This window comes from Streptomyces sp. NPDC051109 (assembly GCF_044455885.1).
Classification (GTDB): Bacteria; Actinomycetota; Actinomycetes; order Streptomycetales; family Streptomycetaceae; genus Streptomyces.
On the sequence record NZ_JBITFF010000023.1, the window covers coordinates 1 to 56,869 of the forward strand.

A 56,869-nucleotide genomic window follows, 5' to 3' on the forward strand; every position below is an offset into this window, starting at 1 on the left:
CGTCCGACAACGTCAATTCGGCCTTCGGCCGTCCCGTCCGTACCACAGGGCAAGCTTATACATCTGAACAGAATTCCCGACTCAGAAGACTAGGGCCAATGGATCATCTCCAATTTTATTCTCAGGTACCCCAGAGACACCCGCGGAATACGGCACCGCACGGGCCGACGAGATCCGAAGGAAGGGATCGACGGCCTCTCGGGAAAGGCCAAGGGCCACGCGGAATAGGTGCGGGTGGCCGAGCAGCTCATCGAGGCCACGCAGGCGGACGAGACGGTCGAAAAGGCCTCGCCGACCCCAGACCCACGTCGACCTGATGGACGCCCTACGTGCCGGCGTAGAGCGCGCCCGCAGCCCCGAAATCCGCCGGCGACACAGCCACCGCCTCCGTTGCTCTGCAGAAGGCAGGGCGAAGAAGCGCGTAGGCTCCGCGCCGAAGGAAGACCTCAGCGACCTGTCGGAGGCTGATCTATACAAGAAGGTGGCCGCCGCCAACGTCTGCGGCCGCTCGCAGATGACCCGCTCCTACCGCATGAAGGCCCTGTTCAGACCCCGGCCCTGAACACGAAGGGGCAGGTTCCCCGAGGGGACCCGCATCCGCCCATCGAGCCGATGCTCGGCCCTCATCAGCACGGTCCGGGCGGCGCGCTCGCCCCTCACACAGGTCGGGGCGATCCGCGCGCACGTGGGGCGGAAGGGCATCCGTCGCCTCCATGCACTTCCCTGTCGAAGGCGGTGCCCGCCTCAGACTCTCCGGCCGACCGCATCGTGGCGGATCCTTCTCCGCCGGCATCGGCGGCGCTGGGAGATGGAGCCTGGGGCGGCAGCGGAAGGAGGCAGACGCGGCCGCTCGCCACGGACCTGATGCCGGGCGGTCGCCGACCGATGAGGCCTACGTCCGGCGCCAGGCCGGCGGCTGTCGCCGGGAGGGCGCGCGCCGGGTGAGGCAGCGGTCGTCTTGGTGAAAGGGTTTGTATCGCGGGTGGCTGTCGGGCTGGGTGTGGCGGTGACTGCATTGAACGACCTGATACGCCCTGACCGTTACCCGCGTTCGTCGAGCTATGACCCGGCGTGGCTCGTCGGCCTCGACATGGGACCCCATCCGCTGTCGCTGCTTGAGGACCTGGCGCGGGATCTCGATCTGCGGCCCGGGATGCGGGTTTTGGAGCTGGGCTCGGGCAAGGGGGCCACGTCGGTGTTCCTGGCCCGCGAATACGGGGTCGAGGTCGTCGCCGCGGACTGGAACAGGGGCAGGCCAGGCGGCAAGCCAACCAGCCGGTGATCGACATGCTGCTTCAGGACCGCGGCGAACTCCTCTCGTTCGCCCTGGTGACCGTCCGCAGGCCTGCCTGAGCGATCCGATTCCGGTCACAGCTTCCCTGTCACGGGGCACCGTCCGCCGCTACGCGTCTCCGCGGAACCGGATCTCGGGTGGCGTCGTCTCGTCGAGCACAAGATCGTTTGCGTCTGAACAGCCACCGCGGGGAAGCTGAGGAAGACGGGGGAGGGGCGGGTTCGGGTCTATCGGCACGGGCGGGGCCGGAAGGAGAGGGTGGCTGGGTGGGCGATTCACCCTTGCCACGGCCCCCAGCAGCCCCGCGCCACATCGTCCGACTCTCGCCACCGTGAACACCCCACCTGGCTGAGCACACGCCAGCCCCAGCCACGGGTGACCGGGGCGCGCCCCCAGCACCGCTGCGCCGCCCCCGCTCACGGGAGGTTGCAGGAGGCCGTCGCCGCCCCACCGGCGCGCGTCTCACCCTTGTCCGCGACATCCGGGCCCGAAACCGCTACGCCGCACGGATGAAGGTGCTGGTCGGCACCACGTTTCCCGGGCAGAGGGTCCTTATGGACAGCGATCGAGACATGGACCCGGCGCACCAGGTGCCCGATGGCGTCGACGAGAAGACGGTCCGCGCACTGGGCGCGCTCTCAAAGGCGCTGGAGACTACGGAGCGCGCCCGCGGCCACCTCTACGGCTTCCATCAGCTGACCGGGACGGCCGATTTTGAGCTCGACGACGCCGTCCGGCTCCTGCGCGAGGCCGGGCACGAGGAGCAGGCGGCGCGGGTGGAGCGCGAGATCGTAGGCCGCAACGTCATCCCGGGCCACTGGACCTTCCAGATCATCGAGGCCTACAACGACACCTACTACCGACCCTTCACCGCGACGGAGCGCGACATCGTCGGCGAGCTGGCCGCCGGACGTGACCACCTCTTCGAGGCACGCCTCAAGACGGCCCGCCGCACCCGCTCTCATCCGGACCACGCGTCGACGCCTTCCGACACTTGAAAGGCACTCCTCCGCCCTTTGAGCCACCGCACCGGTTTTGCCCCAGCGCAGCTCGTGGTCGGCACACTGCGTCTCGGCCAGGCTCAGGGCCCGGCGGTCAGTGGCCGAGCGTTCTTGAGGTGCTGCTTGGTCGTGGTCGAGCGGCCTTCGAATGCCGCGCTTGTTTGCCATGGGTGGCGGCCGGTCGGATCCAGGGTAGAGGCGCTGCCGTGATCGCTACTGGAACTCTCGCGGCTGGGGGTCAGGCATCCCTCTTCTTGATCAGTGCCGGAGTCGTGCTGGTTCTGGTCCTGATCGGTGCCTTCTGGTTCGGGAGCAGGCGCAGACGCCGTGCTGTTGCTCCGCCGCGGCCCAGCGAGCAGAATCCGGCGGCCCAGGGCCGTGAGGACTCCTGGCAGACACCGCAGGAGCGTGCGAGGAACGAGGAGAAGCACCGCTACGCCGAGCAGTGAGGGGGCTCCGTGAGCTGAGAACCCGCCCCCGCACTTCGTCGGGAGCGGTGACCCTGTCGAAGGTGCGTCAGTCCTCGAAGTAGTTGGTCAGGACGCAGCCCTTCACGAGGGCGGGGTCCTTACGGTAGCCGGTGGGCGGGTTGAAGTCGGGATGGCAGTTGAGGATGAGGAGCCCGCCGGGCTTGATGGCGTTGCGGATGACGGGCTTCTGATCGGGCAGGACGGCGAAGTCCTGGCCGAGGAGGAACTTGCCGCGGTGGCCCTTGTTCGGGCTTTCCTTGCGGTCCTCGTCGAGTTCCGCCTTGTACCTGGCCTGGAACGTCTTGAGGTCCTTGAACATGAAGATGCGGGTGCCCTTGCCGCAGGCTCCGCGTTCGGTGACGCCCCATTCCTGATCGTAGGTCTCGTCCCCGGGGAAGAAGTCGTCGTCCTTCGGATCGGTGGAGAGGCCGCTGCAGTCGGCGTACGCGCTGACGATCTGGGATGCCTTCGCCATCGAGCCCGCCTTGGGCAGCGCGGGCGCGCCGGCCTTTCCGTCGCCGTCGAACCCGCCTTCGGTGCCGCCGTTCTTCGCGGGTGCCGGATCACCTAGCGCGCCATCGAGGGAAGTGCTGCCGCTGTCGCTGCCGCAAGCGGTCACCGCCGTTAGTGCGAGCAGGGCTGCCGTTGTGACGGTGATGAGCCGCTGGATCCGCATGTGGCTTGAACTCCCCGAGTCAATGATCAGAATGAGCTGACTCTAAGATTTCTGGCGTGAGCATGGCAAATACGGCAGGAGTCACCCTCCACCCGGTCATCTGCACCCTCTCCTACCCGTTCGGTGGCCGTTGCGTTTCGCTTGTCGGCGTCACCGGCAGTCGGAGTCACGGTGCTCGTTGACATGATCGGACCGTTGGTGTGCCGTGAGGTAGCGCCCAGGCCGTAGGGAAGCGGCCTCCGTCCTAGGTGATCCGTTCGAGGGTGACCGGCTGCCCCGCGTTCAGGAGCAGATAGGCCAGCACCTCGCGCCGCTGGGGGCGTTGGACCTCGATCACCCCGTTGACGCCCTGTGCCCCCACCTGTCCCAGAACCGTGAACCGCATGTCCGTCTCCCCCCAAACACAAGTGCCGGGCGATCTTAAAGCCGCGCGCTCCGGCGGCGGAACGCCCTCACGGCCCTGACGCCGTGGCCGACTCCGACATCTGGTATGTCTGGACCGGCGGGCACGGCGCGGACCCGGGCATGACCAAGGGAGCGATCGACTGGTCCGATCCCGTCCGCTCCAAGAACGATCCGTTCCGGACGGGATTCGACTGCTCGGGCCTGGTGCGCTGGGCCCTGGCGCAGGCCTACGACTACGACATCGCCGGCTCCCCCGGCCTGACGAACAACCTCTACGGCCTCTACCCGCTGGGCTCGACCTGCTTCGGCGCGGCCGCGGGCACCGCCCCGCTGCTGCCGCGATCGTGGTGACGACGAAGGCCAGATCGGCCATCGTGAGCTCCTCGCTCTCACCGGCGCCCTGAATCTTTCCCAGCCCGTACCTCTGGAAGAACGGCATGGCCGACCGATCCTCGTTGGCTCTACGACTTCCTGGTCACCCGGCCCGATGTGGCGCAGGTCGGCACGTGGCCGCCGGAGGCGGATCCGCCCACCGTGCACCACGTGGTGCGGACTGCGAAGGAGGCCGAGGCGCGGGATTCCACGGCATGCTCGTGCCCACGTCGTCCGCATCCTCGCCGAACTCGGCCTGCGCGAACGCGTCCAAGCCGTCGTCCTCGCGTACGAGACTGCCTGGTCGCCCCGGCATCGGCGTCGAGGTTCCGCACCGACGGCAGTCGCGCGGGCACGGCAACGCCACGCTCAGCCTGGCAGCGGCACGACCAGCGTCGAACGCCGCACCACCAGCTCCGGCTTGAACACGACTTGTCTGTGCTGGTGAGCCGCGCCGCCCGGGCCGGTCTCCTCGGTGAGCATCTCGGCCGCCGTCCGCCCCATCGCCTCCGCGGGCTGGCGCACCGAGGTCAGCGGCACCGCGGCCGCCGCGGCGAACTCGATGTCGTCGTAGCCGACGATCGCGAGATCCTCGGGTACCCTCAGCCCCGCGGTGAACGCGGCCTGCAGCATCCCGAGGGCCAGCAGGTCGTTCGCGCAGAACACCGCGGTCGGTCTCGGCAGCATCCCCAGCAGGCGGGCGCCGGCGTCGCGGCCCGCCGCCACGTCCAGCCCGTCCACGTCCAGGTCCAGCAGGACGGCGTCGCTGCCGGCCAGCGCCTGCAGCGCGCCGCTGCGACGGTCGGTGACCTGCTGCAGGCGGTGGCGGCCGCCTGCGAACGCGATCCGTCGGTGGCCGCCCGCCAGCAGGTGCCCGGCCGCCAGGGCGCCGCCCCCGACGTCGTCCACCGACACCGAGCAGGCCTCCAGCCCCGGGGCGAGCCGGTCCACCAGTACGAAGGGCACGCCGCCGCGACGGAGCGCCGCCGCTCCCGACCCCTCCGCGTCGGCCGGGGTCAGCAGCACTCCGCGCACCCGCTGCTCCGCGAAGAGGGCGAGGTAGTCCGCCTCGTCGGCGAGCCGCTGAGCGCTGGTGCAGACCATCACGCGCAGGCCCGCCGCGCGCGCCGCATGTTCGGCCCCGCGCGCCACGGAGGCGAAGAACGGGTTGCCCAGGTCGAGCACCAGCAGACCGATGATCCGGCTGCTGCCGGAGCGCAGCTGGCGCGCCGACTCGCTGCGTACGTAGCCGAGCTGGTCGATCGCGGCCCGGACCCTGGCCCTGGTCCCCTCGCCGACCGTCTCCGGCCGGTTGATCACGTTGGAGACCGTGCCGACCGACACACCGGCCGCCCGTGCCACGTCCTTGATGCTCGCCGCGCCGCCCATGTCCCGCCATTGAAAAGTTTCACCGGCTCCGACGGCCGACCCGGAGATCAGGTTACGACATCACACCAAAAGCTTTCCACCGGTGCCTTGACGCTTCCCGCGGGCCCACCTACCGTCTGGCTGAAACGATTCAGATCGTGGGAGGTGCTCCGGTGGCCGACCGATCCGCCGTGAAGGACGCCCTTCGGGCCCAGTGCATCGAGACGCCCTCGTGGGGCTACGGGAACTCGGGAACCCGCTTCAAGGTCTTCGCCCAACCCGGTGTGCCGCGCGACCCGTTCGAGAAGCTCGCCGACGCGGCCCAGGTGCACGCCGCCACCGGCGTCGCCCCGAAGGTCTCGCTGCACATTCCCTGGGACCGGGTCGAGGACTACGGCGCGCTGTCCGCCCACGCCCGCGAGCTCGGGCTGGAGATCGGCGCGATCAACGCGAACGTCTTCCAGGACGACGACTACAAGCTCGGCTCCGTCACCCATCCGGACCCGCGGGTGCGCCGCAAGGCTCTGGACCACCTGCTGGAATGCGTCGACATCATGGACGCCACCGGCTCGCGCGACCTCAAGCTATGGTTCTCCGACGGCACCAACTACCCCGGCCAGGACGACATTTCGACCCGTCAGCAACGCCTCTCCGACGCTCTGGCACAGGTGTACGAGCGGCTCGGCGACGACCAGCGGCTCCTGCTGGAGTACAAGCTGTTCGAGCCCGCGTTCTACACGACGGACGTCCCGGACTGGGGCACCGCGTACGCGCACTGCCTGCGTCTCGGGCCCAGGGCCGCGGTCGTCGTCGACACCGGTCACCACGCCCCCGGCGTCAACATCGAGTTCATCGTCGCGTTCCTGCTGCGCGAGGGGAAGCTCGGCGGCTTCGACTTCAACTCCCGCTTCTACGCGGACGACGACCTGATGGTCGGAGCCGCCGATCCGTTCCAGCTGTTCCGGATCTTGCACGAGGTCACTGGGAACGGCGGCTTCGCCCCCGAGGCCGGCGTCGCGTTCATGCTCGACCAGTGTCACAACATCGAGGCGAAGATCCCTGCGATCATCCGCTCGGTGATGAACGTCCAGGAGGCCACGGCCAAGGCCCTGTTGGTCGACCGTTCTGCCCTGACGGCCGCTCAGACCGCGGGGGATGTACTCGGCGCCAACGAGGTGCTGATGGACGCGTACGCCACCGACGTCCGTCCGCTGCTGGCCGAGGTTCGCGCCGAGGCCGGGCGAGACCCGAACCCGGTCGCGGCCTACCGGGCAGGCGGTTGGGCCGAGAAGATCGTCGCCGAGCGGGTCGGCGGCGCCCAGGCCGGATGGGGGGCTTGACCCGGCCGCCACACGGGCCGGCCCGCACCACCCCGTACCCACGGGCCGGCCCGCACCCTCCTTGCCCGCCCCCCCACGAGAGCGCCACCGCCACCAGACAAGGAAGCTGCTCCCGCCATGGCCCAGCACCCCGTCGTCGCCGCCCTCCTCGCCCGCTCCCACCGGCTCGGGTCGGATCCGCGCAACACCAACTACGCCGGCGGCAACACCTCTGCCAAGGGCGCAGCCACCGACCCCGTCACCGGGCAGCCCGTCGACCTGATGTGGGTGAAGGGCTCCGGCGGCGATCTCGGCACCCTCGCCGAGGCGGGCCTGGCCGTGTTGCGACTGGACCGCCTGCGCGCCCTCGCCGACACCTATCCGGGCGTGGAACAGGAGGACGAGATGGTCGCCGCGTTCGAGTACTGCCTGCACGGCAAGGGCGGCGCGGCTCCGTCCATCGACACCGCCATGCACGGTCTGGTCGACGCCGCGCACGTCGACCACCTGCACCCCGACTCCGGCATCGCGCTCGCCACCGCCGTCGACGGCGAAAGGCTCACCGCCGCCTGCTTCGGCGACGCCGTGGCGTGGCTGCCCTGGCGCCGCCCCGGCTTCCAGCTCGGCCTGGACATCGCCGAGATCAATCGGACCCACCCGCAGGCCGTCGGCTGCGTCCTCGGCGGTCACGGCATCACCGCCTGGGGCGCCACCAGCGAGGAGTGCGAGGCCAACGCCCTGCACATCATCCGCACCGCCGAGGCCTTCCTGGCCCGCCACGGCAAGGCCGAGCCGTTCGGCCCGCAGCTTGACGGCTACCAAGCCCTGCCAGAGACCGAACGCCGCCGGCGCGCAGCCTCGCTCGCCCCGGTCATCCGCGGCATGGCCTCCACCGACCGCCCGCAAGTCGGCCACTTCACCGACGCTGCGCCCGTGCTGGACTTTCTCGCCCGCGCCGAGCATCCCCGCCTGGCCGCCCTCGGCACCTCCTGCCCCGACCACTTCCTGCGGACCAAGGTCGCCCCGCTGGTCCTCGACCTGCCCGCCACCGCGCCCCTGGATGCGACGATCGGCCGCCTGCGGGAGCTGCACACCGAGTATCGGGCCGGCTACCGGGCCTACTATGAGCGGTACGCCACGGCGGACTCGCCCCCCATGCGCGGTGCCGACCCGGTGATCGTCCTGGTCCCGGGCGTCGGCATGTTCTCCTTTGGCAGGGACAAGCAGACCGCCCGCGTGGCCGGCGAGTTCTACCTCAATGCGATCAACGTGATGCGCGGCGCGGAGGCGGTCTCCGGCTACGCTCCGATCGAGGAGCGCGAGAAGTTCGCCATCGAGTACTGGGCGCTGGAAGAGGCGAAGCTGCGGCGGATGCCCGCGCCCAAACCGCTGGACACCCGCGTCGCCCTGGTCACCGGCGCCGGCTCCGGCATCGGCAAGGCCATCGCGCACCGCCTGGCCGCCGAGGGCGCCTGCGTCGTCGTCGCCGACGTCAACGCCGCCACCGCCCGGGCCGTCGCCGATGAACTCGGCGGCCCGGACCGGGCCGTGGCCGTCACCGTCGACGTCACCTCCGAGGAGCAGATCGCCGAGGCGTTCCGCACCGCGGTCCTCGCCTTCGGCGGTGTCGACCTGGTGGTCAACAACGCGGGCATCTCCATCTCCAAGCCGCTGCTGGAGACCACCGCCGATGACTGGGACCGGCAGCACGCCGTCATGGCCCGCGGCTCCTTCCTCGTCTCCCGGGAGGCCGCCCGCACCATGATCCGGCAGGGCCTGGGCGGCGACCTCGTCTACATCGCCTCGAAGAACGCGGTCTTCGCCGGCCCCAATAACATCGCGTACTCCGCCACCAAGGCCGACCAGGCCCACCAAGTGCGTCTGCTGGCCGCCGAGTTGGGCGAACACGGAATCCGAGTCAACGGCGTCAACCCGGACGGCGTGGTCCGCGGCTCGGGCATCTTCGCCAGTGGCTGGGGCGCCCAGCGCGCCGCCACCTACGGCATCGCGGAGGAGCAGCTCGGCACGTTCTACGCCCAGCGCACCCTCCTCAAGCGCGAGGTGCTGCCAGAGCACGTCGCCGCCGCCGTCTTCGCCCTCACCGGCGGCGACCTCACCCACACCACCGGCCTCCACATCCCCGTCGACTCCGGCGTCGCCGCGGCCTTCCTGCGCTGAGCCGGCCGTGACGCCCCGCACCCCGCACACTCCGGCCGCCTTCGCCGCGGCGGACCTCGGCGCCACCAGCGGACGGGTGCTCGTCGGCCGGGTCGGCCGTGACCGCCTCGACCTGACCGAGACCCATCGCTTCGACAACATTCCCGTCCAACTCCCGGACGGGTTGCACTGGAACGCCCTCGGCCTGTACCAAGGCGTCCTGGACGGCTTCCGCGAGGCCGCCGCGCGCTGGGACCTCGCCTCCGTCGGCATCGACAGCTGGGCCGTCGACTACGGGCTCCTCGACGCCGACGGCGCGCTCCTCGGCAACCCCTTCCACTACCGCGACCCGCGCGGCGCCGCCGCCGTCCAGGCCGTCTGGTGCCGCCTCCCGGCCCGTGAGCTGTACCGGATCACAGGGGTCCAGCACCTGCCGTTCAACACGATCTTCCAGCTCGCCGCAGAGAAGCACCTCGACCGCGCCCGCACCCTGCTCCTGCTGCCCGATCTGATCACCCACTGGCTCACCGGCACCGTCGGCGCAGAGGTCACCAATGCCTCCACCACGGGCCTGTACGACGCCCGCACCGGCGCCTGGTCCACCCCGGTCCTCGCCGCGCTCGACTTGGACCCGGCCCTCCTGCCCGCACTGCGCCGCCCCGGCGAGCACGCCGGCACCGTCCTTCCGCACGTCGCCGCCGCCACCGGCCTGCGCCCCGACACCCCCGTAGTAGCGGTCGCCTCCCACGACACCGCCTCCGCGGTCGCCGCCGTCCCCGCCGGCACCGAGGACTTCGCCTACATCTCCTGCGGCACCTGGTCGCTCGCCGGCCTCGAACTCGACGCGCCCGTCCTCACCAGCGCCTCCCGCGCCGCCAACTTCACCAACGAACTCGGTATCGACGGCACCGTCCGCTACCTGCGCAACATCATGGGCCTCTGGCTACTCAGCGAGAGCCAGCGCACCTGGCGCGCCCGTGGCGAGGGCCACCACCTGCCCGAGTTACTCGAACGCGCCGCCGCCGCACGCCCGTTCGCGGCGCTCGTCGACCCAGGTGCCCCCGAGTTCCTCGCCCCCGGCGACCTGCCGGCCCGCCTCGCCGAACACTGCGCCCGCACCGGCCAGCACCTGCCCGCGGACCAGGGCGCCGTCGTCCGCTGCATCCTGGAGAGCCTGGCCTTGGCGCACCGTCACACCCTGTTCCAGGCAGCTCATTTGACCGGCCGAGCGATCCGCGCCGTCCATCTCGTCGGAGGCGGCAGCCGCAACGCCCTGCTGTGCCGTCTCACCGCCGACGCCACCGGCCTGCCCGTCATCGCCGGCCCCGCCGAGGCCACCGCCATCGGCAACATCCTCGTCCAGGCCCGCACCCACGGCCTGGTCGAGGACCGCGGCGCCATGCGCCGGCTGGTAGCCCGCACCCAGCGCCTGCGGCGCTACGAGCCCGCCGGAGACATCCGCGCGTGGGACGCCGCGGCCGCCCGTGTGGGGCTCGCCTGACCTTCGCCGCACGGCATGGACGCGGTGTCACCCTCCGTCGTCCGCGCGGTGACGATCGGTCAAATATTGCTCAAGGGCGCATGGTTGTGGATCGTAAATTCTGGAAATACTCCATTCACCGAAGGACACCGTGCTGGCCGTCAGATGGCCGGGTGCGCGTATTCCCGATGCGATCACGCGACCAGTGGCTGCCCTTCGTGTCATCCCGACCTCGCTGTCATTGCTGTGAGCTGCCCACATGCCGTTACCGGGACTCCGAACGGCGAGGCCCCGCGTCGACTGAAAGCCGCGCCGCGAAGCAATTGCGGGCGGCCTGAACAGGTTTGGAAAAAAGCCTGTTCGGCTCTCGAAGCCATTTCTCAGAGTTCGGAGGGTTTTCATGCGCACGCGTCGCCGCAGATCCCTGCGTCTCCTGCTGTGCCTGGCGCTGTCACTGTCCGCAGTGCCGCTGGCCGTCCTCACCGCGCCTCGGGCCGGCGCTGCCGGCGGGCCGACCGTGTGGATCCTGGACGCCACCGACCGGCCCTTCACGTCGACCACCCCGCCGGGCTGGGCGCCGACCGGGATCGAGCTGTACGCGGCCCGCAACGCCTACGAGGGGGCGCAGATCCTGGTGCGATCCGGTTCGGCGCAGACCGGGGTGTCCGTCACCTCCGGGGCGCTGACCGGCCCCGGCGGCGCGTCCATTCCCGCTGCGAACATCACCACGCGCTACGAGTACAACCACCCGAACATCCAGAAGGTCGGCAACGTCCAGAACCCGCCCGACGGTGGGATCGCCTACTACGACGCGCTGATGAACAACAATCCGCAGTCGGTGGCGGCGAACAGCACGTACGCCGCCTACTACCAGGTCTACGTGCCGGCTGGTCAGGCGCCGGGCGTCTACATCGGCAGCGCCAGGGTGAACAGCAGCCTGGGCGCCGTCACGGTGCCGGTGTCGGTGACCGTGTACAGCGCCACGATCCCGCCGACCTCGCAGTCCACGTTCAAGATGAACAACTGGTTCACCTCGGCGGGCTGGGACTACGCGGGCACTGAGGCGTCGATCCCGAACGTGTACGGCGTGCGGATGTACGACGCCAACTGGTGGGCCGTCGAGGCCAATATCGCGGCGAACATGGCGCGGCACCGGAACAACGTGATCTACGCCGACGCGGTGGCCCTGCTGATCCCGGACACCACCGTCGACGCCGCGGGCCGCTTCACCTTCGGCTGGTCCACCTTCGACCGGTTCGTCGACCTCTTCGTCCGCGCCGGGGCCATGCAGTACCTCTACACCCCGACCCTGCTGGAGCCGCCCGCCTCCGGTCCGAACCTCGACACCCTGGTGCCGGCCAACGGCGTCAGCGGCGCGGTCAAGCACGCGCTCTGCCGGCCCGACTCCGCTCCGGCCAGTGGCTGCCCGGACACCAACAACTGGCTGAACCAGTTCTTCCCGGCGCTGAAGGCGCACCTGGATGCCAAGGGCTGGACGAACAACTTCTACATGAGCGCCCTGGACGAGCCCACCTCCACGCAACAGGCCACGGCTGCCGACTGGCTCTACACCCTCTACGAGCGGTACTTCCCGAACCCGCGTACCAACGAGGCGCAGCTGACCACCTTCACCGGGGACGCGGCTCATCTGTCGACGCAGACCCCGCTCTCGTCGAACTACGACGCGAACGTCGCGCTATATCAGAGCTACCGGATCGGCGGGAAGGACCTGTGGCTGTACAGCTGCATCCTCCCGCAGGGCTCGTACATGAACCGCTTCACCAGCAACCACCTCAGCGGGACCAGGCTCCTCCCCTGGCTGACCTGGAAGATCGGCGGCGACGGCTACCTGCACTGGGGCTGGAACTACTGGCACGACGGCTTCAGCGAGCCCTACCCGGCCGCCGACACCTTCAACACCTCGCAGACCGGCGACCACTGGCTCGTCTATCCGGACAAGGCCGCCTACGGCATCTACGACAGCCTCCGCAGCGAAGCTCAGACCGCGGGCCTGCAGGACTTCGAACTGCTGCAGCAGCTGGCCGCGGTCAAGCCGCAGGCGGCACGCACCCTGGCCGAGACGGTGATCACCAACCCGACGGCGTACGACACCTCCGGGTGGAACGTCGAGGGCCGGCACAAGCAGCTCCTCGACGAACTGGATGCGGCATCCGGTGACCTGGCGCTGCCGTTCACGGACGACTTCAGCGGCGGCGACCACTTCTGGACCCACACCCGGGGGACCTGGTCGACCAGCGGCGCCCAGTACACGCAGTCCGACGCGTCGGCGAACTGGGGGGACGTCTCCTACCTGCGCGGCCGGGGCTACACCGACGTCTCGGTCGGCGTCGACCTGCAGATCACCGGAGTCAGTTCGTCCGGAGGCAGCACCAACTGGGCCGGTCTGATGGTGCGTTCGGCCAACGGCACGGACCTGGACTCCGGCTACCTGATCGCCCAGCGGGACAACGGCCAGGTGTTCGTCTACCGCAGCGGCACAACGATCGGCTCGGCGTCCGTGCCCGGCTACGTGTCGGGGCAGCGCACCCGCCTGCGTGTAGTGGCGCGCGGAAACGCACTGACGGTGTACTCCGGGACCGGGCAGGCGCCGGTGCTGACCGTCGCCGACGCGGCGTTCACCGCAGGCGACGTGGGGCTGGTAACTGGCGGCGCCAGCGCGAACTTCTGGAACGCCCGGATCATGCCGGCCTCTCTCGCCCGGACCGAGAGCGCCGCCGCCACCGCCTCCAGCTCGTACGAGGCCGACGGCTGGGGTATCCGCTCGGCGGTCGACGGACAGCGGCCGTCGGCGCCGAACGCTGCGGGGTGGAGCAGCTCCGGCAGTACCGCCACCGACCACACCGAGTGGGTGCGGCTGGACCTGGGCTCGACCGGGCCGGTGAGCCGGGTGGACCTCTACCCGCGCAGCGACGGGGCCAACGCCGGTCTGGGCTTCCCGGTCGACTTCACCATCCAGACCTCCACCGACGGCACGAACTGGACCACGGTCAGCAGCCGGACCGGGTACGCGAGGCCCGGCGCCACGGCGCAGACCTTCCCGTTCGCGACGGTCAACGCGCGCTACGTGAAGGTGACGGGGACCAACCTGAGCACAGATCAGTTCGGTGCCTTCCGTATGCAGTTCGCGGAGATCGAGGCTGTCGGCGGAGATCTGGCACCGGGCCGCACGGCGACCGCCTCCAGCTCGGTCGAGTACCCCAACGAGGGCTGGTTGACCGCCAACCTCACCAACGGGACCCACCACACCGACCTGTGGAACTCCTCGGGCTGGAGCAGCGCCGGGTCCGGCTCTCCGAACACCACGCAGTGGGCGCGGGTGGACCTCGGCGGCCCGTCACGGATCAGCCAGGTCACGTTGTACCCCCGCGACGACGTCCCGAACACCGGGCGAGGCTTCCCGTCGGCCTTCACCGTCCAGCTCTCGACCGACGGCACGAACTGGACCACCGTGGTGTCGAGGAGCTCGTACCCGCGCCCCGGAGCCGGTGGCCTCTCCTTCGCCTTCGCCGCCACCACCGCCCGATACGTGAAGGTCACCGGCACCACGCTCACCGCCGACCAGTTCGGCGTGTACTACATGCAGCTGGCGGGGATCGGTGTCTCATGACGAAGCACCGGATCTGCTTCCTGCTCCATGTGAAGGCCGAACTCGTCGACGAGTACCGCGAGCGCCACGCCCACGTGTGGCCAGAGATGCTCGATGCCCTCCGGGCCGCCGGCTGGACCAACTACTCCCTGTTCCTGCGCCCGGACGGCCTGCTCGTCGGCTACCTGGAGGCCGAGGACTTCGATCGCGCCCGCGAGGCGATGTCCGCCACCGAGGTGAACGCCCGCTGGCAGGCCGAGATGTCCCGCTACTTCCAGCACCTGGACGGCACGCCGGCCGACCAGGCGATGGCACCGCTGACAGAGGTGTTCCACCTGGACTGACAGTCCTGAGAGGCGGTGTATGACTCTTCGTCCGGCCGGCCGTTTCCTTCGGATCACCTGGCCGGCCAGATGAAGAGGGCGGTGAGGGCCCGGGACGAGCAGGCCATGTCCGCCAGGACCACGTTCGGGATGCTCCTCCGGCGGCCTGTGGCAGGGCCTCGGCCGGGCAATGGAGACCTGTGTCGCTGCCCACCGCGACTGCTTCCGCGACCCTTCGCCCAGCAGCATGGCCACCCGACTGGCTTCCGGCCGAGCGCAGGACGACCCGGCACCCGTCGGCCGACGGGCCGAGCGGAAGAAGGCCGCGCACGCCCCGGTCCGCGAGTTCCTTGCTCAAGGTCACTCACGCCGGGCGATCGCCCGGCACCTGGGCTGGGGCCTCAACACCGTGGTCAGATACGCGAATGCCGCACGCTGGCAGGACACCATCCGCGAGAGCCGGCCCCGTCCCAACAGGCTGGACCCCCACAAGTGCTACCTGGAGCGCCGATTCGCCGAGGGATGCACCAGCGTCACCCGCCTCCACGGCGAACTCGTTGCCAGCCACGCACCCGTCGCCTACCAGATGGTCCGCAGTCAAGTTGCCACCCTCCGTGAGGCTCCGGCCGGCGCGCCACCCCGGCCTCCGACGGTTCGGCAGCTGACGGGCTGGCTCACCCGAGACCCCACCGCGTTGAGCGAGGACGACCGCCCCCGCCTGAAGGATGTCCTGGCACGCCGCCCCAAGCTGGTCACCGCCGCCGGACTCGTCCGCGACTTCGTCCTGCTCCGAGACCTCGACGCCGTGACAGCCGGACTCACCCTCCACTGGAGCTCCGGCAACATCGAATGGAGCCGTCAACCGCATCAAGAAGGTCAAAAGGCAGCTCTACGGACGAGCTGGCATCCACCTGCTGCGGAAGATGAACCCGCTCCAGTAGCCCCGCAATACAAGGACGGTGCCGAAGCTCAACCCTCCCGCTGGCCCTTCTCACTGAAGATGATCACCGGCAGCCTCCTGGCCTGGGCGGACGGGACTCGTTGAGCACGACCCACCCGCCTCTCATCGCTCAGGCTCCGAGCCAATGCGGTGCAAGGATCTCACCCATGACGACCGAGCCCACTCTGACGGAACGCCGCTCCCCATGGGTCGTGTTCACCTCCCCGGCCGACCCATGGCTGGCGTTGGAAACGGCCGCGCTCGTGCAGCGAAACGGTCTCGTCCTGCGGCAGGACGGCCGGGAAATGCGGGATCCGGCGTCCGTCTTCCGCACCTTCGCCCGGGAGCTGTCGTTCCTCGGCTACTTCGGCCACAACTGGGACGCTCTCGTGGACATCCTTCACGACTGGCACGGCCCCGGCCACGGGAACCAGGACCTCGCGACTCTGATCGAGCACGCGGACGACCTGCTGAAGTCGGACTTCCTCGGGCTGTTCGTGTCGGTTCTCGCCCAGGCAGCCTGGAACTGCAACCTGCGACTGGACGGCGACGGCGAGCTCGATGAGTGGCGGCAGCGCATGGCCCGGCACTTCGTCTTCCTCCTGGACCACACTGCACCCGTTGCCTCACGGAGAAGGCGGCCCGCGGCATGGACGTGGCGGTGGCGCTCTCGGACGGCCGCCTGCTCGCCACCCTGACCGACGTCGACCGGCCCGGTGGAGATCCAGCGTCCGCCCCCTGGACGGCCGGCCCGCTCTCCTTCGCGGACAACGAGATCCTCAGCGGAATGACCGTCAAGGCCACCAAGCTGTTCCGAGACCACCTCGGCTGCTCGATCCACGAGGCCCTGGACATCCTCCAGTCCCGCTCTGAGCACCTGCGCCGCGAACATTCGGACGACTGAACGATGGGCCGCGCCAGCCAACCAACGGGTTTCGCTGAGTGGACGCCTCCACTGGACGAGAGAGGACACCCCCACCCCCACCCTCAAACGCTGCGATAGTTCTCCGCGACCGCTCTCCCGCGCTGGTTTGGTGCTGACTACGCGGCGTTGAACAACGGCATTCGGGGCGGACCAGGTCCGCAGGTCCGCAGCCTTGTCGCTTGAGGGCGACCGACAAGTGCGCACTCGCATGGCGATCGATGGGGCCCCATCGCCCAGCCACGGTTCGACCGGATCGTGGTGGCGTTGGGGCACCGGCTCTACGCCGATGAACGGGCCCGGCCGGACGACAGGCTTGCCCTCCACGCGGAACTGGAGAGCTCGTTCATCCGGGACGATCCGAGGGAGGCGGCACGCGACTGCAGGGCGGAACTGGTGTTCCCGGCGGGCGGTTGGCGACCTCGCCAGGAAGGCGGCCTCCGGTCCGGACTGGCCACAGGGTCCGGACCGCTTGCGGACGTTCACCGACCACTTGGAGAGCAGCGGTGCCACCCGCGCCCTGCTGGAGGATCACGGACGCCTGGATCCGGTACGCGGCTCGCGACGACCTCTGCGTCCGATTCCGCTTGATCGCTACGCGACGCCTCTTGTCCTGTCTTGCTGCCGCGGACGTTGAGGTCAGCGCCGAAGCGCTTGCGTGATGCGTCGATGTGGCGGAGGTGGCGGTGCGTCCAATCGCACATGACGTCGACGGTCTTGCGCAGGGCTTGGCCCGGCTCGGTGAGGGAGTACTCGACCCGGGGCGGCACCGTGGGGTACACCACGCGGAGCCCCTGGACAGGAGCCAGTACTTCGGCTGGGCGATCGCCGCGCCGACGGCGGCGAGGCCAGCCCCCAGTGCAGGGCATCGGGGATGGCGCAGCGATCATGAGGTGTCGAGTCCCTGATAAACCATGTCGGTGGCCAGTGGGAATCCTCCACTTCGTGGCCGCCGACGGGGAGTCTGGTGTCCGCGTGTTTCGCTACCGTCGGTGACGGTCTCCGGTAGCTCAGGCGCGTGCACCCGTACTCGGCTGCGCTGAGGTCGTGCGGGCCCGGTTCTCACGGATCTCGTCGTGGTGGGCGGCGGCCCAGCCGACCAGGGACATGGCGATCTCGTGGAGGCCACGGCCGAGCGGGGTCAGGGCGTACTCGACGCGCGGGGGCACTTCGGCGTAGGCGGTGCGGGAGATCAGGCCATCTTGCTGGAGCTGGCGCAGGGTGAGGGTGAGCATGCGCTGGGAGATCCCGGGGACTTGGCGCTGCAGGTCGGTGTAGCGCAGCGGGCCCGGCTCCAGGACGGCGATCAACAGCAGGCTCCATTTGTCGCCGACGCGGTCCAGGACTTCGCGGATGAAGGCCATGTGCTCGGCGGGGATCGCCGCGCACGGCCCGATCGCCGCCGCCCCGACCGCCTTCGCTTCACCGGTCGTCGCCACTTCGCTTGCCCGTTCCATCACGCACATTCCTCTCCGGCACGCACACGGATGTGCCTTTTGTACCTCCTTCCATACTGGTCCACCATGGCGTTACGAACAAGTCGTAAGAATTGGAGGTGCGCGGTGAAGGTGGACATCTGGTCCGAGGTGACGTGCCCCTGGTGCGGGCTGGGCCATCACCGCCTGCAGCGGGCCGTGGAGCGGTTCGAGCACGCGGGCGAGGTGGAGGTGGTCCACCACTCGTTCCCGCTCAGCAGCAGCTTCCCCGAGGACCGCACCTTCTCCGTCCGCGAGGCTCTGCTGTGACGGCACGGTGTGGGCGGCGGTCAGGCCGAGGCGTCGGCCCGGCGGATCGAGGCACTGGCCGCGGCCGAGGGACTGAGCCCCTACCGGGTGCTGGACAACCAGGTCGGCAACACCGACCTGGCCCAACCTGTCGAACATCAAGGTCGGCTTCACCGACCACACCGGCGTCGACCAGGTCGTGCGCGCCTCCGACACCGACTGGACCCTCGCCCGCGCCGTCGCCCTCACCGACAAGCCCGCCACCGGACCCCTGCGCGCCGCCGACCCCGGCACCACCGCCCCCGGGCGCTGGATCAACCGGGCCGACCTCGCCCGCTTCCTCCTCGACTCCGTCGACGAGGAGACCTGGATCCGCCGCGCACCGCTGGTGTGGAACGCCCGCGGCTAACGGCTTTGTCGGCAGCTGATGTTGAGGCGTGCTGGCCCGGGGGTTCGGCTGGTAGGTGATTCAGCAGGCCATCGGGCTGACGGGCACGAGTTCGGTGCTCGGCTTGTGCCGGGTGGGCCGCTGGGCGGCGCGGTCCGAGATCACGCTGGCGACGGCCCGGTGGGTGGCTGCGTAGTGTTCGCGGCGTCCGAGGAAGCGTTGCAGCGGACGCCATTGCTTGTGCTCGGCGTTGGCGTGTTCGACGCAGATCCGGCGTGAGGACTGGCGGCGGCGCCACTCGCGCCAGGCGTACTGCTCGCCGAGCGGTGGGTCGTTGTCCTTCGGTTTCCTCGGCGGCGCGCTGATCTGGTCGGCAAACTCGTTGGCCAGGCCCCGGTAGCCCTCGTCGACCTCGGCCTTCACGGCCGGATGGAGGCGGAACTGTTCGGCGATTCCCTGGGTGCGCATGGCCGTCTGGTCGTGCATTCTTCCGGGCCGATCGGCGCCGGACCACAGGGTGCGGCCCGATGTCAGCCGTGCTCCGCGCTGGTGGGGGCCGGGGCGACCCACAGCTGCACTTGATCCGACTGCGGCGGACGACCGCGCGACAGGAGGCGTGCATGCCCGGAGGACGGCTGACGTACGAAAACCGGATCTCCCATGACGCCCTCGCTCGCCCCCACCCGCACCTCCTGGCGCACCTGGCACCGCCCCCTGCTGGTCTGCACCGGCCTCATGGCCACGCTCGTCCTTGTCTGCGGCGCCGGGCTCGCCGTCGACGACCGGACGCTGCTCGGGGAGCCGGTCTGGTACAAGCCGCTGAAGTTCGGCTTCGCCTTCGGTCTCTACGCCGCCACCCTGGCGTGGCTGCTCGCGAAACTGAACAAGGGCCGACGCCTTGCCTGGTGGCTCGGCACCGTCTTCGCCGTGACCACGGTCGCCGAGGTCGGCGCCGTCACCGTTCAGGCGGCCCGCGGCACCATCAGCCACTTCAACGCCGACCAGGCCGACCCGATCACCCTCGCCCTGACCCCGGTCCTCACCCTCGGCGTGATGGTCATCGTCATCGCCCAGCTGGTTCTCGGTGTCGTCGTCCTGATCCAGCGCACCGGCGGCCCGGCCCTGAACCGGGCCATCCGCGCGGGCACCGGCCGCGCGATCGCCGGGATGCTCATCCCCGTCTACTGGATGGTCACCGAGATCAACGAGCGCACCGTCACCGACGCCAATGGCCGCTCCATCCCGATGTACCTGGGCCACGGCATCGGCGCCCCCGACGGCAACGGCATGCCGCTGACCCACTGGAGCGTCACCGGCGGCGACTTCCGCGTCCCCCACTTCTTCGCCCTGCACGGCATCCAGGTCCTGCTCGTCCTCGCTGCGATCCTGGTCGCCCTCTCCGCCCGCCGCGCTGGCTGCGCAACGAGCAGGTACAGGCCCGCCTCGTCGGCGCGGCCGCCCTCGGATACCGGGCTCGTCGCCGTCGTGACCTGCAGGCCGGACGCGGCCAGTCCCTGATCCACCCCGACACCGCCACGCTCACGGCCTTCGCCGCCGTCCTGCTGATCGCCGTCACGGCCGTCGTGACCAGCCGCAACGACCTGGGCAACGCCTTGTTCGGAATGGGAGAGCCGGCCGAGGCAATAAGCCTGCTCCGGCAGACCCTGGAGGACCGCACCCGAATCCTGGGCCCCGTGCACCCCGATACCTTGACCAGCCGCAATGACCTCGCATGCGCTTTGGACGGGACGGGTGAGCATGCCGAGGCGGTAGGTCTGCTGCGGCAGACCCTCAACGACCGTACCCGTGTCCTGGGCGACGAGCATCCGCATACCCTGGCCAGCCGGGACAGCCTCGGTCTCGCGCTGCACGGGCTGGGCGAGCACGCACAAGCAGTGCGCATGCACCGGAGCACCCTTGACGACCGCATCAGGGTCCTGGGTCCCGAGCACCACCTCACCCTGCTCAGCCGCCACAACCTCGCCAGCGCCTTGACCATGGCGGGTGAGCAGACGGAAGCGATACAGCTGCTGCGGCAGGCGCTCAACGACCACGCCCGCATTCTGGGCGACGAGCATCCGCACACGCTGGCCAGTCGGGACAGCCTCGGTCTCGCGCTGCACGGGATGGGCGAGCACGCACAAGCAGTGCGCATGCTCCGGCAGACCCTGGAGGACCGCACCCGCATTCTGAGCCCCGAGCACCCGGATACCCTTGCCAGTCGCCACAACCTTGCTCTCGCTTTGACCAGTGCAGGTGAGCAGGCCGAGGCGATAGACCTGCTGCGCCGAACCCTCGATGACCGCGTCCGCATCCTGGGCGACGAGCACACGCATACCTTGAGCACCCGCAACGCGCTGGAGACAGCGCTGGCCATGTCCACCCCACGGCCACAGAGCCGGTGGTGGCACCGGCTGCGGCGCAGGAACGTCGCAGCCGGTGGCGGTTGAGGAGGCCCTGTATCCCCAAGCCGCCGCCAAGCGACAAGTAGCACTCTGCAATTATTGTTGCAGTGTGTGAGGGTAACGGTGGTTGGGTCCACGGCTGCGAGTGTCGGCAAACGAACGTCTGCCGACACTCCGACCCGTGATCACGGACCCGCAGGTGAGCACTGTCGACAACTCGCGTCGACAATCAACGTCGATGAACGCTCCCGCCGGTACAGGAACATTTTCTGCCCATGGGCCCACTGCATCTGACCTTGCGCCGCCGGCGATGCGGACGTTGCTGCCGTAGGCGGTGCAGAAGGCGTAGGACCAGCGTCCGTCGTTCGTGATGACGCCTCGCGCGGTCTGGCCGTTGGAGCAATTGACCGTGCCGTAGTAGGCGTTGACCCTGTCGCAGGGTTGGCCGCCACCCTGCTGGGAAAGCAGCGTCGCGCACTGCGGCACAGCGAGCGCAAACGAGACAGCCGCCGATAACCGCAGGGCCAGACACCTACGCAATGCGGTCAAAATCTACAAACCACCACCACCCGCGAAGTACGGAACTAGCGTTTCACGGGCGCCAGTCAGCCTCCACGTCATGGGAGTCGGCCTTGGTGAGCTGGGTCAGTGCGGTGCCGTCTGCCCGTACCAGGTAGAGGTGTTCGGGGTCGGTGTCGTCGGTACCGCCCCTGGTGAAGACCAGTCTGCTGCCGTCCGGGGACCAGGAGGGGTTCTTGTCGTTGAAGAGCGCCCCGGTGATGCTGTGGAGTCCGGTGCCGTCCGGGCGGACGAGGTAGAGGTGGGCGAAGCCGGAGGAGTCCACGCGGCTGAAGGCGATCCGGTCGCCGTGCGACCAGTCCGGCGTCCAGTCGTGGGAGCTGGGCCCGGTGACTGCCGTCTGGGCCAGGGTGGACAGCCGGATCTTCATCACTCTGCTGTGTCCGCCCGCGTCTGCGCGGTTGAACGCGAGGTACTTGCCGTCCGGGGACCACGTCGGGTGGAGGTCGTCAGCGGCGGTGTGGGTGAGTCGGGTGGCGGGTGTGCCGTCGATGTCGGCCACATAGATCTCGCGCTGGGTGCCGACCGGCTTGGCGTAGGCGATCCGCTTGCCGTCCGGGGACCATGCCGGGTCGGAGGCGCCCTTGGTGCCGGGGACGGCCTTCAGGCTGCTGCCCGTGGTGTTCATCGTCCAGATGCCGTCGATGGCGCCACCGGATCCGTAGCGGACGAAGGCCACCCGCTTGCCGTCCGGGGACCAACTGGGCATCACTTCACTGACGGTGGAGGTGTGGGTGATTTTGACGGTCGTGCCGCCACTGGGGGAGATCGCGTGGAGGTCTTCCGTGGGCGCTGCCGCGGTGTAGCGGGCGAAGACGATCGAATGGTCGACCGCCGCCCCCGCGTCGCCCGCGGCTCCGAGGGTCACGGGTACGGCCATGGCCGTCGCCGCGGCGGTCACCACCGCCCAGCGGCGCCGCGTCGTGCCGTTTACGCCGGTCCCGCCGCTTCCCCCAGCCCTTTCGCCGGTTCTTCCGCTGCCGTTGCGGTGTCGCTGACGTGTCAAGATGTCCACTCCATCCCTCCCCGCGGCCTGCTGCGGGCCGCTCCCGCCCGTAAACATCCCACCGACGGGGCTAGGGGGGAAGCAACGGCACCTGGCAATACGAGCCCTGTGACATGTTCCGTACATCGCTGTCACATACCAAGCGCGTTGCGGACACCCGCACTTGGTTCTTCCTCTGGGACTGCACCGGAACCGCGTGCGCCGTGCCGGGCGTCTCCGCCGCCGCAAGGGGAGAGCACCATCGGCACCGACCACCTGGGGGAGTACCCGTGATGACTTGGAGAACCTGGAGAGCACTGATCGCAAGTCTTGCCGTACTCATCGGCCTGACCGCCGCCGGAGCGTCGCCCGCCTTCGCCGGCCTGGACGGGCCGGTGGCGGCCACCCTGGACCAGCACTGCGGTACGGACACCGTCCGGAGCGGCACCACGACCACCACCGTACCCGTGGACCGGGTCACCCTGAACCTGGAAGCCTTCGGGCACGACCCGGCCAACTCCAAGATCATCGCCGTCTACACCATTCCCGGCACCAGCAAATACGGCACCCTGTTCGGTCAGTTCGACCCGGTCAGGGGAAACGTCACCTTCAACTACACCGTGGACAACCCGCCCGCGGACTCGACGCTGAACCTCAGCTACGAGGTTGTCTGGACGGACGGTACCTACTACAACAACACGCTGCCGCAAGCCCTGCTCCACTGCACGCTGGCCAATACGAGCGCGGCCGTGGACTGGGGCAGCTACTCCTCCACCACCGTCTTCCAGCAGTGCACCACCATCGTCCGCAGCATCGGCGGACGGCCGGCCTGGGTTCGCGCGGAGGACGTGACCGTGCACCTCTCGCACGACCCCTTTGACGCCCCCCGCTTCGCGGGGCAGCGGGTCTGGACCGACTACTGGATCCCCGGCCACAAGGGCTACACCTCGGGAGCGTCCGGCACCGCTGACTCCACCGGTGATGTCTGGCTGACGTTCCGGCTGATCGCCCCGCCCACCGGCGCCGAACTCGACATCCTGTCGAGCGTCAGCGACGGCCCCACCCACACCGACCCGGCGCATAAGTGGGTCACGATCAACTGCTGACCGGACGGAGCAGCCGGGAAGTGGTCCGGCGAGGCAGGCCGCCCATCTCGCTGGCTTCACACGGCGAGCGTCCCGTCTCACTGAACCTTGACCGTTCTCACTGAACTATGACCCGTCCCGCAGACCGGGTCAGCTTTCGTCTCCCGAACGTGTTTCAGCTGCTGCTCTTCAACGGCGCAGGCTGGACGGCAGCGATCAGCGACTGTGTATTGCGGCAAGCGAACGGACCGAGCGAAACGATGATGCGCCGACGAGTCGGCTTCCGGACTGCTGGCGGTGCGCTACGCAGCAGTGGGACCAGTCAAAGTTCAGTGAGAACGGTCAAGATTCAGTGAGACGGGACACTGAGCGTCGCAGACAACGGCACGCCGTCAGACTCCAACGCGGGGTGCTTACGCCGTAAGCACCCCGGCGGCCGCGCCCGTTCCGTCAGCCCGGCCCTCCGAGGACCGGCCGGTGCAGGTGGAAGTCAGCAAAGGCTCCTCCACGGCTGTGAATGGGTCGGCTGGTGGCAGCGGTTGAGTGTCAGCTGGGTTGAGGCTGTTGTTCCTCTCTCTGGGTGCGCGGTGGCGTCGGTGCTGTGAACCGCGACGTTCCCGGTGACATGCCCGAAGCTGGTACCGGCGCCCTCCTCGCTGGCGTGCCCAGGTGGAAATCAAGGTGACATTCTGATGCGGTGTGTTCGGTGTCATCGGTATGCGTTGTCGCTGGACAGCGGGGTGCGGTGTCCGTCGGGTGTGTCTGGTGTCTGGGTGTTGTCCGGTTGCCAGATCCCCGCCATCGGCCGGCTCACTCTGGGGCCACATGTCCGGGCGTTCTTCGAGGGGCCCGCAGGGGTTGTGAGTCGATGACTGCGGCCGTCGGCTCTCCGCCCTCCGTTCCTCGATGGGTACGCCTTCGCCTGATTGTGGCGTGATCTTCCGGGCCGGAAACCTGCTGTCGTGGACCTCGGTCAAGCCGTAGGAATGGCTGGAGTTGCCGACTGGCATATTTTCCGATCCAAGGAGACCACTGTGGACCGTCTGCGTACCACCACCATGGCCCTCGCCGGTGCCGCGGCGATGTTCGCGCTCACCGCTGCTCCCGCCCAGGCCGCCCCGGGAGACGTGACCACGACCTGCGCGAGCACCGCCACACCCGTCGGCTACGTCGACGTCAACTGGGGTAACAGCCCGAGCTGCGGCACCCAGAACTTCGCCCCGAACATCAAGCAGATCAAGCAGCTCACCGGCCTGCCAGTGGGCACCGTCGTCCAGGCCTGCGGCTCCACCTACTACCCCGTCGGCTGGGTCCAGACCGCCTCGTACTACAGCAGCGCCTGCGTCGCCTTCCCGAACTCCGGTTTCAACAACAACGCCTGGACGCTCAAGCGTGTCTCCTGACCTTCGATGACGCACCGTGCCCGCCCGCGCGCTTGTCCGGCCGAGCGCGACCGGGCCCATTGAGCCGTCCTGGTTGGGGACCGGTCGCTGGCCGGGCGCGGTTGTGGGGCAGAGGGGTGACGGGTCCGGCGCGGTACTCGTCCACAGGTGGGCGAGTACCGCCTCGGCTGGCCCGGTGCCGGCGAGGGGAGCCTCTATAGCTGTCAAGCAGCTGGAGCGAAGTCGGTTCGGGTGATTGGTTCCGTGGGTGCGCAGGTCAGGACGCGGTAGACCTCACGAGCGACGCATCGCTTGAGGCAGCGCATGATGTCCTTCTTCGAGAGTCCTTACCTTGGTGCGGCGTTCGACGTAAGTGCGGGTGCGTTCGTCGAAGCGCATGCGGACCAGGACGATGGCGTGCAGGGCATTGTTCGCGGACCTGTCGCCGCCGCGGTTGAGGCGATGGCGGTGGGTGCGGCCGGAGGACGCCGGGATGGGGGCGACCTCGGACAGGTGGGCGAACGCGGCTTCCGAACGCATGCGTTCGGGGTTGTCCCCGGCCGAGGCCAGCAGCTGGCCGGCGGTCTCGGGGCCGACGCCGAAGAGTTCCAGCAGCGCGGGAGCGGCCCGCTCGCCCAGGGGGGTGCGAGCTCGGTGTCCAGCCCGGTGATCTCCTCGTCCATCGCCTGGTGGCGGCGGGCCAGCCGGCGTAGGGCCGAGCGGGTCGCGGCCAGCGGGCGGGACAGGTCATCATCGGGCCGCATCGGGGCGAGAGTGTCCGCCGGCGAGGTAGGTCCGCAGGAACTCGCCCACCGCCGTGCCCAGCGCCTCGCCAACGGGGATGGGGCGCGTGTGGGGGAGGCGGGGGCCCGGGCGGTGTTGGGCGCGGCGAAGAAAGGTGGGGCGGGCGGCGGTGGTCAACTGGCGTCGCCGCCATACCGACTTCCCCACCCCGACCGGCGGGACGGAGGTGCATCCGGAGTTCGACCGGGCCGACGTCGTCGCGTGGCCGCTCACCCACGACAAGATCATCATTCCCGCCGGGGCAAGGGCAGCCTCGCTGCGGATGCCCGGCACCATGGGCGCCTCAGGCCAGTTCCGGCTGGATGCCCCGTGGCTTGGCCTCGCCGACGACATCGAGGGCACCGACACGTCTGCTCTCGAGTCGAGCGATTCCTGAACAAGATCGGTTAAGCACCCCGCCTGCCCCCAGGAAGCGGTGTCCATATGCGGTCCCACCTCTACGGGTCGCCCGGACGAGGTGGCGATCTTCCGCCCTGCAGCACAGGGGGCCGTCGGCGACGCTGCTGGCCGGCGTCCGCGGGCCAGGTGGTGGGAGGCTGGAGGTGCGGGGGCCGCACCTGCTGGAGGAACCGATGCGTCCGATCTGGAGCGGGGCCATCTCGTTCGGCCTCGTGACTTCTCTGAACTAATGCTGCGGGCGGCCTCAGGGGTAAGCGCCGCGCCAACTGCAGCGGCGAGAGCGGGGGGCTGTTTGGGGTGGCGGCGGTCCCGTCGAGCTGCGGCGGCTAGGGGGCGGCGAGCGCCAGCGTGCTCAGTACAGGTAGACGTCAACGGCGAGGGCGGCCAGTCCGGCGAGTAGGGCGTAGGTGGCGGTGCGTCGGGCGGGTTCGGCGCGCAGGGGGCCCGGGCCGAGGACTAGGGCGGCGGTGGCGAGGGTGAAGACGCCGTGTCTTGCCAGCCCTGGAAGGGCTTAACGAGCGAACACCACGCGTGGTTTCACCCTGTGTGCACCAACCCCCCCTACTCTGTAACGCTGAGTGAGGATCTGTTCGGTGCTCGTGCCTGCCGAGGGAGCTGCGTCGTCATGCCTATGTTGCTGATCAAGGGTTCGTACCACCTCATCAATGGTCGGCCGGACGGGGACACCATCCACTTCAAGCCGGACAAGAAGGAGGAGTGGGACCTCGTCCCCGGCCCTCACAAGGTCGAGCACAACACCTCCGGGAAGGCCAAGCTGCGGCTGGACGCCATCGACACGCTGGAGACCCACTACTCGCGCAACGGCAACCCCGAGGTCCACCAGCCGTGGCTCCACGGCCGTGCTGCCCGGGATGAGCTGACGACCTGGCTCGGCTTCACCAGCGTCGACCGCTTGCCGGACGAGACCGTCACCGCGGCCACTCCCACGACCCGGCCCGGTTGGATCCTTACCCGCGGCGCGGGCCGCGACAGGCGCTGCATCTCCCTCGCAGGCAAGGGCACGCCTCCTGGGACAAGTGGCACGCAGATCAACGTCGACGCGGCGCTCCTCGCCACCACGTTCAACCACCACATCCTCAAAGAGGGCCTGGCCTACCCGACGTACTACACCAACCTCTTCCCCGACCTGCGCGAGGAGTTGACCGCCGCGGTGCGCCAGGCGCAGGCGGACGACAAGGGCCTGTGGAAGGACGACGACACACGCGACGGCGCGACCGTCACCGGGATCACCTCCCTCCAGGCCGACGTGGTGATCCTGCCGAAGTTGTTCAGGCGGCTGGTGGACTACCTCTACCTGGGTGACCCCGACAACCCGGACCTGACCGGCTTCCCCGCCTTCCTCGACCAGGCCGCGGACCAGTTCTGGATCATCTCCACGGGCCACTCCACCACTGGCCTCGACGCCATCGTGGAGGTCATCGGCAGCAAGGTGCGGATGACCCATCCGCCCGAGGACCTCGTCTTCGTCGAGAACTGAGCGAGGAGCGCCATGACCCCCGCCGCGGACTTCCGCGCCCTGTCCGAGCTCCTGACCGGCGCATCACCGCTGGATCAGGCCACCGCTGACGCGCACCGCACACGCCTCGAGGCCCACTACGCGCCGGCGCTCGCCCGTCTGATCGACACCTACCGCAGCGTCTGCGGCCAGCCCGATCCGGGGGCGGCGCTGTTCGCCGCGGTCAACGCCGACCCCGCCCTCGCCCGCATCGCCCGCGAGACCCTCGCCATCTGGTACACCGCCCAGTTCACCCGCCCCGACAACACCCAGGCCGGACCGGAGTCGCCCGCCCGCTACCGCGAAGGACTGGTCTGGAACGTCATCAAGGCGCACCCGCTTTCCGCCGCGCCGGTGCCCGGCGGGTACGGCTACTGGGCCCAGCACCCCTAGGACGAGGGACACCCCCATGGACACTGCCTACGACGTCGTCATCATCGGTGCCGGCGTGGCAGGAGCCCTGTGCGCCTGCCGGATCAAGGAATCCAAGCCCCAGGCCCGCGTCCTGCTCATCGACGCTGGCGACAACAGCATCGACGACGCCCAGCGCGCCGCGTTCGTCGATGCCTATCAGCTCTCCGCCTCCAAGAGCGTGCCCTCGCCGTACGCCGGCCTGGGCAACAACAAGGACGGCTACGCCCCATCCTCGGACGGCGTCGGCGACCCGGTCGAGATGAACCGCTACTACGTCGAGACCGGCCCCGACCTGTACAAGAGCGGCTTCCAGCGCATGCTCGGCGGCAGCACCTGGGCCTGGCGCGGCAACTGCCCCCGCTTCCTGCCCAGCGACTTCGGGATGAAGACCCGCTTCGGCGTCGCGGTGGACTGGCCCCTGACCTACGCCGACCTCGAACCGTTCTACGCGCAGGCCGAGAACGAACTCGGCGTCTCCGGCAACCGCGCCGAATGGGAGACCGCCACACCGCGCAGCACCGACTTCCCGATGCCCGGCATCGTGGCCAGCTACGGCGACGAGCTCGTGCGCACCGCCCTGGCCTCCCTCACGGAGATCGACCGGGTGCCGCTGACCGTCGTCACCACCCCGCAGGCCCGCAACTCCCGTGCCTACCAGGGCCGGCCCGCCTGCCAGGGCAACTCCAGCTGCATCCCGGTCTGCCCCTCCGGCGCCAAGTACGACGCCTCCGTCCACGTGCGGCGGGCCCGTGACGAGCTCGGCGTCGAGGTGCGCACCGGCTGCACCGTCACCCGCCTCGCCCCCAGGGCCGGCACGGCATCGCCCACGGTGGTCTTCCGCGACTGGACCGCCGCCGATCGCCCCGAGGAGCAGGTCAATGGCACCCACGTCGTCCTTGCCCTGAACGCGATCGAGACGCCGAAGCTGTGGCTGATCTCCGGTCTGGACAACCGCAGCGACCAGGTCGGCCGCAACCTCATGGACCACCTCGCCGAGGAGGTCGTCGGCCTCTTCGGCCAGCCCGTCTTCCCCTTCCGCGGCCCTCAGTCGACCCTGAGCATCGAGACCTTCCGTGACGGCGACTGGCGGCGCACCACCGGCGCGTTCCGCATGACCATCGGCAACGACGGCTGGGGCCGCTTCGAATCCCCCGGCGCCGCCCTCGACAAGCTCATGTGGAACCCGGTCGCCAAGCGGCTCAAGCACTACGGCGACGACCTGCAGCACAAGCTCGCCGGGCGCGTCACCCGCATGATGCGGATCGGCTACTCCACCGAGCAGCTCCCCGACCCCGCCAACCGCGTCACCCTCTCCGACCAGCGCGACGGGCTGGACGTCCCGCGCCCCAAGATCGCCTTCAAGATCGACGACTACTCCAAGCGCGCCCTGGCCTACGGACACTCCGTCGCACGCCGCATCTGGGAGCACCTGGAACACACTGCCGGCGCCGAGGAAGTCGAGCCGCTCCAGCCGACGCTGAAGTACAACGGCGCCGGACACCCCATGGGCACCACCCGCATGGGCAGCGACCGCGCCACCTCCGTCGTCGACGCCGACGGCCGCTCCCACGCCCACCCCAGCCTCTGGATCGTCGGCAACTCCGTCTTCCCCACCGCGAGCACCGCCAACCCCACCCTCACCCTCGCCGCGCTCACCCTCCGCACGGCCGACAAGCTCGCAGCAAGCCTGTGACCGTACACCGGCCATGACCGTCACCATGCGCCTGGTCATCGCCCGCCACGGCCAAGCCCGGTGCAACGTCGAGGGCCGGGTCGGCGGACCGAAGACCTGCACCGGACTCACCGATCTCGGCCGGCACCAGATCGAACGCCTGGCCGCCCGACTTGCCAGCGCGCAGGACTCCGAGGACCGCATCGATGCCGTCTACGCGGGCCCCCGCCGCCGCCTGCAGGAGAGCGGCCGGATCCTCGCATCAGCCCTCGCTGTCCCCCTCATCACCGACCCCGGCCTCGACGGCCCCCGCCACGGCCAAGCGGACGGCATGCTCTGGCGCGAGATCGAAGCAGCCTTTCGCGGACCCCCGCAGACCCACCCGGACCGCCCGTACGCCCCCGGCGCCGAACCCTGGAACAGCTACCTCACCCGAGCCACCCGCCACCTCACTGGCCTCCTCGAACACGCCGACGGACGGCACGTCCTGCTGGCCGCACACGGCGAAACCCTCCACGCGGCCTGTCATCTCCTCCTCGGCATCCCGCTGAGCCAGAGCCCGGCTATCGGCTTCGGAACCTCTCACGCGGGCCTCACCCGCTTCGAACGACACCAGGACAGCTACGGCAACACGCGCTGGTTCCTGGCCGCCCTCAACGACACCGCACACCTGCACGCATCCGGCTGACGAACCGCGTCCGGACGGATTCCAGCACCACGGTCGGACCCGCTGTGGGGGACGCCCGCTGCTGGTCCGGTCGGTGAATGGGGCACTCACTTGGCCTTGATCAAAGCGGCGACCTACTCCTGGTACACGTCGTGGTACTCCTCCGGCTGCCAGTCGACGGTGTCCAGGCCCACGAACCCGGTGATTTCGATCGTCTGCGACAGGCCCGGCGCGATCTCGTCGAGCTCGTGCGGCTCGACGAGCTCGTACTCCTCCCCGGTGCGAAGCCCGGGCCGGTGCCCTGGACGCCGCGATCGGACTGGCGGTGGCCCTGGTGAAGGAGGCAGCCGGCCCCTGACCGGCAGGGCCACGACACGAGGAAACCCGGCTTCAAGGCGTGCCTGTACGTCCGGCCGGCACCAGTTGCCCACCGGGCACGGCCCGGCGCTCTCAGGGTTCGCCGTCTTGGTGCCCGTTTTCCTGGCTGCCTTCGTCCTGGTGATTCCGGCGATCGCGAGTGGCTTCGTCGAGCTCTCGCATGCGGCGCTCGACGCGTTCCTTCAGGCTCTCCTGCTCCGGAGACTCGGGCTCGGTCTCGGGCCGCTCGATCCTGTTGCGCAGGCGGTCCGCGCGCTCCTTGCGTTGCTGGGCGTCCTCGCTCACGACAGCCTCCCCGGCAGGTGGGACGAGGGTCGTCCGGGAACGATCGTCCTCCTCACTTCGCCTTCTTCCCCTTGGCCTTGGTCTTGAAAGCCTTAGCCGCTGGGTTGGCCCCCTTCAACCGCTCGATCTCGGCGCGCCATTTGTCGGCCTGGGCGCCGGTGGAGTCCTTGACGCGCGCTGTGAGGGTCCGCGCGGCCAGGTAGGGCTTGGAGGAGGGGCCGCTGGCGGCCAGGCGGCTGACGGTCTTGGTCTGGGCGTCGATGGCCTCGCGGATGCTGCCGCTGCCCGACAGTTTGCCGAGTCTGTGGAACGTCGGCTGCTTGCCCTCGAACCAGGTCTGCTGCCACCAGTCGCCGGTGGCCGTGTCCTCCCAGCTGATGTATCCGCCGCGCAGGATCGTCCGGGGCGCCGTGATGTGGCCGCCGAAGCTGTAGCGCGTGCCTGGGACGGTGACCGGATCATAGAAGCGCGGGAGGAAGAAGTCGGAGACGAGCAGCCCGTTGACGGTGTAGCCGAACTCCTCGGCCTCCGAGGGGTCGGCGACCTCGACGAGGAACCGGGCCTGTCCTTGCTCGGGGTGGGGAGACTTGCCGGACACCAGGCGGTTCCCGAACGGGTCGGCCAGCATCTCCAGCATCTCGTGGCTCGCGGTCAGCGATCAGCTGTCGCTGAACTCGATCAGGGAGAAGGGCTGGCCGTTCTCGTCCGTGTGGTACCCCGCCGCGTCGGGAACGTCGTCAACCACGATCAGCGGCCAGTACCCGACGGGAACGTCCTCCAGCCTGTCGAAGGCGTCCACCGTCGCGTTCACTTGCCACAGCGGTGCGAAGTCACGAGTCGCCTGTTTCTGGAGCGCGGCGGCGACCCGGGTGATCTGCGAGGGGTTGATCTTGTTGATCTTGGTCTCGGATACGAGGGCGAGCTGGTTGATGAGCATGGGCGCAGCTGACCTTCCGTTTCGGGGCAGCGGCGGCGTGGAACCACTGCGGCTCCCCACGGCCGCCAGACCCGCCCAGCTTCACAGAGCGCCGGCCCGATGATGCGCGCACACGTCCGAACGCCGGGGAGATTCCAGCCGAATGGTGGGTTACGAAGAGCGGTCCGCTCTCGCGCATGCTTCGTGGTTGGGCCGCTGTGTGTACGGGCCGGACCCGGATGAGCCGGACCTGGTGCGGAAGCCGGGTCACAGCCATGTGGAGCCTGGTGGGCGGCCCGCTGGACCGGCTGTTGCTCGACGTCTGCGCCTGGGATCCTGGGTCCCGGTTTGGCGCAGGCAGGATCCATAGGGCCGCTTATCTGGTTGCTCGGGCCGAGCGGGGTCGGGCGCGCAAGGCAGGTAGCCGGGCGGCCTCTTCGGCTCCGGCCAGGCTCTCGCCCAAGGTCAGCAGCGAGAGGAGCCGCACCGGTCGGCCGGCGGTGGCAGCGGCTTCCAGTTTGTGGTGGCCGTCGAGGTGGAAGTGGGTCAGGCCCCAGTGCGCGAAGTAGTCGTCTGCTCGGTCGATGGAGGGCTGGCACACGTCCAGTGTGGAGATCGCCACCGCCGTAGGGACCGTTTCCCGCTCCATGAGCGCGACGTACTCCTCGACGCGCTCCCGCTCGTTCCACGTCGGGGGAACCATGGGAACGACGAAATCGTAGAGGTGGGCGTCCTCATCGACCGCGGTCTCGAAGGTCCGGTAGTACGGGGTGTGGGGGTACTCGGGGAGGCCCCAGAACTGGTCGATTCCCCACGTCGTTACCTGTTCGCCGCTGAAGTAGTCGCCCTCCTTACCGGGGATTACCAGCCGGGGTTCCACGTCCAGGAGCAGCGGAAGATACTCGCCCTCCGGCAGCAATACACCGAACGCCTCGATCACGCCTCCGTCGTTCGGTTCGGCCAGCGCTCCGGTGAGCCGTTCCTGCATGCGCTCCAGCGACAGCTTCTCCCGGGCGGTCTCCAGCCGGCGGAACAGGAGCGGGCACGTTCCGCAGTAGAAGCTGAGCTCGAAGGCAGGCTCGTCATCGACCATGAGCAAGCGGCGCCGCGGCCCGCCGCCGAGCTCCTGCAGTACCCGTCGGTTACCCAGCAGAGCAGAAGTTCCGGTTCATTGCTGGCCCGGGGGAGTGCGCCGATCTGCTCATGGAACGACCATCACCGCCGCCATCCGCACGGGGATCCGCACCACGCCCTCGGTCTCGGGGATCGCCCCTGTCCCCAGGCACTGCGCGAGCAGGGCCTCGTCGGCCTTCCAGCCGCCCGATGCGGACCGGGCGGAGCAGGGGCGCAGCGCGGCCCTGAAGCCGCGCCGCCGCCCGGGCGCGGTGAGCCCGGGCGGCGACGCGGCGGAAGGCGATGACGCCGAGGAGATCAGACGCCGCCGTACGCGACCTTGCCGATGTTGGTCCAGCCGTTGGCGCCGGCTTTGTCGCCGCCGTTCCAGCCGTAGACGGTGGCACCGCCGTTGGCATCGCCGAGGAGGTAGTCGGCATGGGTATCGGCCGCGATGTCGACTGCAGTTATCGGACCTGCGTGCCCAATCCCTCCGTGTTCCAGAGTGCGGATCCCATCTCCGGCCGGAGGTGTGATCCGCGTTTTGGGGAGTCGATGCGTGAGGAGTCCGGGCGGGGCAGGCCGTGCCTCGTCGGGAGTCGGCCTCGCGCCGCCGGGTGCCGCTGGGGCGCCGGTTGGCGGGTAGGGCGGTCGGAGGGCTCGCGGTATAGGCGGTGCTGGCCTTGGTCTGCGTGGGGGCGCCGGACTGGTCGGACGCGGCGCAGGTCGCGATCGAGGCCGTGCGGGTTGTCGTGCGGTTCCGCCGGGGCCGGGGCGGGCGTCCGCGCGGCTAGGACCTGTCCGGCCGATCATGCAATCGCTTGAGGCATATCTCATCGATGTAGCCAGGGGCGGGGGCGATCTGACGAGGTGCCGGTTGCGAGTGCCTAGAAAGGCCGTGAGGTCAGGCCTTAGTTGATGGAGGGCGCACGACGCGCCGACCTGCGAATTTACAGGCATTCCATGCCCTGTTCGACCATCCGACACCCAGGACGACAAGCACTGTGGCCAAGGGTAAATTGGAACAGTCGGCGAATGTGAACATCCACCGAGACGCCAATCATCCGCTTCCGTGTCGGGGTAAACGCGTAGCGCAGTTTTCCTGACCTTCGGGCGAATGAGGTAAGAAGGAACCGGTGATGGCAAACTATTACGACGTGGAATCCTATGGGGCGGTGGCCGATTGGGGGGCAGGGCGCACCGGAACAATTCTGCCCAGTTCTCCGGATGTACTCAGGGTAAATTCCGCAGTGCAGCTGTCCATTGGGCAGAAGATCGCTATCGCGGGAATCGCCGGTACGAGAACAATCGTTGATGTGACTCCCAACAAAGTGATCATAAGCCCTGCCATTGACTTCCCTGACGAGACACCGGTGACGGACGCCGCCTTCTACACGGACAACTACGATGCCTTCGTAGCAGCTCTTGCCGCTATGCGGGCCGATCAGAACGCTGTCCGTAAACTCGTCGCGAAAGGCTGGTTCTACATCGGCCAGACGCTCACCATCGCGCAGACGGTACACCTCGAAGGGGTCGGCGATGCACGAGCTGACCTGCATGCCTCTAAAGTCGGCAGCCGAAGCAACCCGGGCACGTGGCTGCTCTTTCCCAAGAACATTGACGGTATCCGTCTCAAATCTGCATTTCCGGCGGACCCGGGCGGACCGGCGCAGAGCGCCGAGCGGACTAAGCTGAGGAACTTCTCCATCTCGTGCCTCGATCGCACAACGACAAGTGGGCACGGGATCTTTTCGACTGTAACTTTCGACGCGGAGTGTGTCACGGTCGAAAATTTCGGCGGGAACGGGTTCCATCTATTCGGCTGGGTCGGTTCGCCGGTGAACCCGACGGGCACGCCGATGCTTTCGAGCTTCTGGAACTGTTTCACCCTGAACAATCATCACGGTTTCCATCTCGAAGGTTCGCAGTGCGGCGCCTGTCGCGTGCTGCTGTGCAATGCTCAGGGCAACCGCGAGGTGGGTTTCTTCGATCAGGCAGGGGCTGGCGGTACGGCCTACGCCTTCTGCCACGCAACTTCGAACGGAGTGTACAACTACCAGACCGTGGGCGTCGGCTGTCTCGCTACATTTTTCCATTGTTACAATGAAGGGCAGCTGAACTGCTCTTTCGAGGGAATGCCAACAGTCATCGGAAGTAATCTGACGAAAGGAGCGTCCCCAGAGACCAGCCCGGTTTTCGAAATTGTACACGGCGAGGCGTCAAGATGGCCATTTGAATACGTGAACCGCAGGGAAAACAACGACAGGAGCGTCAGGTCCCGGCTCGGCGAAAAGTTCAATCGAAAGAGGATGTCTTTCCTGTCTTTCGAGATTCTGGGCCCCCCTGGTGAGCATGAAAAGGACTACATCGAGACGTCGGAACTCAGGTACGGCGGCAACGCCCAGCCGTGGTTGATCTGGGAGAACGACAACACCGGCCTACGTGAGTACATGCGTTTTCCGACGATACTCGGGAACGTTCGGTCTCCGGCTCCATGGTTCAGTAACGGGATCTATCTAGGTCTGGCCCCTGCGGAAATTCCCGGGATTGGTGGAAACGCGCAGGTTCGGATCACTGCGTCGCGGGGGCTGCCAGCGGTGCAACGCACCAACACGCCGCTTACCTATGAGGTCGGCGACACCGTGTGGGAGGCTAATCCGAAAGGCGAGAACGCCGCGTGGGAGGTAGACCCAAAAAGGGGGGGAAAGCGCTTCGCGCGCCGGTGTGTCGCCGCAGGCACGCTCTTCACGACCCCAGCGCTGGGCCAGGGGCAGGTCGACAATCCAGGAACCCTCGTCTTTGTCATTTTGCCCAACAATCTAGCTGTTGGGCAGTACATATCAGTTGAAAGGCTTGATGGCGGAGAGACGAAGAAGATCACGGGAATCGACAAGGGCGAGAGGAAGGTGACGTACACGCCTCGGAATGGCACGGTTGGTGCTGCAGACGTCTCTTTCGCCACTCCCGAATTTGAAACGCTCTACGCCGCGAACGGCCCATCTGTCACGACGGCTAGGGATGTGACGATCACGGCCGACCAGCGGTTCGTCACCGTAACGACTTCGGGAATAGTCGTGAAGCTGCCCAATTCCCCGCCTGAGAGAATCCCGTTCGATGGTGAGACGCATGAGATCAAGGGTAACGGTGCGTTCACCGTCACAATCGATGGCAACAGTGCCAATATCGACGGAGCCGCCCACTACACCCAGCCAACGAACCGAAGCAATACGCGGGTCCGTTTCAACGGCACAAGCCGCGAATGGGAAATCAGATGACATGCGGCTTGCTACTGGACTTGTCCGGGCGATCAAGTTCGTAGCCAGATGGTGAGGGCTGCCCCTGTCGCGGTGCCGAGATAGACGTAGCCGCGCTTGACGCCCCTATGGATGTCAAGCCGCCGGGACGTGGGTGGTGGTGTGCGTGATGAGCCGGTGGATCTCGCGTGCGACGTAGCGTTTGAGGCAGCGGAGTGCTTCGCGTCGGGTCTCGCCTTCGCAGACGCGCCTGTCGATGTAGCCGCGGGTGCGGGTGTCCCATCGGAGGTGGGCCAGCACGATGGTGTAGGGGGCGGAGTTGGCTTGGCGGTCTCCGCCGCGGTTGAGGCGCCGACGCTGGGTTTTCGCGGAGGTGGCTTCGACTGGGCTGACACCGCAGAGGGCTGCGAACGATGCCTCGCTGTGGAGTCGTTCCGGGTTGTCGCCCGCTGCGATCAGGAGCGTCGCGGCAGTGTCGGGGCCGACGCCATAGCAGGCCAGGAGCCGGAGCGTGTGGGCTGCTGCCCCGGCCGCTCCGACTGCCGAGCCGTCGAGGCCGGCGCAGGCGCGTATCAGTTTGGGGTTGCTCAGACCGGCCATGGACTGGCAGAGGTCGGGGTCGGTGGCCACGAGGACAGCCTTGCGCTGGTTGATTGCCTGAGCCCGGGACTTGGTTGCGGAGGCCCTGGCCATCTTGAACAGCCTGAGCATCTCCACGGGTCCGTCGCCGGCCCTCGCGGTCGCGGTCGCCCGGCCGGTGATCACTGCGCGGGCTGCGGCCTCGGCGTCGATGATGTCGCTCTTGCCGCGGCGCCGACGGGTGGCCTTGTCGGGCTGGTTCACCTCGAAGACGGTGATGCCCTGACTGAGGAGATACCGGCTCAGTGCGGCGCAGTATGAGCCCGTGCACTCCACCCCGGCCCGGTTGAGGTGGCCCAATGCCCGGGCCCAGTGCAGTAAATGCTCGTAGCCCTCGGCGGTCGTCGGAAAGCTCCGGCTCTCGATGAAGGCGCCTGCGGCCGTGACCACGGCGGCGACATGGATGTCCCTGTGGGTATCAACACCCAGCACGATGTCGGAGGTCTCTTGGTCCAGCGGGGCGGGCGGGGTCATCCTGGTCACGGTCACCTGTCTCCTACAGCCATGGGAAGCGGGGCGGCCATCGCTGGATCGGTCAGGGCGGTCAGGACTGTGACGGTGCCTCTCGCGATGGCCCCTATCGGGACACGCCCGCCGGTCCAGCGGCAGCGAGTGCCGCTCGAGGCAGTGGCTGAAACAGATCAAAGACAAGGCACCAGGGCCAGTCGTAACGCGGGTCAAGCCACCGCCGGTCGCCGAACGCGCTTGAATCGACCGACTCCCTCCATGTTCTGCGTTTCCTTGGCCAACGTCTGCTCCCTTGGCGCGCGGGTGCGCGAGCATCGCATCCAGGTTGCGGACGCGGAAGTTGAGCATGGTTTGCTGGGCGCGGGATCCGAAGTAACCGGTCTTGGACTTCAACTTCGCGAACACCGTCAGCCCGGCTCCCTGATGCCACAGGCCGTTCTCATCGGTGGGGAACTCGTTGGCGCGGGCTTCCTGCCGCGCGGCGTGACCCGTCGTGTGCCACCGTAGAACCGTAGGAGTATCCAGCATTCCGCCGGGAAGGGGTTTGCGTATGTTCCCTTTGGAACTGGTGGACTTTCCCCGCTGATGCGTTGACGCGCGGAGTGCGCGAGATCGTCGTGGGGTTGCTCGGCGGGCCCGTCGAGGTGACAGTATCTGGCCGTTCTCCGGCAGCGCTGGCGACAGGCGCTTGCCACGCTGACATGTCGAGTAACGGCGAGGGCGCACTACGCTCACTGACCGTTTCGGCATGGACTCGTTCATCCGGCCTGGCTCTCGCACTTTCGTCGTGCCCCACCGGGGCACCGAGGGGGAATGGGTGCCCTGCGCGTGGTCGTGCTTTCGGAGGTGAAGAAGATGATCTGTCGACGTGGTCTGCTGCTGAACACCTCGCGCACGGTCTGCTCGGTCGCAGTGATCGCTGCTGGCATCGCAGGGGCGGCCCCCACAGTCTGGGCGGCCTCGCCGACATCGGCACCCCACGCGGTTTCGGCTCCGCACTGCGAAATTGTGATGAGACCGAATGGGTACGTAACGCTCGTCGCGGAGGGACTGACCGGTACAGCTGTGGAATTCCGAAGGGACGGCGTACTCAAGGACAGCGGGCACCCTTCCGCAGACGGGAGCTACTGGCACAACATTAACGCCAGTGAGTCCCGCGAAGGCTGGACTGGGCAAGAAGGGCAGGCCGGGACGTTCCCGTGCACCGACCTCACTGCGAAGCAGCCCGGCACCGACTCCACGAACACCGAATACGACAAGGGATTCAAGAGCGGATTCCAGGCGATCAAGGACAACTGCGCCGCCAAGCAGCCGAACGGCCTGGGTCAAACCGACCCCAACTGGCAGAGCGGCTACGACAACGGCGCCGCCCTCGCGGCAAAGACATTCTGCGGCGACAAAACAGGGGGCGGACAATAGAGCCTCCGCTTGCGCGACCCGCTCGACGTTGAGCAGAGCGGAGCGCTCGGCGTACGACTGCGCGCAGGGCTCCTACCGGCAGGCCGCACGCATCCCCGGACATCCCACCCTCACCGCCCACCTCGCCCAACAACGCCAGGGCGAGACCTGCCTGGTGCCCCTGAACCTCATCGGCTCGCCCTCCCTCACCACGGCGCGCCTCGCGTTCGCTTCCGATGGCCCCCTGGCATTCCTTGACGGTCACAAACCCCTGCTGTCGCTGGCAATCCGAAGATGCCGCTTCACCGTCGGAGCCGCACACATCTGACCGGCCGGCCAAGCCCCGTCGCTCACACCTGACCGGTCGATGACTGCCAAAAGGCCGTTTCGTGAGCGGACGCGGCGTGACCCGCTGCAGGCGGTGTGTACCTGTGGAGGGGCCAGCCGGCAAATGCCGGGCGACTGCACCCGATGGCCTCTCTCCTTGGACGGAGCCGTGTGGGCCGCGCGCAGGCCGGCATGCCACCCCCGCAGGTGCACGTGAGGACTGTCAGGCTTCGGCGAGCGCTAAGCGCTGGGCGACCAGCCGCTCGCACAGCCCGTCGTCCTCGGTGACGACTCCTCCTTCTGCGCCGCGCAGGACTCCGAAGACCGCGCTGAGGACGTACTTGCCGGGGCCGGAGCCCTGGCACGGGAATGCGGTGGTGCGGCTCCCGCACCGCGCGGGCGATGTGGGTGGGCTCGGGCGTTAGTGCTCCAGCCGTAGATCGTGATCTCGATGGTGAGGGGCGTCGAGGCGGCAGGTGTCCAGCGTGGATCATCTCGCCCGAGATCGCCCATGCCGTCGCGGACGTCGGCTCCTTCTCCGTCTACCCGAGTTCACCGCGCCGGAGGGCGTCCCTTATCTCGCTGAGCTTCGCGGTCGTTGCCGGGGTCCGCTCCTGTGCTTGTTCAGCGAGTCGGAGGGCATCGTCGATCTCGCTGAGCTTCCTGGAGGACAGGGCGGCCGCCCGCTCTATCAGGTCGTCCCGGGACACGGTGGTCAGCCACGTGCACGGGGTGAAGCCTGGACGCGGGAACGCAAGCCGCAGCACGCCTTCGAGCGGCAGCCCTTCACCGGCGCCGACCGTCACTTCGATGCCCAGACCGCTGATGTCGAGGCCCGCCGGAGCGACGACCTGCATCACCTGGAACCCGGACGCGTCGTCTCCTGACAGCAGTACGACCAACCTCCGCTCGTCGAACTGGACCCACCAGACTTCGCCACGTTGCACAAGCCCTCCGATACACAGGACGGCAGGCTGACGCTGCGCGACCTGACGCGGTGTGGAGACGGGTGCGGCCACCGTTGATCATCGGTGTGTGAAAGACAAACGATCATGCGGTGGCCGCAGGTTACAGCGTAAACCCGCCCGCTGGCAGGAGGCGTTCGAGGGCCTGATGGGCCGGATAGCGGGACGCTTCACACAGGTCGAATCCCGATGCCGGGCCCGGAAGTTGGTACTCGGCCTGTTGTCGGACCTGCCGCGCATGAACTGCTGGACCATCGCCGAGTGGGCCGGGGACACGACCCCGGACGGCATGCAGCACCTGCTCGGGAGGGCGAAGTGGGACGCCGCAAGCCCTGCGCGAAGGCGGGCCACCCGTGACGGTCCGCCGGTTCAAGGCAGGGGACACGGTGTTCGAGGTGACCGGGAGGGCGAGCGGCGAGGCGGTCGGCCTGTGTCGTCCCGCCTCCAGCAGCCCTGACCGCGTGGCTGCGCCGGCAGCAGCGGCCGCCTACTGGCAGCGGTGAACGGTCGCCGTCGCCGTGGTCGTAGTAGCCGTGCCCGTCGCCCTCGCCCGGTCAGTCCGTGCGCCCGGCGAGCCGGTCGCCGAGCTCGCTGCGGGCGTACAGCACGTGCCGGCCGGCCCGCGCCCGCGTCACCAGACCGGATGCCGCCAGCACCCCCAGATGCTGCGACACGGCCCCCGGCGTCACTCCCAGCACCCGTGCCAGCGTCCCCGTGGACTCCGGCGTGTCCAATGCGGCGAGCAGCGCGGCCTTCGGCCGCCCCAGCAGCGCAGCCAGTGCCCCGGCGGGCGGCGGCTGGACCGCCTCCCACAGCGTGGCGACCCCGCGCGCCGGATAGTCGACCCGCGGCACGTCCCCGATCGGCGCCGTCGCCTTCCTCCCGAACAGCGTGGGGCACAGCGTCAGCCCGGTGCCTGTCTGTACCCGGCCGTCCGTGCCCATCGGGTGTAGCCGCAGCACCCCCGACTCCCACCGCACATTGGGGTGCAGTCCGGCGAAGAGCGCCGCCGCCCCGCCGTCGGCGAGCAGTTGCGCCCGGTGCAGGATGTCAGCCTCCAGCACGCCGCGCATCCGCGGCCAGTACGGCTCCAGCGCGGCTCGCCAATACGCCTCCAAGGCATCCGCGATACGGTCCCGCAGCGCCTGCGCGTCCCCGTGGAGCACTTCCGGCATCGACTGTCCGCGGTATGCGGCGTCGAGGTCGCGCCGCACCGTGCCCGGATCGGTCGCCCGTACGGCCTGGAGCTCCTGCGTCATCTCCACCATCCGCGCCTGCGGCCGCGGCGTGATGAAGTCGGGCAGCCAGCGCCGCTCACTGACCAGAGCACCGAGGATCTCCCCGTCCAGCTGGGGCAACAGGCCCCTGACCCGGCGCAGCCAGCGCAGGTGCAGCGGGAAGTCACCGGGATCACGCAGCGCCCACAGGCTGTGGCAGGTCTCCTGGAGCGGCGAGACGGCGAACCGGATGCTCGCGAGGTCGTCCACACCGAGCACGATCTCGATCACCAGCGCACCCCTGAACACCCCTCGTTTTAGCCCGGCCCTAAAAAGCTAACAGCGGCAACGCCTCCCGGACTTCAGTTGTTCTCATGATCCTGCCTCCCCGAGGCCCCTTGCGGGTCTACGCCACCCTGACGTTCTTCGACTCCCTCGTGCCCGGCATCATGCTGGCCGGCGGCGTCCTCTTCTTCACCAAGGTCGTGGGGCTGGACGCCGTCCAGGTCGGCACCGGCCTGTCGGCCGCCACCCTCGCCGGTCTCGCCGCGGCACTTCCGGCGGGCCGGCTCGGGGACCGCCTCGGACACCGCCGTCTCCTGATCGGACTCAGTCTGCTCCGCGCCCTGGTCCTCGGGGGATACCAACTGGTCGGCTCCTTACCGGTCTTCCTCGTCATCGCCTGCCTCTCAGGCCTCGCCGAAAGCGGCGTAGGCCCCGTCCGCCAGGCCTACCTCGCCACCATCACCACGCCCGAGAACCGGGTTGGGACGCTCGCCTTCAACCGCGTCGTGCGCAACATCGGGGCGACCCTGAGCACCCCAGCCCTCGGCCTGGCCCTCGCCGTGGACAGCCCGTCCGCCTTCCGGGCGCTGATCGGCGCCGGCGCGGTCAGCGTGCTCGTCGTCGCCTTGATCGCGACCCGCCTGCCGGAAACCCGAGGCCCCGTCCCCGGCGCAGGCCCCTGCGCCCCGAAGCCCGCCACCGTCCGCGGCCGGGCGGGAGTCCTGCGCGACCGCCCGTACGTGGCGCTGTCGCTCCTCAACGGACTGCTCATCATGCACATGGAGTTGCTGGAGATCGGCATGCCGCTGTGGGTCACCGGCCACACCGGCGCACCCGCCTGGACGACGTCCGTGCTGCTGTTCACCAACGTCCTGGTGGCGATCGGCCTCCAGATCCGGGTGGGGCGCGGTGTCACCGACGTCGGCTCCGCGGCCCGCGCCCTGCGCAAAGGCGGCTACTGCCTCCTGGCCGCCTCCGCCCTCTTCGCAGCCTCGGGCCTGCTGGGCCCGGCCTGGTCGGTGGTGGTACTCCTCGGCGCGGTCGTCCTGCTGACCTTCACCGAGCTGCTCCAGTCGGCCGGTTCCTGGGGCCTGTCGTACGAGCTGGCCGACCCGGCCCGGCCCGGCGAGTACCAGGGGATCTGGAGCCTGGGCACCCAGCTCGTCCGCGCCTGCGGCCCACTCGCGGTGACCCTGGCCCTGTCCTCCCTCGCGCACGTGGGCTGGGCCCTGATCGGCACCCTCTACCTGGCGGCGTCCACCCTCCCCCACCTCTTGACCCGCCGAACCCCCACGCCCGCAGCGCAGCCCGCTGCGGACCTTCGCCGAGCACCCACCTGCGCTGACACGCCGTCACGGACAGCGGACGGAACGGCTCCGCTCGACGCTGTCGGAGAGCGGGCTGGCATTGGCCTATAGGGCCGGTGCCCGTATGGCCCACGTGCTCGGCATCGGTGTCAGCCGCAGCGCCGATGCCTTCGCCTCGCTGGAATGTGGGATCTGATTACGACCGAGCGAGTCTGCTCCGGCGGAGGCGGTCATGGGTGGGACCACCTGTGCGCCGCCAGCAGGTGATAGCGAGCCCTCGGTGGCCGCTGTTCTCCGCCATGGACTCCAGTTGCGGCAAGACAGACTCACCGCAGTCCTCATGCGCGTGTGCCGTGGGCGCCGGAGCCGATCACTGCGCTCTGGGCTCGCAAGGCGTCATCGTATGGGTGACGGTCGAGCTGGCCAGTGCAGGCGGAGTCGGCCCAGACGATGGTGATCTCGGGGTGCATGAGCCGCAGACGGAAGACGACTTCCTTGGCGGGATCGGGGTCAGTCATGTCGGCGGGCATGACCATGACCATCAGCGGTGGCGTGCTGCGGCACGGCCGGCGTCGTGCAGAGCAGGCAGATCAGGGGGACTCACTCACGGCGCCACCAGGGCCTCACAGCGATCTCGTGGGCGAAGACCTTGCCCCTCACGATGCCGTCCTGGAACCGACGCGACGCGGCCTGTTCGTTCGAGCGTCGCAAGAGCAGCTCTCCTGGCTGCTCTTCCAGGCAGTCCGCCTGCGCTGGGAGCTGCCTGCCTCGGGGTGTGAGCGCCTACGGGTCGATCGTCACCGACAGGGCTGCCGCCCGGCATCGTTCGGAGGTCGCGACCGCCTCGCCCACCTGGGGAGGCCCCTGGCACCGAGGGCCGTATGGCTACTCGGCCTGCTGGTCGGGCTTCGCCGGACGCTCGAAGACGTACGCGATGCCATCGCGTTCGTTGCCGCGTTCGCCGACACGCTGGAAGTCGAAGCAGGCGACGGTGGCGAGGGAAGCGATGTTGTCGGCGGCGACGGTGGCGCGGACGGTCGTCACGCCGGGTTCGGCGGCCGCGCGCTCCAGTAGCGCCTTCAACATGGCGCGGGCGTAGCCCTGGCGGCGGTACTCGGGAACGACGGTGTAGCCGACCTCGAGGACGCCCGCCTCGCTGGGCGGGCCGTGGAAGCCGGAGTCGCCGACGACGGTGCCGTCCGGCTCGGACACTGCGGCCCGCGTGGTCCAGGGGGCTGCGGACGGGTCCTCGGTGATCTGCTTCGCACGGTAGTCGAAGATCATGCGGGCCCGGTCGGACACGAAGTGTTCGTGGAGGGCTATGCCGGCCTCGGCGCTGCCGCCGGCGAGGTCGCCGTTGGCCAGCGCCCGCAGCGCCTTCGCGTTGAGTTCGACGAAGCGGACCTGCTTGACGGTGGGGAGGAGTTCGTTGTTCATCGCTGCGATACTCGCCCAGGCCGAGGGGCCTGTCCACCCCATTACGGCGCGGGGCTGGGCCAGTTTCCGCTGGTCATCGGCCGCAACGAGACGGGGAGTCTGCCGGCCGAGCGCCGGCACCCACGACTCGTGCGCGGTGACTTCCCGCTCGTGGCACGTCCGCCCGCGGTGTCGCTTGAGGTACCAGGTGCCGCCACCGGCCCCCGTGAGCCACCACACCCGGCTGCCGGTGCGCACCCAGGACACCTCCGCCGCCGCCACGATCCGGCCCACGGCCTTCTCGGCGAACACGCCAAGCTGGTGGGGAAGCTCGACTGCATCGGTCGGCGGCCCAGGCAGGAGTCGGGTGCGGTCGGGGCCGTTCGGGGTGTGTTCGACGGTGTCGCCCGGCTGCTGAAAGTGCACGGCGGCGGGAAGGCGGGCGCGGTTGGCGCCCAGCCCGGCCCGGCAGTACGCCACCATCGGCTAGGGGACGGCGTCGAGCGGGTACCCGTTCTCCGCCAACGGCGTGGCGCCGCAAGTCGGACAGCCGGCGACCGGGGCAGGTGCTCCGGGCGTTGGCCCACCAGCGCCGGCAGCGCGCTCTCAAACCGCACAGCGCGATCGGCATGCAACGCGGTTCGAATGACGCTCCCCACCAGCTGGTGCCAGTTCGTGGACCGCAGAGAGGCGCGAAGCGTACGCGCTATGCCGGTACGGCGCCGAGTGGACCGCCACGAAGCTGCGGTGGGGCCTGGCGGTGGGACGCCGCGGAGCGGGACCAGCTGCTGGACACCGCCGACTTCCCCGCTCCTGCGTCGAGATGCCCGGACGTTTCCCGAACCGAAGCTCGCCCCGACGACCGTCGAGCTGTACGACGGGCTCGTCGCGAGCAGCCTGCCGGGGCGGGAATGCCTCGCCACCGCACCGGACCCCGCCCGCTACGACGCCGTGCACGCCCACCGCGACCCGCGACCTGCTGGTTGTCGGCGCGGGCCCGGCCGGTCTCGCCGCAGCCACGGCCGCCGCCCGCAGCGGGGCGCGGGTCATCCTCGCCGACGACCAGCCCGAGCCGCCCGTACGTACGTCAACCGGTTCGAAGTCGTCCCGGGCCGCCGCGGGGTCGTGTTCACCGCCAACGACAGCGCCTACACGGCCGGACTGGACCTGGCCGCGGCCGGCGTGGACGTCGCGGCGGTCGTGGACGCCAGGACCGAGCCGGGTCCGTGGGCGGACCGGGCCGCCGAGGCCGGCATCGAGGTGCGCGCCGGGCACGCGGTGACGGCTGCGACCGGCGCGCCGCGGATCTCCTCCGTGACCGTGTCCCCCCCTCGGGCAAGCTGCAAAGGCCGACCTCCCGGCCCCTCGGTGCCCGGACGGTGCCGGCCCGTCAGCCCGCGACCCGGGACATCCAGGCCTCGACCTCGTCCGACGAGCGCGGCAGACCCGCCGACAGGTTCTCGTGGCCGTCGGCCGTCACCAGCAGATCGTCCTCGATCCGGACTCCGATGCCGCGCCATTCCTCCGGCACGGTGAGATCGTCCGGCTGGAAGTACAGACCCGGCTCCACGGTGAGCACCATACCCGGCTCCAGCACGCCGTCGACGTACTCCTCGTTGCGGGCTTGGGCGCAGTCGTGGACGTCCAGGCCGAGCATGTGGCCGGTGCCGGCCATGGTGAAGCGGCGCTGCAAACCGAGTTCGTACGCACGGTCCGCCGGGCCCTCGATGAAGCCCCACTCGACCAGCTTCTCCGTCAGGAACCGCTGCGCCGCCACGTGGAATTCGCGGTACGCGGCCCCCGGCTTCACGGCGGCCATGCCCGCCTCCTGGGCCTCGTACACCGCGTCGTACACCGTGCGCTGCACAGGGGTGAACGAGCCGCTGATCGGCAGGGTGCGGGTGACGTCGGCGGTGTAGAGCGAGTTCGTCTCCACGCCGGCGTCGAGCAGGAGCAGGTCACCGGGACGTACCGGCCCGTCGTTGTCCGTCCAGTGCATGATCGTGGCGTGGTCGCCCGCGGCGCAGATCGAGCCGTAGCCGACGGAGTGGCCCTCCAGCCGTGCGCGGCGGAAGAAGGTGCCTTCGATCCACCGCTCAGAGGACGCGACCGCCCGCGAGAGCTCGCTCACGCAGTCGGTGAAACCGCTGACGGTGGAGCCCACCGCCTTGCGCATCTCGCCGATTTCCCACACGTCCTTGACGAGGCGGAGCTCGCTCAGAACCTCCTCGAGCGCGGCGTCGCGCTCCGCGTCGGTGGTGACGGCGGCCTCCAGTACCGGGTCGATGCCCCGGACGATGCGGGTGGGTGCGTCAGGGGCGGCGGCCAGTTCGCTCGCCGCGGTACGGACGTCGCGGCAGGACAGTCCGAGCCGGCGCTCGGACTCGGCGAGGGAGGCCCGCCGGCCCATCCACAGCTCGGCGGTGTAGCCGAGCCAGAACTCGTCCGTGTCCCGGCCGTCCCGCGGCAGCCGGTAGCAGTACGCGTCGTGGCCGCCGTCCGGGCGGGGCTCAAGGACGAGTGCGCCGTCGCGTGCTTGGTCCCCGGTCATGTGGACGTAGCCGGAGTACGGGCGGAACGGGTAGGTGTCGTCGTTCGAGCGGGTCTTGAGGTTGCCGGAGGGGATCACCAGCCGCTCGCCGGGGAAGCGCGCCGAGAGCGCGGCGCGGCGGCGAGCCGCGTACGGAGCCTGCTCGTCGAGCGGGAGGTCGCGCTGCTCGGTGTCCGCCCAGCCCGTCTTCATCAGAGCGGACAGTTCTTCGGAGATCCCCGAGTAGAGGCCGTTCTTCCGACCCTTCGCCACGTCGTGCACCTTCTTCCGGATGAGTTCGACCGCCGCGCGAGGCCTCGGCGACTCCCGGACGGTACTGCGGGATGGCGCGCCGAGGTGGACCGGTCGTGCCAGTGGCATCGATCGGCCACTCCTGCCCCGCGGGGGTCGATAATGCGTGCATGGCGAATACGAAGGTGGGCGAGGCCCTCCGGTTGCTGGGGATCGATCCGGCGGCGGGCCGCCTGTACCTGGCACTCCTGGAACTGGCCCCCGCCCCGCTCGGCGCGATCGGGGCGGCAGCCGGACTGGAGGGCGCCAGGCTCGACGCGGCCTACGGCGAGTTGGTCGATGTGGGGCTGGCGAGCTCCGCCGGTGAGGGCGCGGACGTGGTGGCGCCGGTGCCGCCCACTGCGGGCCTGGAGATCCTCGCCCGGCACCGGGCGGCGGAGCTGGAGGAGTCGCGTATCACCGTGGGCGGTGCGTTCGAGTCGTTCCGACGCCAGCGGCTCGCGGCCTACAACGACAACCTCGTCGAGGTGGTGACGGGTGACGCCATAGGCCCGCGGATGCGCCACGCGTGGGCCAGTGCCCGCAAGGAGATCCGGCAGCTGGACTCGCCGCCGTACTTCCCGCTGACCGGCGCCACCGACGACGCACTGGAGACACTCGCCCGCGGCGTCAGGCAGCGGGTCGTCTACTCGAAGGCGTCTCTGGAGATGCCAGGGCAGCTGGAGACGGCCATCGAACCGTGCATCGAGGCCGGCGAGCAGGCCAGGGTGGCGTCGTCGGTGCCGGTCAAGCTGGTGATCATCGACGAGGCGTACGCGCTGGTGTCCCTGTCGATCAGAGAGGCGGACGTGCACAACACGATGCTCGTGGTACAGCCGTGCGGCCTGCTCTCCGCACTGATCGCCCTGTTCGAACAGACCTGGCAGGCAGCCCTGCCCCTGCACGGCCGCGCCACCCGCCCGGCGGGCCTGCCACCAGCCGACCGTCAACTGCTCCGCCTCCTCGCCGGAGGCGCGAGTGACGAGGTCATCGCCCGTGAACTCGGCGTCAGCCGTCGCACGTTCTTCCGCCGGCTCCAGATCCTGATGGCCCGCCTGGGCGCCGAGAACCGCTTCCAGATGGGCCTCCAGGCGCAGCGCTGCGGCTGGCTGTGAACGGGCTCGCAAACACATGATCGGGTGGGGCGTCGAGGGCACCGCGGACTACCAGCAACAGCGCCTACGCCGGGTTCAGCCACAGACGACAACGCCGCGGACCTCATCGGTGACATCTACGTCTGGCGCCCGCAGGGGGATGGCCTCCCGGCTGCTGTGAGCGCGTCGTGCCGGCGGGAGGAACGGTCGGCCGTGCCAGCCTCGCCGGAGTCCCCGTAGCGGGCGGCCCACTGCTGGGCGGTGGTGGGCGAGAGCATGGCGCACCGGGCGCGAACGCGGCCCGCACGGTCCTGCGTTCGTCACTGCGCCTGCGGCACCGCCGCACCCGATGACGTCCGTCCTGCCGTCCCCCGGACCGGTGGCCTCCGACACGCCCTTCCACGCGCACCACCCGCCTGCCGTGGGCACTGCTGGAGCAGGCCGACGAGGCGAATGCGGTTGAAGCCTCGTGCGTCCCACCGGAGCCCCGGGCGTCGCGCCTCGTCGGCGGCGGTGCTCCCGCCTGGTCTGCTGGGGATCCCGGTCCGAGGGTGTGATCCGCATAACGGGCGGTGGGCAGGGGCAGGCGGTGACCGACCTGTGAACAGCACGACGAGGCGATGGGCGGCTGCATGCGAAGCGTGGGCGTGGAGGAAGAACTGCTGCTGGTGGACGCGGAGACCGGGGAGCCGCGAGCCGTGGCGGGAGCCGTGCTCGCCGAGGCCGACCGGGCCGGAGCGGACCCTGACCCGGACCAGGCCGCGGAGGACGGAAAGGAGCCGAGCCACACCTTCGAGGCGGAGCTCCAGGAGCAGCAGGTGGAGTTCGCCACGAAGCCGGTGACGCAGATGGGCGAGCTCCACGAGGAGATCGTCCGGTGGCGCGCGGAGGCCGCCAAGCACGCGGCGACGGCCGGCGCGGTCGTGGCGGCGCTCGGCACCTCCCCGCTGGCCGTCTGGCCGTCCATCTCCCCGGGCCACCGCTACGACTGGGTGGCGCGGCAGTTCGGTATGACCGCGCAGGAGCAGCTGACCTGCGGCTGCCACGTCCACGTGTCGGTGGAGTCGGACGAGGAGGGCGTCGCCGTACTGGACCGCATCCGCCCCTGGCTCGCCCTGCTGACCGCCATGAGCGCGAACTCCCCCTTCTGGCAGGGAGAGGACACGCGGTACGGAAGCTACCGCAGCCGGGTGTGGAACAGGCTGCCCGCCGCCGGCCCCGTGGACGTCTTCGGTTCCGCAGACCGCTACCACGCCGAGGTGCAGGCCATGGTGGACTCGGGCGTTCTGCGCGACAAGGGCATGATCTGGTTCGACGCACGGCTCTCCGCCTCCTACCCCACGGTGGAGGTCAGGGTGGCGGACGTTTGCCTCGACGCGTCGACGCCGGTCCTGCTGGCCGCTCTCGTACGGGGCCTGGTGGAGACCGCGGCGAGGTCCTGGAAGGCCGGCGAGCCCGCGCCACGGGTGAGTACGGGACTGCTCCGGCTCGCCTCCTGGCAGGCCGGCCGCTCGGGTCTCGACGGCCCGCTGCTGCACCCCGAGACGATGCGGGAGACGGCGCCCGTGGCCGCCGTCGAGACGCTTTACCGGCACGTCGGCGACGCTCTGGCCGACGCCGGTGACGAGGAGTTCGTACGGGCCGGCATTGCGGGCCTCCTGGAGCGCGGCAACGGAGCGCGCGTCCAGCGGGCCCTGCTCGGCTCTGAGGGAGACCTGGCCTCGGTCGTCCGGCACTGTGCACGGCGGACCACGCAGGAGTCCGGGTTCCCGGCCCCGGGCCCAACCGGACTACGCGGATAGGTCGTCTCTTTCGGATCTTTCCGCGTGACGCGGGTCAGGCAAGATCCGAAAGAGACGAGTTGGCCATGGGTCTGCCTGGTGCTGTGCCCGGAAGGGTTCACCGGGTCGTGACGCCCGGCCCCGCACCTCGCCGCGTTGTCGGACCGCCCACGTACGTCCAGTACGAGCTTCGGCCCTCCGCCTTGCGATGCACCGCACCGGACGCCGCGACCAGGCAGACCTTTCCGGCCACAGCACCAGGCACGCCGGTCGGGAGCCGCGATGTGTTCAGAGGCTGATGTGCAGGATGCACATGTCGTCGCGGCGGGCGTCCGGTTCGACGAGAAGGTCGAGGATGTCGTGCAGAGGACTGGGGGAGTCGCCGCACGCTGCTGCGGAGCGGGCCAGGCGGGCGAGGCCGTCGCCGAGGTCTTCGCCCGGCTTCTCGACCAGGCCGTCCGTGTAGAGCAGCAGCTGGTCGCCGGACTGGAGGTGGATGGTGGATGCCGCATAGCACTGATCCGGCACCGCCCCCAGCAGGATGCCTTCGGGTTTCGAGAGGTATTGGGCTTGCCCTTGGCGCAGGAGCAACGGGGGCAGGTGGCCGGCCTGCACCCACGTGAGCAGTGAGGCGGCGGGCTCGTAGCGAGCCATGATCATGGTGGCTGTGCTGGAACGCTCGGTGCTGTGCAACAGGAGAGTATTGAGCCGGTCCAAGATCATGGCCAGGGGCATACCGGTGATCGCCATGCCCTTTGCGGCGAAGCGCAGCTGGGCCATGGTGGCCACGGCGTTGAGACCGTGACCGGCCACGTCACCGACGACGAGCAGCACGCTGCCGTCGGGCAGCTCGACCGCGCTGTACCAGTCACCTCCGACGCTGAGCCCGTCCTGCAGAGGCTGGTAGGCGAGGTCCACGGTCAGACCGCCCAGCCGCAGGGACTGCTCCGTCAAAGGCAGCAGAGCGTGTTGGAGCCGGGCAGCGACGGCACGCTCGGCCTCCAGCAGGCTCCGCTGCGCCTGGACGGCCCGCTCGTGCTCCAGCAACTGCTGTTCGGCTCGCTTCTCAGCGGTCAGGTCCTGCAGGAAGCCGTGCACCTCCACCGGGGTGCCCTCCACGTCCACCTCGGCTTCCGCGACGATCCGCACGTGCCGTACCTCCCCGGCAGGGCTGCCGATGCGGAAGGTGTGGTCGATCGGATCACCATTGGCGAGGACACGCTGAACGATCCTGCTCAAAGCAGGGACGTCCTCCGTGACGGCAGAAGCGGGCAACTCCTCCAGAGTCATCGGACCGAGAGACCGATTCCTGCCGAAGACGGCGTACGCCTCCTCCGACCAGGTGGTCTTCTGCCGGGCAAGATCCCAGTCGGTCCACCCCATGCCACCCAGGCGCTGCATCACCGCAAGACGGCGCTTCTCCCGCTCGCTGCTGTCCAGGCGCACCCAGGAGACGATCAGCCCGCCCTGGCAGGCTGAAGCCTGGACGGCAAAGCGGGACAGGCGTGGAATGCCGGCGACGACTTCCTCGTACTCGAAGGGCTCACCGCGGTAGCAGGCGCCGGTATCCAGAGCCTGGAGGTATCCCTGCCACAATTCTGTGCCGGCCACCGTCGGATAGGTGTCCCGGACACTCAGCCCGATCAGCTCCTTGCCCCTGCGGGCGCCGATGTCCACTGCGTCGGGAGCCGCTGCCGCGATCCGGAAATCTGCCACCTCACCATCCGCTCCACGAAGTGGCATGAGGAAGATCACCGATCCCGGAAGGCCGTCAAGCACCTCCTGGACGGCGGGCACCGGAAAAGTCGGCTCCAGCAGATCTCCGGCCCTCCCCGGTTGGCCGGGCATGTGAGGGCTGGAGGAGAAAGCAAAGTCATCGGCCGCACCGCCGAAGCCGCCCTCAGCCGACTTGGTCAATGCCGACTCAACGCGGTCAGTCATACGAGGAGCATCGCACGCCGCGCGCGCCGACCCGGCACCAGGGGACTCGACGGTGCGCTGCGCAGATCGTACGAGCGCCCTCGAGGACGGCTGTCGCCCAGCTGAGGCGCGTGCCGGTGGTGACGTGCAGGGCAAGACCTGCAAAGCCGACTCTGATGCATACCTCGCACCGGATCTCATGGACTGCCGGACCGTAGAGACGTCCGGGCCTCGGCATCAGGGACGACGACTGCCGGCCGGAGCCCTAGGGTGCGGCCATGCCCGTGTTACGACGCACCGTGCTGCGGACGGACGGTCTGATGCTGGCCGACGTGAGCTGCGGCCCCCCCCGCGGCTGGACCGAGAAGCGACCGGCGCCCGTGTTCGGCTTCGTCCTGGTCCGCCAGGGCCTGGTACGCGGCCGCGTCGACGGCCGGGAGCAGTTGCTGGACCCGGCGAGCGCCTTCGCGCTGCAGCGCCTGCCCACCACCTCGCCTCTCGCCGCGCTCACCGTCAGCGGCCATGCCTGTTGGATCCGTACGCAGGACGGCCAGCTGTGGTTCGCGCCCGAACACGAGGGATGGGGGGTGAGCTGGGGCTACGGAGGAACCGGCTGCCACAACCTTGCCGAACTCCTCGATGTCCTGCTCAAGGACATCTCCCGCCCCGCCGGTCGTTCCAGGAGGGCCGAGGGCATCCGATGGGCTGCTCGACCTGCTGCGCAGGACGCTCAGAGCGGATCGACCACGTACACCCGCGCTCAGCTCGCAGCAGCCCAGGCCGCCTGACCTCTGACACCGCATCCTGCCCGCCCGCCGCGGGCAGGATGCCTGCCGGACTTCCTCGCCCGGTGACCAGCAGCAGAGCGAGCATCGGGCGGACGGCCATACAAGCGGGGGCGTGGACGCGTTCGGGGGACCTCGGTCATCCGGCCCGCGTCGCTCCGATTCGGGGGAGAGCGGTCTGTCCGGGTGGGTTCACCCCTCGCCCCCGCGCGGCAACGCCCAGCCTCACACGGTCGAGGGGGGCAATAGCGACTGCTGTGGAGCTGCCTTTGGACGGGCTGTTTCCGGCCCCCGTGGCGCTGTCGACCGCGGGCAGGCCCGGCTGCCGTCACACGTCGCCGGCACCGCCCTGGTCGGCAGCATCCAGCCACTCATCCCACCCCGGCTCCGGCCCCTGCGCCCGGTACGTTGATGCCAGACGGCGGGCAGGGGGTTCTTACCGGCGGCCGAAGTGCTTCTGCCAGGCGTTGCGGCGGTCGGCGGGGTGCTGGAGTGGGGGTCGAGGAGGTAGACACCGTCGTTGAACGCTTTGAATCCGACCGACTCCCACACTTTCGCGATCTTGGCCTGGGCGGCCTGGTATCCGGGCTCGTCGTCGTCGAAATCGCCGTCCGTGGGCGCCGGCTCGCACGCCACCGTGCAGCATCCGGCGGCCAGCCGCCGGATCGCCTCCGCCGCGGCCAAAGCACCGATACCGAACCTGCGCCACTCGGGCCGGATCCAGACCCGGTCCATGATCAAGAGGTCCCCGGAGGGGCAGTCGATGCGTTCCTCGAATTCGGGCGACCAGTGAAAGCCCGGCGTCATCGCGTAGGCGGGTTCCGTGCACACCGAGACGATCTTCTCGGTGTCGCCCGTGTGGGAGTCGGCGGCTTCCCACGCGGGGTCTTGGGTGAAGTTCAGCGGGTGGGCTGCGGGCTGGGTTTCCGCTGTGGCGAGTCTCTGGGTGCCTTCCGCTGCGAAAGCCGGGCACGCCGCGGCTCGGGGGTGTCGGCGGGTGTGCGGGGGCCGGTGCCCAGCGAGCGGCGGGTGATCACCTGGACAGTGTCGTGCGGCGCTGGGCCCTGGCGCCACCGGCGTGCCGACTTGGCCTTGGGGGATCGCTGGCGATGAGTAGCGGTTGTGGGTTCGTCTGCTGGACACCTGGCGGGCGGGGTCAGCGTTTGATGCGTCCTCTTACGGCGAGGATGGCCAGGGCGAGGAGAATGGGTTCGATGGCGGGAGGTCATTTCGATGTAGGTGCCGGTGGTGGTCAGGTCCTGACCACTGGAGCGGAAGACCACCGAGTTGAGCGTGGTGCTCAGGGCCTTGTCGAACCGCTTGCCGGTGAATCTGTCCCCGGTGGGATTCTGTGGATCTGCCTTGTCGATCACCAGAGCGGCCTTGCCTCCTCCGCGCGGCTCGGCGCCGGTCGCCTTCTGCTTCGGCGAGGCCTGGGGGATTCCGAAGCCCATAAGCAAAATGATCGTCGCCAGCATGGCGGCAGCGAGCCAGCCGAGAGCGCGGGAGGCGCGCAGGCCGTAGCCGGAGAGCAGCCAGTAGCCGTGCAGCAAGCCGCGTTCGGCGGACGGGGTGCCGGTGCGGTCGTGGCGGCGCATCTCCATCTCGCCGTAGTAGAAGTCGGCCGCTCCCGGTTCGTTCTTGCTGTCCTCGAACGCCTTACGCAGTCGCCGGTAGGTGGCGGCCACGTCCTCCGGGCGGGGATGAGGCCGGTGTCAGGATGGTGTGGTCCGGTGCGCCAGACGCGGGGTGAGGGCGGCAGGCCCGGGGCCGGAGCGGGCTGGTCGGCGCTGAGGGCCCGCCAGTGGTGTTCCTCGGCGAGTGTGCGCCTGTGGGTCCACCGCACCGGCAATAGGCCGCGGCGGTGCCAGCCGGTGGGGGTGGGGGCGAAGGTGCTGCGGCCTTCCAGGCGGAGCTGGTCGAGGTGGAAGGCCCCGGTAAACAGGCAGTCGGTCAGGTCAGTGTCGGTCAGGACCAGGTGCGCGGCGTCCACACCCTGCACCGAAGCCACCCGCACCCCGGCGGGTCCGGCCAGCATGCTCTCGTCCACCGGCCCGAAGCCGGCGGGGTGGGCGGTGACCGCTACGGGGGAGGACAGCACCGAGTGGCTGAGGTCCACCAGGGCGTGGCGCAGGCGCACCGTCGCTGTCGATTCCCACCGGGTCCGCACACAGCGCACCTCACGCGCCGCGATCTCCAGCGTCACCGGCACCTCGAACACCGCACCAGACAGATCAACCACCCGCCCACACACCACCGGCCCGAGCCACGACAGCACCGTGAACCTGGCCCCGACGAACCGGACGTCGCTGGAGAACTGTGCCTCCTCGAACATGGCGTCGCTGGAGAACTGTGCCTCCTTGAACAAGGCGTCGCTGGAGAACTGTGCCTTGCGAAAATAGGCGTGGCCGGAAAATTGCGCCTCGCGGAACCCGGCGTCGCCAGAGAACTGCGCCTTGGGGAACCAGGCGCCGCCGGAGAACTGCGCCTCGACGAACCCCGCAATTTTGGCGAACTGCGTCCTGTCGAACAAGGCGTCACCGCAGAACCGTGCATCGCAAAACCAGGCGTTCCCGGAAAACTGCGCCCTGCGGAACCCGGCCTCGCCGCAGAACTGCGCCTTGTAAAACCAGGCGTCCCCGGAGAACTGCGCTTCGCTGAACATGGCCTTCCCGGAAAACTGCGCCTCGCTGAACCTGGCGGGCCCGGAGAACTGGGCTCCGCTGAACTCGGCGTCGCCGGAGAACTGCGCATTGTGGAACCAGGCGCCGCGGGAGAACTGCGCCCTGCCGAACCTGGCGTCGCCTAGGTGGGTCTTTTGGGTAGTGGGGTCGAACAGTGCTCGGAGGAGTGAGATGAGAAGTGGTTGGGTGAAGGGGGTGCCGCGGTGGTCGATGTGGTTGCCGGGCGCCAGGCTGGCCAGGTAGGTGTTGCGGTCGGTGTCGGTCAGGTGGGCCAGGCATGCGGTTTGGCCGGGGACGTGGATGCCGGGGCAACCGACGGGGTCTGTGGCGGGGTCCGCGTCGTGTGCCCAGTGCGGCCAGGAAGGCGCAGCTGGCATGGGGACCGGTGATGTCATGTGGAGGTGACTCCGATGGCGTGTCTCGTGACGGGCGGGGTAAGAGCCGGTCCGGGTCAGGTCCTGCCGCCGCGGAGGGGTCGCCGGTTTTCCCGCGGCGGCGACCTTCGGCCTGGTAGTCGTTCCCACGCGGCCCGCCGCACACCCGCCAGCACCCGCCGCTTCCCACGGATCCTCCAGTGAGTCACTCCTCCGGCCTAGCCTGCCGGCCTGGTCACGGCGGCCCAGACGCGTTCAGTAAAGCGAACACCCAACCGCTACCCATGGGCGTCGCGTCGTTGCTTCCCGGGGCCGATTCCGCGCGTGGCCGCGCGCACGCGTGACTCCGTGCGGATAGCAGTGTTCGGGGTGCATACAACGGTTTCGGGGAGGCCTGGGTGGGCTCGTCCCGGACGCCGTTGGGGGCTGCGGTGGCCGGTTCTGGGAACCATTGAATGGGCCCGGGGAGCGTGAATAGGTCCCTGCCGGTGCACTGCGCCCATGGCGGCCGAGCGGGACTTCTTCCCGCCGGTCATGCCCTCCCTCACCGAGACGGAAGTCGCGTGGCGGCTCCATCGGGTGGCTTTGTACGCAGTAGCGAGAGCGCATGTTGGTCGGCAGCGAGAGCACCCGTTTCCCCGTGAGAGTGATGTCGCCGAGTTTGGAAGTCACTGACGGCTGGGTCGGCGTCTTGAGGGGGCTCCGCGATGGGGTCACGGAGTGCGGATTGATCGATGTACTGGGTTACCGCAGCGAGGACTGGCTGTGGCGCGGAAACCCCATGGGGCGGTCGCGATGGTTGCCGGGGAGGCCAGTCCCAGCGCGCGGTTGTCCTTGCCGTCCCGCATGTGGTTGAGCCACCGTTCGTACCAGCTGAGGAAGTCGGGTGCGGAGGAGACGTTCGGGGGCCAGAAGCCGTCCGCGTTGCCCGTGACCACACGGCCGGTGAGGGGGCCCGTCACTGCGATCAGGCACAGATCGCTGCAGCCCATCTCGATGATGTGGAGGAACAGGTCACCCTGCAGCGCGTCCGGGTGGTAGGCATGAGTGAATCCCCGCGGGCTGCCGTCCGCCGGTTTCCGGTTCAT

At 69.1% G+C, this 56,869-nt stretch carries 51 protein-coding genes and 6 pseudogenes (1 of these 57 cut by a window edge); 32 read left to right on the forward strand and 25 right to left on the reverse strand.

All coding sequences use genetic code 11. The features are described from left to right. Positions 1–1,006: 1,006 nt before the first annotated feature. The 3 genes and pseudogenes from ACIBAD_RS31160 to ACIBAD_RS31170 form a co-directional block, all read left to right on the forward strand. Positions 1,007–1,243: pseudogene (locus ACIBAD_RS31160) on the forward strand (SAM-dependent methyltransferase); the annotation flags it as partial. 605 nt (positions 1,244–1,848) lie between these two features. Further along, a complete protein-coding gene (locus tag ACIBAD_RS31165; protein ID WP_398909996.1) occupies positions 1,849–2,292 on the forward strand; it encodes a hypothetical protein in 444 nt (147 codons plus the stop codon). A 209-nt stretch (positions 2,293–2,501) separates the two neighbouring features. Next, positions 2,502–2,744 carry a DUF6479 family protein gene (locus tag ACIBAD_RS31170; RefSeq protein ID WP_398909998.1) on the forward strand — a complete coding sequence of 81 codons (243 nt, stop codon included), beginning with the start codon at positions 2,502–2,504 and terminating at the stop codon, positions 2,742–2,744. A 67-nt stretch (positions 2,745–2,811) separates the two neighbouring features. Here ACIBAD_RS31170 and ACIBAD_RS31175 read toward each other — a convergent pair whose 3' ends face one another. Next, entirely contained in the window at positions 2,812–3,441 is a 630-nt protein-coding gene (locus ACIBAD_RS31175) for a hypothetical protein (protein WP_398910000.1), read from the reverse strand. 244 nt (positions 3,442–3,685) lie between these two features. Further along, complete coding sequence (locus ACIBAD_RS31180) at positions 3,686–3,826, reverse strand: hypothetical protein (RefSeq protein ID WP_166681964.1); 141 nt, start codon at positions 3,824–3,826, stop codon at positions 3,686–3,688. An 83-nt stretch (positions 3,827–3,909) separates the two neighbouring features. Here ACIBAD_RS31180 and ACIBAD_RS31185 point away from each other — a divergent pair, with 83 nt between their 5' ends. Next, positions 3,910–4,197, forward strand: coding sequence for a hypothetical protein (locus ACIBAD_RS31185; protein ID WP_398910002.1), 288 nt, complete (start codon positions 3,910–3,912; stop codon positions 4,195–4,197). 390 nt (positions 4,198–4,587) lie between these two features. On the opposite strand, the gene ACIBAD_RS31190 is transcribed toward ACIBAD_RS31185, so the two are convergent. Beyond that, positions 4,588–5,607, reverse strand: a complete 1,020-nt coding sequence (locus ACIBAD_RS31190) for a LacI family DNA-binding transcriptional regulator (protein WP_134068567.1) — start codon at positions 5,605–5,607, stop codon at positions 4,588–4,590. Positions 5,608–5,759: 152 nt separating this feature from the next. Here ACIBAD_RS31190 and rhaI point away from each other — a divergent pair, with 152 nt between their 5' ends. The 8 genes from rhaI (at position 5,760) to ACIBAD_RS31230 (ending at position 16,316) form a co-directional block, all read left to right on the forward strand. Next, a complete protein-coding gene (gene rhaI / locus ACIBAD_RS31195) occupies positions 5,760–6,926 on the forward strand; it encodes an L-rhamnose isomerase (RefSeq protein WP_134068566.1) in 1,167 nt (388 codons plus the stop codon). Between the two features lie 117 nt (positions 6,927–7,043). Next, on the forward strand, positions 7,044–9,083 hold the full coding sequence (locus ACIBAD_RS31200; RefSeq protein ID WP_398910004.1) for a bifunctional aldolase/short-chain dehydrogenase: 2,040 nt from the start codon (positions 7,044–7,046) through the stop codon (positions 9,081–9,083). A gap of 7 nt (positions 9,084–9,090) precedes the next feature. Continuing rightward, positions 9,091–10,563, forward strand: coding sequence for a rhamnulokinase family protein (locus tag ACIBAD_RS31205; protein ID WP_398910006.1), 1,473 nt, complete (start codon positions 9,091–9,093; stop codon positions 10,561–10,563). Between the two features lie 379 nt (positions 10,564–10,942). Next, positions 10,943–14,170: a discoidin domain-containing protein gene (locus tag ACIBAD_RS31210; RefSeq protein WP_134068563.1), complete on the forward strand. Its 3,228-nt coding sequence runs from the start codon at positions 10,943–10,945 to the stop codon at positions 14,168–14,170. Next, entirely contained in the window at positions 14,167–14,493 is a 327-nt protein-coding gene (locus ACIBAD_RS31215) for an L-rhamnose mutarotase (protein ID WP_134068562.1), read from the forward strand. Before ACIBAD_RS31210 ends, ACIBAD_RS31215 begins: the two co-directional genes overlap by 4 nt. 226 nt (positions 14,494–14,719) lie before the next feature. After that, entirely contained in the window at positions 14,720–15,517 is a 798-nt protein-coding gene (locus ACIBAD_RS31220; protein ID WP_398910009.1) for a hypothetical protein, read from the forward strand. Positions 15,518–15,579: 62 nt separating this feature from the next. Beyond that, positions 15,580–16,110: a barstar family protein gene (locus ACIBAD_RS31225; RefSeq protein ID WP_134068561.1), complete on the forward strand. Its 531-nt coding sequence runs from the start codon at positions 15,580–15,582 to the stop codon at positions 16,108–16,110. Then, a complete protein-coding gene (locus tag ACIBAD_RS31230; protein WP_134068560.1) occupies positions 16,062–16,316 on the forward strand; it encodes a hypothetical protein in 255 nt (84 codons plus the stop codon). Before ACIBAD_RS31225 ends, ACIBAD_RS31230 begins: the two co-directional genes overlap by 49 nt. 659 nt (positions 16,317–16,975) lie before the next feature. Here the strand turns inward: ACIBAD_RS31230 and ACIBAD_RS31235 are convergent. Next, positions 16,976–17,122: pseudogene (locus tag ACIBAD_RS31235) on the reverse strand (winged helix-turn-helix transcriptional regulator); the annotation flags it as partial. A gap of 222 nt (positions 17,123–17,344) precedes the next feature. Next, on the reverse strand, positions 17,345–17,791 hold the full coding sequence (locus ACIBAD_RS31240; protein WP_134068559.1) for a helix-turn-helix domain-containing protein: 447 nt from the start codon (positions 17,789–17,791) through the stop codon (positions 17,345–17,347). A gap of 105 nt (positions 17,792–17,896) precedes the next feature. On the opposite strand from ACIBAD_RS31240, the gene ACIBAD_RS31245 reads away from it, so the two are divergent. Both ACIBAD_RS31245 and ACIBAD_RS31250 read left to right on the forward strand, forming a co-directional pair. Next, entirely contained in the window at positions 17,897–18,079 is a 183-nt protein-coding gene (locus tag ACIBAD_RS31245; protein ID WP_398910012.1) for a DsbA family protein, read from the forward strand. Positions 18,080–18,257: 178 nt separating this feature from the next. Continuing rightward, positions 18,258–18,467: an NAD(P)H-binding protein gene (locus ACIBAD_RS31250; protein ID WP_398910014.1), complete on the forward strand. Its 210-nt coding sequence runs from the start codon at positions 18,258–18,260 to the stop codon at positions 18,465–18,467. A 60-nt stretch (positions 18,468–18,527) separates the two neighbouring features. On the opposite strand, the gene ACIBAD_RS31255 is transcribed toward ACIBAD_RS31250, so the two are convergent. Next, on the reverse strand, positions 18,528–19,154 hold the full coding sequence (locus ACIBAD_RS31255; RefSeq protein ID WP_398910016.1) for a transposase family protein: 627 nt from the start codon (positions 19,152–19,154) through the stop codon (positions 18,528–18,530). Here ACIBAD_RS31255 and ACIBAD_RS31260 point away from each other — a divergent pair. Next, on the forward strand, positions 19,107–19,964 hold the full coding sequence (locus tag ACIBAD_RS31260; protein WP_398910018.1) for a hypothetical protein: 858 nt from the start codon (positions 19,107–19,109) through the stop codon (positions 19,962–19,964). The two genes, ACIBAD_RS31255 and ACIBAD_RS31260, sit on opposite strands and share 48 nt — an antisense overlap. A 65-nt stretch (positions 19,965–20,029) precedes the next feature. Continuing rightward, the gene (locus ACIBAD_RS31265) at positions 20,030–20,896 is read left to right on the forward strand and encodes a tetratricopeptide repeat protein (RefSeq protein WP_398910020.1); all 867 of its coding nucleotides are present in this window, start codon (positions 20,030–20,032) and stop codon (positions 20,894–20,896) included. A gap of 547 nt (positions 20,897–21,443) precedes the next feature. Here ACIBAD_RS31265 and ACIBAD_RS31270 read toward each other — a convergent pair. Beyond that, positions 21,444–22,436 carry a hypothetical protein gene (locus ACIBAD_RS31270; protein WP_398910022.1) on the reverse strand — a complete coding sequence of 331 codons (993 nt, stop codon included), beginning with the start codon at positions 22,434–22,436 and terminating at the stop codon, positions 21,444–21,446. A gap of 272 nt (positions 22,437–22,708) precedes the next feature. Between ACIBAD_RS31270 and ACIBAD_RS31275 the strand changes: the two genes are divergently transcribed. Continuing rightward, positions 22,709–23,521 carry a hypothetical protein gene (locus ACIBAD_RS31275; RefSeq protein ID WP_398910024.1) on the forward strand — a complete coding sequence of 271 codons (813 nt, stop codon included), beginning with the start codon at positions 22,709–22,711 and terminating at the stop codon, positions 23,519–23,521. A gap of 1,013 nt (positions 23,522–24,534) precedes the next feature. Then, positions 24,535–24,903 (forward strand): hypothetical protein, encoded by a 369-nt coding sequence (locus tag ACIBAD_RS31280; RefSeq protein WP_134068552.1) that lies wholly within the window; start codon positions 24,535–24,537, stop codon positions 24,901–24,903. Between the two features lie 273 nt (positions 24,904–25,176). Here the strand turns inward: ACIBAD_RS31280 and ACIBAD_RS31285 are convergent, their stop codons facing one another. Then, on the reverse strand, positions 25,177–25,521 hold the full coding sequence (locus tag ACIBAD_RS31285; protein WP_398910142.1) for an IS110 family transposase: 345 nt from the start codon (positions 25,519–25,521) through the stop codon (positions 25,177–25,179). Between the two features lie 274 nt (positions 25,522–25,795). On the opposite strand from ACIBAD_RS31285, the gene ACIBAD_RS31290 reads away from it, so the two are divergent. The 5 genes from ACIBAD_RS31290 to ACIBAD_RS31310 all read left to right on the forward strand — a co-directional run bounded on the left by ACIBAD_RS31290 (position 25,796) and on the right by ACIBAD_RS31310 (position 30,375). Next, the gene (locus ACIBAD_RS31290) at positions 25,796–26,062 is read left to right on the forward strand and encodes a hypothetical protein (RefSeq protein WP_398910026.1); all 267 of its coding nucleotides are present in this window, start codon (positions 25,796–25,798) and stop codon (positions 26,060–26,062) included. Positions 26,063–26,710: 648 nt separating this feature from the next. Beyond that, on the forward strand, positions 26,711–27,583 hold the full coding sequence (locus ACIBAD_RS31295; RefSeq protein ID WP_134068550.1) for a thermonuclease family protein: 873 nt from the start codon (positions 26,711–26,713) through the stop codon (positions 27,581–27,583). Between the two features lie 12 nt (positions 27,584–27,595). Beyond that, positions 27,596–27,994, forward strand: coding sequence for a sugar dehydrogenase complex small subunit (locus ACIBAD_RS31300; protein WP_134068549.1), 399 nt, complete (start codon positions 27,596–27,598; stop codon positions 27,992–27,994). A gap of 16 nt (positions 27,995–28,010) precedes the next feature. Further along, positions 28,011–29,708 carry a GMC family oxidoreductase gene (locus tag ACIBAD_RS31305; protein WP_398910029.1) on the forward strand — a complete coding sequence of 566 codons (1,698 nt, stop codon included), beginning with the start codon at positions 28,011–28,013 and terminating at the stop codon, positions 29,706–29,708. Positions 29,709–29,721: 13 nt separating this feature from the next. Then, complete coding sequence (locus ACIBAD_RS31310) at positions 29,722–30,375, forward strand: histidine phosphatase family protein (protein WP_134068547.1); 654 nt, start codon at positions 29,722–29,724, stop codon at positions 30,373–30,375. A gap of 113 nt (positions 30,376–30,488) precedes the next feature. Here the strand turns inward: ACIBAD_RS31310 and ACIBAD_RS31315 are convergent, their stop codons facing one another. From ACIBAD_RS31315 to ACIBAD_RS31335, 5 genes are all read right to left on the reverse strand, one after another. After that, positions 30,489–30,725, reverse strand: a complete 237-nt coding sequence (locus ACIBAD_RS31315) for a hypothetical protein (RefSeq protein ID WP_134068546.1) — start codon at positions 30,723–30,725, stop codon at positions 30,489–30,491. A 79-nt stretch (positions 30,726–30,804) separates the two neighbouring features. After that, positions 30,805–31,017: a hypothetical protein gene (locus tag ACIBAD_RS31320; RefSeq protein ID WP_134068545.1), complete on the reverse strand. Its 213-nt coding sequence runs from the start codon at positions 31,015–31,017 to the stop codon at positions 30,805–30,807. Between the two features lie 52 nt (positions 31,018–31,069). Beyond that, the gene (locus ACIBAD_RS31325; protein WP_398910031.1) at positions 31,070–31,654 is read right to left on the reverse strand and encodes a hypothetical protein; all 585 of its coding nucleotides are present in this window, start codon (positions 31,652–31,654) and stop codon (positions 31,070–31,072) included. Positions 31,655–31,675: 21 nt separating this feature from the next. Next, complete coding sequence (locus ACIBAD_RS31330; RefSeq protein ID WP_398910033.1) at positions 31,676–31,954, reverse strand: hypothetical protein; 279 nt, start codon at positions 31,952–31,954, stop codon at positions 31,676–31,678. Positions 31,955–32,309: 355 nt separating this feature from the next. Then, positions 32,310–33,026, reverse strand: a complete 717-nt coding sequence (locus ACIBAD_RS31335) for a hypothetical protein (RefSeq protein WP_398910035.1) — start codon at positions 33,024–33,026, stop codon at positions 32,310–32,312. A 1,159-nt stretch (positions 33,027–34,185) separates the two neighbouring features. Between ACIBAD_RS31335 and ACIBAD_RS31340 the strand changes: the two genes are divergently transcribed. Continuing rightward, positions 34,186–36,321, forward strand: a complete 2,136-nt coding sequence (locus ACIBAD_RS31340; protein WP_398910037.1) for a hypothetical protein — start codon at positions 34,186–34,188, stop codon at positions 36,319–36,321. 114 nt (positions 36,322–36,435) lie between these two features. Here ACIBAD_RS31340 and ACIBAD_RS31345 read toward each other — a convergent pair whose 3' ends face one another. Together ACIBAD_RS31345 and ACIBAD_RS31350 are read right to left on the reverse strand one after the other, a co-directional pair. Further along, positions 36,436–37,413 carry a transposase gene (locus tag ACIBAD_RS31345; protein ID WP_134074161.1) on the reverse strand — a complete coding sequence of 326 codons (978 nt, stop codon included), beginning with the start codon at positions 37,411–37,413 and terminating at the stop codon, positions 36,436–36,438. A 203-nt stretch (positions 37,414–37,616) separates the two neighbouring features. Beyond that, positions 37,617–37,851, reverse strand: a pseudogene (locus ACIBAD_RS31350) (VOC family protein); the annotation flags it as partial. Between the two features lie 402 nt (positions 37,852–38,253). On the opposite strand from ACIBAD_RS31350, the gene ACIBAD_RS31355 reads away from it, so the two are divergent. Both ACIBAD_RS31355 and ACIBAD_RS31360 read left to right on the forward strand, forming a co-directional pair. Then, positions 38,254–38,826: a hypothetical protein gene (locus ACIBAD_RS31355; protein ID WP_398910039.1), complete on the forward strand. Its 573-nt coding sequence runs from the start codon at positions 38,254–38,256 to the stop codon at positions 38,824–38,826. A 28-nt stretch (positions 38,827–38,854) separates the two neighbouring features. Then, the gene (locus tag ACIBAD_RS31360) at positions 38,855–39,133 is read left to right on the forward strand and encodes a hypothetical protein (RefSeq protein WP_134068539.1); all 279 of its coding nucleotides are present in this window, start codon (positions 38,855–38,857) and stop codon (positions 39,131–39,133) included. 541 nt (positions 39,134–39,674) lie between these two features. On the opposite strand, the gene ACIBAD_RS31365 is transcribed toward ACIBAD_RS31360, so the two are convergent. Then, complete coding sequence (locus ACIBAD_RS31365) at positions 39,675–40,079, reverse strand: type II toxin-antitoxin system PemK/MazF family toxin (RefSeq protein WP_398910041.1); 405 nt, start codon at positions 40,077–40,079, stop codon at positions 39,675–39,677. Positions 40,080–40,245: 166 nt separating this feature from the next. Between ACIBAD_RS31365 and ACIBAD_RS31370 the strand changes: the two are divergent. Beyond that, a pseudogene (locus tag ACIBAD_RS31370) lies at positions 40,246–40,422 on the forward strand (IS701 family transposase); the annotation flags it as partial. A gap of 229 nt (positions 40,423–40,651) precedes the next feature. Here ACIBAD_RS31370 and ACIBAD_RS31375 read toward each other — a convergent pair. After that, on the reverse strand, positions 40,652–41,605 hold the full coding sequence (locus ACIBAD_RS31375; protein ID WP_398910043.1) for a helix-turn-helix domain-containing protein: 954 nt from the start codon (positions 41,603–41,605) through the stop codon (positions 40,652–40,654). An 83-nt stretch (positions 41,606–41,688) separates the two neighbouring features. Here ACIBAD_RS31375 and ACIBAD_RS31380 point away from each other — a divergent pair, with 83 nt between their 5' ends. Then, positions 41,689–43,017, forward strand: coding sequence for an MFS transporter (locus ACIBAD_RS31380; RefSeq protein WP_134068536.1), 1,329 nt, complete (start codon positions 41,689–41,691; stop codon positions 43,015–43,017). 305 nt (positions 43,018–43,322) lie between these two features. Here the strand turns inward: ACIBAD_RS31380 and ACIBAD_RS31385 are convergent. Both ACIBAD_RS31385 and ACIBAD_RS31390 read right to left on the reverse strand, forming a co-directional pair. Continuing rightward, positions 43,323–43,454: pseudogene (locus tag ACIBAD_RS31385) on the reverse strand (IS5/IS1182 family transposase); the annotation flags it as partial. 337 nt (positions 43,455–43,791) lie between these two features. Beyond that, positions 43,792–44,805: a GNAT family N-acetyltransferase gene (locus ACIBAD_RS31390; protein ID WP_398910046.1), complete on the reverse strand. Its 1,014-nt coding sequence runs from the start codon at positions 44,803–44,805 to the stop codon at positions 43,792–43,794. Positions 44,806–45,145: 340 nt separating this feature from the next. On the opposite strand from ACIBAD_RS31390, the gene ACIBAD_RS31395 reads away from it, so the two are divergent. After that, a complete protein-coding gene (locus tag ACIBAD_RS31395; protein WP_398910048.1) occupies positions 45,146–45,604 on the forward strand; it encodes an FAD-dependent oxidoreductase in 459 nt (152 codons plus the stop codon). 108 nt (positions 45,605–45,712) lie between these two features. Here the strand turns inward: ACIBAD_RS31395 and ACIBAD_RS31400 are convergent, their stop codons facing one another. Next, positions 45,713–47,125 carry an aminopeptidase P family protein gene (locus ACIBAD_RS31400; protein WP_398910050.1) on the reverse strand — a complete coding sequence of 471 codons (1,413 nt, stop codon included), beginning with the start codon at positions 47,123–47,125 and terminating at the stop codon, positions 45,713–45,715. Positions 47,126–47,274: 149 nt separating this feature from the next. Here ACIBAD_RS31400 and ACIBAD_RS31405 point away from each other — a divergent pair, with 149 nt between their 5' ends. Beyond that, on the forward strand, positions 47,275–48,258 hold the full coding sequence (locus tag ACIBAD_RS31405) for a helix-turn-helix transcriptional regulator (RefSeq protein WP_134068534.1): 984 nt from the start codon (positions 47,275–47,277) through the stop codon (positions 48,256–48,258). A gap of 611 nt (positions 48,259–48,869) precedes the next feature. Further along, positions 48,870–50,039, forward strand: a complete 1,170-nt coding sequence (locus ACIBAD_RS31410) for a glutamate--cysteine ligase (RefSeq protein WP_398910053.1) — start codon at positions 48,870–48,872, stop codon at positions 50,037–50,039. Positions 50,040–50,306: 267 nt separating this feature from the next. Here the strand turns inward: ACIBAD_RS31410 and ACIBAD_RS31415 are convergent, their stop codons facing one another. Continuing rightward, the gene (locus ACIBAD_RS31415; protein WP_398910055.1) at positions 50,307–51,959 is read right to left on the reverse strand and encodes a PP2C family protein-serine/threonine phosphatase; all 1,653 of its coding nucleotides are present in this window, start codon (positions 51,957–51,959) and stop codon (positions 50,307–50,309) included. 257 nt (positions 51,960–52,216) lie between these two features. Here ACIBAD_RS31415 and ACIBAD_RS31420 point away from each other — a divergent pair, with 257 nt between their 5' ends. Beyond that, positions 52,217–52,726 carry a hypothetical protein gene (locus ACIBAD_RS31420; protein WP_398910057.1) on the forward strand — a complete coding sequence of 170 codons (510 nt, stop codon included), beginning with the start codon at positions 52,217–52,219 and terminating at the stop codon, positions 52,724–52,726. Between the two features lie 222 nt (positions 52,727–52,948). Here ACIBAD_RS31420 and ACIBAD_RS31425 read toward each other — a convergent pair whose 3' ends face one another. From ACIBAD_RS31425 to ACIBAD_RS31440, 4 genes and pseudogenes are all read right to left on the reverse strand, one after another. Further along, complete coding sequence (locus tag ACIBAD_RS31425; protein ID WP_398910059.1) at positions 52,949–53,554, reverse strand: hypothetical protein; 606 nt, start codon at positions 53,552–53,554, stop codon at positions 52,949–52,951. A 68-nt stretch (positions 53,555–53,622) separates the two neighbouring features. Then, the gene (locus tag ACIBAD_RS31430) at positions 53,623–54,411 is read right to left on the reverse strand and encodes a hypothetical protein (RefSeq protein WP_398910145.1); all 789 of its coding nucleotides are present in this window, start codon (positions 54,409–54,411) and stop codon (positions 53,623–53,625) included. Between the two features lie 656 nt (positions 54,412–55,067). Beyond that, positions 55,068–55,802: pseudogene (locus ACIBAD_RS31435) on the reverse strand (pentapeptide repeat-containing protein); the annotation flags it as partial. A 692-nt stretch (positions 55,803–56,494) separates the two neighbouring features. Next, positions 56,495–56,869 carry the 3' portion of an SMI1/KNR4 family protein gene (locus ACIBAD_RS31440; RefSeq protein ID WP_134068530.1) on the reverse strand. The gene runs 258 nt beyond the window's last position, so 375 of the gene's 633 nt are visible here — the last part of the coding sequence; its start codon lies off the right edge, out of view; it ends in the stop codon at positions 56,495–56,497.

Bases quoted from the DNA above. Each gene is read 5' to 3' on its own strand.
- ACIBAD_RS31165 (WP_398909996.1), top strand. From the start codon at position 1,849: ATGGACAGCGATCGAGACATGGACCCGGCGCACCAGGTGCCCGATGGC.
- ACIBAD_RS31175 (WP_398910000.1), bottom strand. From the start codon at position 3,441: ATGCGGATCCAGCGGCTCATCACCGTCACAACGGCAGCCCTGCTCGCA.
- ACIBAD_RS31180 (WP_166681964.1), bottom strand. From the start codon at position 3,826: ATGCGGTTCACGGTTCTGGGACAGGTGGGGGCACAGGGCGTCAACGGG.
- ACIBAD_RS31190 (WP_134068567.1), bottom strand. From the start codon at position 5,607: ATGGGCGGCGCGGCGAGCATCAAGGACGTGGCACGGGCGGCCGGTGTG.
- ACIBAD_RS31200 (WP_398910004.1), top strand. From the start codon at position 7,044: ATGGCCCAGCACCCCGTCGTCGCCGCCCTCCTCGCCCGCTCCCACCGG.
- ACIBAD_RS31210 (WP_134068563.1), top strand. From the start codon at position 10,943: ATGCGCACGCGTCGCCGCAGATCCCTGCGTCTCCTGCTGTGCCTGGCG.
- ACIBAD_RS31215 (WP_134068562.1), top strand. From the start codon at position 14,167: ATGACGAAGCACCGGATCTGCTTCCTGCTCCATGTGAAGGCCGAACTC.
- ACIBAD_RS31220 (WP_398910009.1), top strand. From the start codon at position 14,720: ATGGCCACCCGACTGGCTTCCGGCCGAGCGCAGGACGACCCGGCACCC.
- ACIBAD_RS31225 (WP_134068561.1), top strand. From the start codon at position 15,580: ATGACGACCGAGCCCACTCTGACGGAACGCCGCTCCCCATGGGTCGTG.
- ACIBAD_RS31230 (WP_134068560.1), top strand. From the start codon at position 16,062: ATGGACGTGGCGGTGGCGCTCTCGGACGGCCGCCTGCTCGCCACCCTG.
- ACIBAD_RS31240 (WP_134068559.1), bottom strand. From the start codon at position 17,791: ATGGAACGGGCAAGCGAAGTGGCGACGACCGGTGAAGCGAAGGCGGTC.
- ACIBAD_RS31260 (WP_398910018.1), top strand. From the start codon at position 19,107: ATGACGCCCTCGCTCGCCCCCACCCGCACCTCCTGGCGCACCTGGCAC.
- ACIBAD_RS31275 (WP_398910024.1), top strand. From the start codon at position 22,709: ATGACTTGGAGAACCTGGAGAGCACTGATCGCAAGTCTTGCCGTACTC.
- ACIBAD_RS31295 (WP_134068550.1), top strand. From the start codon at position 26,711: ATGCCTATGTTGCTGATCAAGGGTTCGTACCACCTCATCAATGGTCGG.
- ACIBAD_RS31300 (WP_134068549.1), top strand. From the start codon at position 27,596: ATGACCCCCGCCGCGGACTTCCGCGCCCTGTCCGAGCTCCTGACCGGC.
- ACIBAD_RS31305 (WP_398910029.1), top strand. From the start codon at position 28,011: ATGGACACTGCCTACGACGTCGTCATCATCGGTGCCGGCGTGGCAGGA.
- ACIBAD_RS31310 (WP_134068547.1), top strand. From the start codon at position 29,722: ATGACCGTCACCATGCGCCTGGTCATCGCCCGCCACGGCCAAGCCCGG.
- ACIBAD_RS31325 (WP_398910031.1), bottom strand. From the start codon at position 31,654: ATGCTGGAGATGCTGGCCGACCCGTTCGGGAACCGCCTGGTGTCCGGC.
- ACIBAD_RS31330 (WP_398910033.1), bottom strand. From the start codon at position 31,954: ATGCTCATCAACCAGCTCGCCCTCGTATCCGAGACCAAGATCAACAAG.
- ACIBAD_RS31335 (WP_398910035.1), bottom strand. From the start codon at position 33,026: ATGGTCGATGACGAGCCTGCCTTCGAGCTCAGCTTCTACTGCGGAACG.
- ACIBAD_RS31340 (WP_398910037.1), top strand. From the start codon at position 34,186: ATGGCAAACTATTACGACGTGGAATCCTATGGGGCGGTGGCCGATTGG.
- ACIBAD_RS31345 (WP_134074161.1), bottom strand. From the start codon at position 37,413: ATGACCCCGCCCGCCCCGCTGGACCAAGAGACCTCCGACATCGTGCTG.
- ACIBAD_RS31380 (WP_134068536.1), top strand. From the start codon at position 41,689: ATGATCCTGCCTCCCCGAGGCCCCTTGCGGGTCTACGCCACCCTGACG.
- ACIBAD_RS31390 (WP_398910046.1), bottom strand. From the start codon at position 44,805: ATGGTGGCGTACTGCCGGGCCGGGCTGGGCGCCAACCGCGCCCGCCTT.
- ACIBAD_RS31395 (WP_398910048.1), top strand. From the start codon at position 45,146: ATGCCCGGACGTTTCCCGAACCGAAGCTCGCCCCGACGACCGTCGAGC.
- ACIBAD_RS31405 (WP_134068534.1), top strand. From the start codon at position 47,275: ATGGCGAATACGAAGGTGGGCGAGGCCCTCCGGTTGCTGGGGATCGAT.
- ACIBAD_RS31410 (WP_398910053.1), top strand. From the start codon at position 48,870: ATGCGAAGCGTGGGCGTGGAGGAAGAACTGCTGCTGGTGGACGCGGAG.
- ACIBAD_RS31415 (WP_398910055.1), bottom strand. From the start codon at position 51,959: ATGACTGACCGCGTTGAGTCGGCATTGACCAAGTCGGCTGAGGGCGGC.
- ACIBAD_RS31420 (WP_398910057.1), top strand. From the start codon at position 52,217: ATGCCCGTGTTACGACGCACCGTGCTGCGGACGGACGGTCTGATGCTG.